At 60.5% G+C, this 56,409-nt stretch carries 54 protein-coding genes (2 of these 54 running past the window's edge); 26 read left to right on the top strand and 28 right to left on the bottom strand.

Annotation, left to right across the window (positions count from 1 at the left end; translation table 11 throughout):
• Positions 1 to 350, bottom strand: the beginning of a protein-coding gene (locus tag ACQZ5K_RS03010; protein WP_448739603.1) for a TIGR01459 family HAD-type hydrolase. 499 nt of this gene lie to the left of the window's left edge; 350 of the gene's 849 nt are visible here — the first part of the coding sequence; its start codon is at positions 348 to 350; its stop codon lies off the left edge, out of view.
• Between the two features lie 368 nt (positions 351 to 718).
• Here ACQZ5K_RS03010 and groES point away from each other — a divergent pair, with 368 nt between their 5' ends.
• From groES to ACQZ5K_RS02990, 4 genes are all read left to right on the top strand, one after another.
• A complete protein-coding gene (gene groES, locus ACQZ5K_RS03005; protein ID WP_004440196.1) occupies positions 719 to 1,015 on the top strand; it encodes a co-chaperone GroES in 297 nt (98 codons plus the stop codon).
• A gap of 74 nt (positions 1,016 to 1,089) precedes the next feature.
• Complete coding sequence (gene groL, locus ACQZ5K_RS03000) at positions 1,090 to 2,724, top strand: chaperonin GroEL (protein ID WP_003522947.1); 1,635 nt, start codon at positions 1,090 to 1,092, stop codon at positions 2,722 to 2,724.
• A gap of 800 nt (positions 2,725 to 3,524) precedes the next feature.
• Complete coding sequence (locus ACQZ5K_RS02995; RefSeq protein ID WP_035236127.1) at positions 3,525 to 3,959, top strand: hypothetical protein; 435 nt, start codon at positions 3,525 to 3,527, stop codon at positions 3,957 to 3,959.
• 151 nt (positions 3,960 to 4,110) lie between these two features.
• Complete coding sequence (locus ACQZ5K_RS02990) at positions 4,111 to 4,557, top strand: DoxX family protein (RefSeq protein ID WP_003519535.1); 447 nt, start codon at positions 4,111 to 4,113, stop codon at positions 4,555 to 4,557.
• Between the two features lie 60 nt (positions 4,558 to 4,617).
• Here ACQZ5K_RS02990 and hisG read toward each other — a convergent pair whose 3' ends face one another.
• Genes hisG through hisS form a run of 4 tightly spaced genes read right to left on the bottom strand, consistent with a single transcriptional unit; the run spans position 4,618 to position 8,347 of the window.
• Positions 4,618 to 5,310: an ATP phosphoribosyltransferase gene (gene hisG, locus ACQZ5K_RS02985; RefSeq protein ID WP_020812640.1), complete on the bottom strand. Its 693-nt coding sequence runs from the start codon at positions 5,308 to 5,310 to the stop codon at positions 4,618 to 4,620.
• Entirely contained in the window at positions 5,307 to 6,434 is a 1,128-nt protein-coding gene (locus ACQZ5K_RS02980) for an ATP phosphoribosyltransferase regulatory subunit (protein WP_448739602.1), read from the bottom strand. Before ACQZ5K_RS02980 ends, hisG begins: the two co-directional genes overlap by 4 nt.
• A 16-nt stretch (positions 6,435 to 6,450) precedes the next feature.
• Entirely contained in the window at positions 6,451 to 6,819 is a 369-nt protein-coding gene (locus tag ACQZ5K_RS02975; protein WP_448739601.1) for a VOC family protein, read from the bottom strand.
• A 4-nt stretch (positions 6,820 to 6,823) separates the two neighbouring features.
• A complete protein-coding gene (gene hisS / locus ACQZ5K_RS02970) occupies positions 6,824 to 8,347 on the bottom strand; it encodes a histidine--tRNA ligase (protein WP_448739600.1) in 1,524 nt (507 codons plus the stop codon).
• A gap of 157 nt (positions 8,348 to 8,504) precedes the next feature.
• Between hisS and relB the strand changes: the two genes are divergently transcribed.
• The 5 genes from relB to copM are packed head-to-tail and all read left to right on the top strand — an operon-like array spanning position 8,505 to position 10,635.
• The gene (relB, locus tag ACQZ5K_RS02965; protein WP_065654373.1) at positions 8,505 to 8,738 is read left to right on the top strand and encodes a type II toxin-antitoxin system RelB family antitoxin; all 234 of its coding nucleotides are present in this window, start codon (positions 8,505 to 8,507) and stop codon (positions 8,736 to 8,738) included.
• Complete coding sequence (locus ACQZ5K_RS02960; protein ID WP_448739599.1) at positions 8,722 to 8,991, top strand: type II toxin-antitoxin system RelE family toxin; 270 nt, start codon at positions 8,722 to 8,724, stop codon at positions 8,989 to 8,991. The genes relB and ACQZ5K_RS02960 overlap by 17 nt, the downstream gene beginning before the upstream one ends.
• Positions 8,992 to 8,997: 6 nt before the next feature.
• The gene (locus ACQZ5K_RS02955) at positions 8,998 to 9,762 is read left to right on the top strand and encodes a hypothetical protein (RefSeq protein ID WP_448739598.1); all 765 of its coding nucleotides are present in this window, start codon (positions 8,998 to 9,000) and stop codon (positions 9,760 to 9,762) included.
• A gap of 41 nt (positions 9,763 to 9,803) precedes the next feature.
• A complete protein-coding gene (locus ACQZ5K_RS02950; protein WP_448739597.1) occupies positions 9,804 to 10,202 on the top strand; it encodes a hypothetical protein in 399 nt (132 codons plus the stop codon).
• A gap of 58 nt (positions 10,203 to 10,260) precedes the next feature.
• The gene (copM, locus tag ACQZ5K_RS02945) at positions 10,261 to 10,635 is read left to right on the top strand and encodes a CopM family metallochaperone (protein WP_448739596.1); all 375 of its coding nucleotides are present in this window, start codon (positions 10,261 to 10,263) and stop codon (positions 10,633 to 10,635) included.
• A 52-nt stretch (positions 10,636 to 10,687) separates the two neighbouring features.
• Here copM and ACQZ5K_RS02940 read toward each other — a convergent pair whose 3' ends face one another.
• Positions 10,688 to 11,605, bottom strand: coding sequence for a LysR substrate-binding domain-containing protein (locus ACQZ5K_RS02940; RefSeq protein ID WP_448739595.1), 918 nt, complete (start codon positions 11,603 to 11,605; stop codon positions 10,688 to 10,690).
• A gap of 81 nt (positions 11,606 to 11,686) precedes the next feature.
• Between ACQZ5K_RS02940 and ACQZ5K_RS02935 the strand changes: the two genes are divergently transcribed.
• The gene (locus ACQZ5K_RS02935; protein WP_448739594.1) at positions 11,687 to 12,730 is read left to right on the top strand and encodes a YeiH family protein; all 1,044 of its coding nucleotides are present in this window, start codon (positions 11,687 to 11,689) and stop codon (positions 12,728 to 12,730) included.
• Between the two features lie 14 nt (positions 12,731 to 12,744).
• Here the strand turns inward: ACQZ5K_RS02935 and ACQZ5K_RS02930 are convergent, their stop codons facing one another.
• Complete coding sequence (locus ACQZ5K_RS02930) at positions 12,745 to 13,188, bottom strand: hypothetical protein (RefSeq protein WP_448739593.1); 444 nt, start codon at positions 13,186 to 13,188, stop codon at positions 12,745 to 12,747.
• Positions 13,185 to 13,814, bottom strand: coding sequence for a DNA-3-methyladenine glycosylase I (locus tag ACQZ5K_RS02925; RefSeq protein ID WP_448739592.1), 630 nt, complete (start codon positions 13,812 to 13,814; stop codon positions 13,185 to 13,187). Before ACQZ5K_RS02925 ends, ACQZ5K_RS02930 begins: the two co-directional genes overlap by 4 nt.
• 236 nt (positions 13,815 to 14,050) lie before the next feature.
• Between ACQZ5K_RS02925 and ACQZ5K_RS02920 the strand changes: the two genes are divergently transcribed.
• Together ACQZ5K_RS02920 and ACQZ5K_RS02915 are read left to right on the top strand one after the other, a co-directional pair.
• Complete coding sequence (locus tag ACQZ5K_RS02920; protein ID WP_448739591.1) at positions 14,051 to 14,827, top strand: L,D-transpeptidase; 777 nt, start codon at positions 14,051 to 14,053, stop codon at positions 14,825 to 14,827.
• Positions 14,828 to 15,090: 263 nt separating this feature from the next.
• Positions 15,091 to 15,750: an outer membrane protein gene (locus tag ACQZ5K_RS02915; RefSeq protein ID WP_448737358.1), complete on the top strand. Its 660-nt coding sequence runs from the start codon at positions 15,091 to 15,093 to the stop codon at positions 15,748 to 15,750.
• A 220-nt stretch (positions 15,751 to 15,970) separates the two neighbouring features.
• On the opposite strand, the gene glcF is transcribed toward ACQZ5K_RS02915, so the two are convergent.
• The 3 genes from glcF to ACQZ5K_RS02900 all read right to left on the bottom strand — a co-directional run bounded on the left by glcF (position 15,971) and on the right by ACQZ5K_RS02900 (position 20,162).
• Positions 15,971 to 17,272 (bottom strand): glycolate oxidase subunit GlcF, encoded by a 1,302-nt coding sequence (gene glcF, locus ACQZ5K_RS02910; RefSeq protein WP_448739590.1) that lies wholly within the window; start codon positions 17,270 to 17,272, stop codon positions 15,971 to 15,973.
• Positions 17,273 to 17,275: 3 nt separating this feature from the next.
• Positions 17,276 to 18,490, bottom strand: a complete 1,215-nt coding sequence (gene glcE, locus ACQZ5K_RS02905; protein WP_448739589.1) for a glycolate oxidase subunit GlcE — start codon at positions 18,488 to 18,490, stop codon at positions 17,276 to 17,278.
• 238 nt (positions 18,491 to 18,728) lie between these two features.
• A complete protein-coding gene (locus ACQZ5K_RS02900) occupies positions 18,729 to 20,162 on the bottom strand; it encodes an FAD-binding oxidoreductase (protein WP_448737355.1) in 1,434 nt (477 codons plus the stop codon).
• Positions 20,163 to 20,272: 110 nt separating this feature from the next.
• On the opposite strand from ACQZ5K_RS02900, the gene ACQZ5K_RS02895 reads away from it, so the two are divergent.
• Positions 20,273 to 21,172 carry a LysR family transcriptional regulator gene (locus ACQZ5K_RS02895; RefSeq protein WP_448739588.1) on the top strand — a complete coding sequence of 300 codons (900 nt, stop codon included), beginning with the start codon at positions 20,273 to 20,275 and terminating at the stop codon, positions 21,170 to 21,172.
• Positions 21,173 to 21,189: 17 nt separating this feature from the next.
• On the opposite strand, the gene ACQZ5K_RS02890 is transcribed toward ACQZ5K_RS02895, so the two are convergent.
• On the bottom strand, positions 21,190 to 22,464 hold the full coding sequence (locus ACQZ5K_RS02890; protein ID WP_448739587.1) for a DUF3422 family protein: 1,275 nt from the start codon (positions 22,462 to 22,464) through the stop codon (positions 21,190 to 21,192).
• Positions 22,465 to 22,759: 295 nt separating this feature from the next.
• Between ACQZ5K_RS02890 and ACQZ5K_RS02885 the strand changes: the two genes are divergently transcribed.
• The 7 genes from ACQZ5K_RS02885 to ACQZ5K_RS02855 all read left to right on the top strand — a co-directional run bounded on the left by ACQZ5K_RS02885 (position 22,760) and on the right by ACQZ5K_RS02855 (position 30,380).
• Positions 22,760 to 23,533: a FadR/GntR family transcriptional regulator gene (locus ACQZ5K_RS02885; protein ID WP_448739586.1), complete on the top strand. Its 774-nt coding sequence runs from the start codon at positions 22,760 to 22,762 to the stop codon at positions 23,531 to 23,533.
• A gap of 103 nt (positions 23,534 to 23,636) precedes the next feature.
• A complete protein-coding gene (locus ACQZ5K_RS02880; protein WP_170985767.1) occupies positions 23,637 to 24,983 on the top strand; it encodes a glycosyltransferase family 4 protein in 1,347 nt (448 codons plus the stop codon).
• On the top strand, positions 24,980 to 25,726 hold the full coding sequence (locus tag ACQZ5K_RS02875; protein WP_448739585.1) for an HAD family hydrolase: 747 nt from the start codon (positions 24,980 to 24,982) through the stop codon (positions 25,724 to 25,726). Before ACQZ5K_RS02880 ends, ACQZ5K_RS02875 begins: the two co-directional genes overlap by 4 nt.
• A gap of 298 nt (positions 25,727 to 26,024) precedes the next feature.
• The gene (locus ACQZ5K_RS02870; RefSeq protein ID WP_004432806.1) at positions 26,025 to 26,465 is read left to right on the top strand and encodes an NUDIX hydrolase; all 441 of its coding nucleotides are present in this window, start codon (positions 26,025 to 26,027) and stop codon (positions 26,463 to 26,465) included.
• A gap of 162 nt (positions 26,466 to 26,627) precedes the next feature.
• On the top strand, positions 26,628 to 28,133 hold the full coding sequence (locus tag ACQZ5K_RS02865; RefSeq protein ID WP_080817734.1) for an inorganic phosphate transporter: 1,506 nt from the start codon (positions 26,628 to 26,630) through the stop codon (positions 28,131 to 28,133).
• 17 nt (positions 28,134 to 28,150) lie between these two features.
• Positions 28,151 to 28,888 (top strand): 16S rRNA (uracil(1498)-N(3))-methyltransferase, encoded by a 738-nt coding sequence (locus tag ACQZ5K_RS02860; RefSeq protein WP_175421936.1) that lies wholly within the window; start codon positions 28,151 to 28,153, stop codon positions 28,886 to 28,888.
• A 118-nt stretch (positions 28,889 to 29,006) separates the two neighbouring features.
• On the top strand, positions 29,007 to 30,380 hold the full coding sequence (locus ACQZ5K_RS02855) for a glutamate--cysteine ligase (RefSeq protein ID WP_448739584.1): 1,374 nt from the start codon (positions 29,007 to 29,009) through the stop codon (positions 30,378 to 30,380).
• Between the two features lie 212 nt (positions 30,381 to 30,592).
• Here ACQZ5K_RS02855 and ACQZ5K_RS02850 read toward each other — a convergent pair whose 3' ends face one another.
• Positions 30,593 to 30,886, bottom strand: a complete 294-nt coding sequence (locus tag ACQZ5K_RS02850; RefSeq protein WP_004432794.1) for a DUF1127 domain-containing protein — start codon at positions 30,884 to 30,886, stop codon at positions 30,593 to 30,595.
• A 203-nt stretch (positions 30,887 to 31,089) separates the two neighbouring features.
• Between ACQZ5K_RS02850 and ACQZ5K_RS02845 the strand changes: the two genes are divergently transcribed.
• Positions 31,090 to 32,040: a LysR substrate-binding domain-containing protein gene (locus ACQZ5K_RS02845; protein WP_004432791.1), complete on the top strand. Its 951-nt coding sequence runs from the start codon at positions 31,090 to 31,092 to the stop codon at positions 32,038 to 32,040.
• A gap of 108 nt (positions 32,041 to 32,148) precedes the next feature.
• On the opposite strand, the gene ACQZ5K_RS02840 is transcribed toward ACQZ5K_RS02845, so the two are convergent.
• Entirely contained in the window at positions 32,149 to 34,587 is a 2,439-nt protein-coding gene (locus ACQZ5K_RS02840) for a DUF1217 domain-containing protein (protein WP_448739583.1), read from the bottom strand.
• A gap of 366 nt (positions 34,588 to 34,953) precedes the next feature.
• Between ACQZ5K_RS02840 and ACQZ5K_RS02835 the strand changes: the two genes are divergently transcribed.
• Complete coding sequence (locus ACQZ5K_RS02835) at positions 34,954 to 35,520, top strand: DUF6101 family protein (RefSeq protein ID WP_004432786.1); 567 nt, start codon at positions 34,954 to 34,956, stop codon at positions 35,518 to 35,520.
• Between the two features lie 77 nt (positions 35,521 to 35,597).
• Here ACQZ5K_RS02835 and ubiA read toward each other — a convergent pair whose 3' ends face one another.
• From ubiA to ACQZ5K_RS02815, 4 genes are all read right to left on the bottom strand, one after another.
• Complete coding sequence (gene ubiA / locus ACQZ5K_RS02830) at positions 35,598 to 36,551, bottom strand: 4-hydroxybenzoate octaprenyltransferase (RefSeq protein WP_448739582.1); 954 nt, start codon at positions 36,549 to 36,551, stop codon at positions 35,598 to 35,600.
• A gap of 121 nt (positions 36,552 to 36,672) precedes the next feature.
• Entirely contained in the window at positions 36,673 to 37,473 is an 801-nt protein-coding gene (locus tag ACQZ5K_RS02825; RefSeq protein ID WP_031234593.1) for a MipA/OmpV family protein, read from the bottom strand.
• Between the two features lie 284 nt (positions 37,474 to 37,757).
• Complete coding sequence (locus ACQZ5K_RS02820; RefSeq protein ID WP_448739581.1) at positions 37,758 to 39,014, bottom strand: class I SAM-dependent methyltransferase; 1,257 nt, start codon at positions 39,012 to 39,014, stop codon at positions 37,758 to 37,760.
• A 168-nt stretch (positions 39,015 to 39,182) separates the two neighbouring features.
• Entirely contained in the window at positions 39,183 to 41,501 is a 2,319-nt protein-coding gene (locus ACQZ5K_RS02815; protein ID WP_448739580.1) for a Tex family protein, read from the bottom strand.
• A 213-nt stretch (positions 41,502 to 41,714) separates the two neighbouring features.
• Between ACQZ5K_RS02815 and purD the strand changes: the two genes are divergently transcribed.
• The 3 genes from purD (at position 41,715) to ACQZ5K_RS02800 (ending at position 45,802) form a co-directional block, all read left to right on the top strand.
• Entirely contained in the window at positions 41,715 to 42,986 is a 1,272-nt protein-coding gene (purD, locus tag ACQZ5K_RS02810) for a phosphoribosylamine--glycine ligase (protein WP_448739579.1), read from the top strand.
• A 157-nt stretch (positions 42,987 to 43,143) separates the two neighbouring features.
• On the top strand, positions 43,144 to 43,653 hold the full coding sequence (locus ACQZ5K_RS02805) for a plant virulence effector HPE1-like domain-containing protein (protein WP_448739578.1): 510 nt from the start codon (positions 43,144 to 43,146) through the stop codon (positions 43,651 to 43,653).
• A 325-nt stretch (positions 43,654 to 43,978) separates the two neighbouring features.
• Positions 43,979 to 45,802 (top strand): methyl-accepting chemotaxis protein, encoded by a 1,824-nt coding sequence (locus ACQZ5K_RS02800; protein ID WP_448739577.1) that lies wholly within the window; start codon positions 43,979 to 43,981, stop codon positions 45,800 to 45,802.
• Positions 45,803 to 45,919: 117 nt separating this feature from the next.
• Here ACQZ5K_RS02800 and ACQZ5K_RS02795 read toward each other — a convergent pair whose 3' ends face one another.
• The 10 genes from ACQZ5K_RS02795 to ACQZ5K_RS02750 all read right to left on the bottom strand — a co-directional run bounded on the left by ACQZ5K_RS02795 (position 45,920) and on the right by ACQZ5K_RS02750 (position 56,147).
• Positions 45,920 to 46,420: a DUF523 domain-containing protein gene (locus tag ACQZ5K_RS02795; protein WP_448739576.1), complete on the bottom strand. Its 501-nt coding sequence runs from the start codon at positions 46,418 to 46,420 to the stop codon at positions 45,920 to 45,922.
• 220 nt (positions 46,421 to 46,640) lie between these two features.
• Positions 46,641 to 48,794, bottom strand: a complete 2,154-nt coding sequence (gene glyS, locus ACQZ5K_RS02790; protein WP_448739575.1) for a glycine--tRNA ligase subunit beta — start codon at positions 48,792 to 48,794, stop codon at positions 46,641 to 46,643.
• 125 nt (positions 48,795 to 48,919) lie between these two features.
• Complete coding sequence (locus tag ACQZ5K_RS02785) at positions 48,920 to 50,857, bottom strand: DUF2207 domain-containing protein (RefSeq protein WP_448739574.1); 1,938 nt, start codon at positions 50,855 to 50,857, stop codon at positions 48,920 to 48,922.
• 21 nt (positions 50,858 to 50,878) lie between these two features.
• On the bottom strand, positions 50,879 to 52,156 hold the full coding sequence (gene aroA, locus ACQZ5K_RS02780) for a 3-phosphoshikimate 1-carboxyvinyltransferase (RefSeq protein ID WP_448739573.1): 1,278 nt from the start codon (positions 52,154 to 52,156) through the stop codon (positions 50,879 to 50,881).
• Positions 52,157 to 52,243: 87 nt separating this feature from the next.
• Positions 52,244 to 52,795: a LemA family protein gene (locus ACQZ5K_RS02775; RefSeq protein WP_020813610.1), complete on the bottom strand. Its 552-nt coding sequence runs from the start codon at positions 52,793 to 52,795 to the stop codon at positions 52,244 to 52,246.
• 78 nt (positions 52,796 to 52,873) lie between these two features.
• Positions 52,874 to 53,806, bottom strand: coding sequence for a glycine--tRNA ligase subunit alpha (locus ACQZ5K_RS02770; RefSeq protein ID WP_004432750.1), 933 nt, complete (start codon positions 53,804 to 53,806; stop codon positions 52,874 to 52,876).
• A 130-nt stretch (positions 53,807 to 53,936) separates the two neighbouring features.
• A complete protein-coding gene (locus ACQZ5K_RS02765; protein WP_020813606.1) occupies positions 53,937 to 54,131 on the bottom strand; it encodes an NfeD family protein in 195 nt (64 codons plus the stop codon).
• A gap of 20 nt (positions 54,132 to 54,151) precedes the next feature.
• Positions 54,152 to 55,018: a S49 family peptidase gene (locus ACQZ5K_RS02760; protein ID WP_448739572.1), complete on the bottom strand. Its 867-nt coding sequence runs from the start codon at positions 55,016 to 55,018 to the stop codon at positions 54,152 to 54,154.
• Positions 55,019 to 55,109: 91 nt separating this feature from the next.
• The gene (locus tag ACQZ5K_RS02755; protein ID WP_448739571.1) at positions 55,110 to 55,910 is read right to left on the bottom strand and encodes a tRNA1(Val) (adenine(37)-N6)-methyltransferase; all 801 of its coding nucleotides are present in this window, start codon (positions 55,908 to 55,910) and stop codon (positions 55,110 to 55,112) included.
• Between the two features lie 6 nt (positions 55,911 to 55,916).
• On the bottom strand, positions 55,917 to 56,147 hold the full coding sequence (locus ACQZ5K_RS02750) for a putative signal transducing protein (RefSeq protein WP_020813603.1): 231 nt from the start codon (positions 56,145 to 56,147) through the stop codon (positions 55,917 to 55,919).
• 111 nt (positions 56,148 to 56,258) lie between these two features.
• Here ACQZ5K_RS02750 and ACQZ5K_RS02745 point away from each other — a divergent pair, with 111 nt between their 5' ends.
• A protein-coding gene (locus ACQZ5K_RS02745; protein ID WP_035261923.1) for a polyprenyl synthetase family protein crosses the window boundary here: on the top strand, positions 56,259 to 56,409 show its 5' portion. The gene runs 866 nt beyond the window's last position; only the first 151 of its 1,017 coding nucleotides appear in the window; its start codon is at positions 56,259 to 56,261; its stop codon lies beyond the right edge, outside the window.

The raw sequence follows: 56,409 nt of genomic DNA, 5'->3' as shown, positions 1-56,409 counted from the left end.
CGCTCGACATCGAGACCGTCCAGCAGCGGCAGATCCCGCTCCGGGCCGAGCAGGAAGACTTTTTTCGGACCTTCCGCGATCAGGCCGCGGGTGACGTCACCGGAGGTGATGATACGGTCATAGGCTTCATCCGGCACGCCGAGAACGCGAAGCTGGGCGATGACGCCGGGAGCGGGACGCGGCGAATTGGTGATGAGCACCACCGTCTTGCCGGCCTTGCGCGCTTCCCGCAGGGCAACCGCCGCATCCGGAAAGGCGCTGACACCATTGTGCAGCACGCCCCAGACATCCGAAAGAATAACGTCGAACCCAGCCGTGATTTCGCCGAGGGTGAGAATGCGATGGGCCATGAGATGCTTTCCGGATGCGAGAAGAGGGTGAGCGTCACATCGCAAAGCGGGACGCCGATGGCAAGGAAAAAAGCGCCGCCAGACCGGTCTTTGGCCCGCCTGACGCAGCATGAACACAAATGCCCATTAGATGCGATGCGGCCGGAACGCACGAAAAGAATGTCGTCGTGGCGCCCGTCCGCGCATGGGAAATTTCTGTCATGGAACGCTGATAACCATAAGCCATGAAATTTTTCAGACAGGGCGTTCTTGACTCCGGCAGAAGCCCTCCTTATCTCGGTTCCGCTGGCACTCGATAAAGGAGAGTGCTAACACCCATCAGGCGAGTTCCAAAAGCTCGCGCAGTCATTTGATCGAGGGATTAGACAATGACAAGCACCAATTTCCGCCCGCTTCACGATCGCGTCGTCGTTCGTCGCGTTGAGTCCGAAGAAAAGACCAAGGGCGGCATCATCATTCCCGATACCGCCAAGGAAAAGCCGCAGGAAGGCGAAATCGTCGCCGTCGGTTCCGGCGCACGTGACGAGGCCGGCAAGGTCGTCGCTCTCGACGTCAAGGTTGGCGATCGCGTTCTGTTCGGCAAGTGGTCGGGCACCGAAGTCAAGCTCAACGGCGAAGACCTTCTGATCATGAAGGAAGCCGACATCATGGGCATCATCGGCTGATTTCAGCCGACCCATCGTTTCCTTAAATTTCAAGCCGGACCCGGTCCGGTCATTCGAAACCAGGAGTTTTGAAAATGGCAGCCAAAGAAGTAAAATTCGGCCGCACAGCACGCGAAAAGATGCTCAAGGGCGTCGACGTTCTTGCTGATGCAGTAAAGGTCACCCTCGGCCCGAAGGGTCGTAACGTCGTTATCGACAAGTCCTTCGGCGCTCCGCGCATCACCAAGGACGGCGTTTCCGTCGCCAAGGAAATCGAACTGGAAGACAAGTTCGAGAACATGGGCGCACAGCTCGTTCGCGAAGTTGCCTCCAAGACCAACGACATCGCCGGTGACGGCACCACCACCGCGACCGTTCTGGCCCAGGCCATCGTTCGCGAAGGTTCCAAGGCAGTTGCTGCCGGCATGAACCCGATGGACCTGAAGCGCGGTATCGATCTGGCCGTTGCTGAAGTCGTCAAGGACCTTCAGGCCAAGGCCAAGAAGATCAACACGTCTGAAGAAGTTGCGCAGGTCGGCACGATCTCCGCAAACGGCGAGCGTCAGATCGGTCTCGACATTGCTGAAGCAATGCAGAAGGTCGGCAACGAAGGCGTCATCACCGTTGAAGAAGCCAAGACCGCCGAAACCGAACTCGAAGTCGTCGAAGGCATGCAGTTCGACCGCGGCTACCTGTCGCCCTACTTCGTGACCAACCCGGAAAAGATGGTTGCGGACCTCGAAGACGCATACATCCTCCTGCACGAAAAGAAGCTCTCGAACCTTCAGGCCATGCTGCCGGTTCTCGAAGCCGTCGTTCAGACCGGCAAGCCGCTCGTCATCATCGCTGAAGACGTCGAAGGCGAAGCTCTTGCAACGCTCGTCGTCAACAAGCTGCGTGGCGGCCTCAAGATCGCTGCCGTCAAGGCTCCTGGCTTCGGCGACCGCCGCAAGGCCATGCTGGAAGACATCGCCATCCTGACCGGTGGTACCGTCATTTCCGAAGACCTCGGCATCAAGCTCGAAAACGTTACCCTCGACATGCTCGGCAAGTCGAAGAAGGTTTCGATCTCCAAGGAAAACACCACGATCGTTGACGGCGCCGGCCAGAAGTCCGACATCGAAGGCCGTGTTGCCCAGATCAAGGCCCAGATCGAAGAAACCACCTCCGACTACGACCGCGAAAAGCTGCAGGAACGTCTTGCCAAGCTCGCTGGCGGCGTTGCCGTTATCCGCGTCGGCGGTTCGACGGAAGTCGAAGTGAAGGAAAAGAAGGACCGCATCGACGACGCTCTCAACGCGACGCGCGCTGCCGTTCAGGAAGGCATCGTACCGGGCGGCGGCGTTGCCCTGCTGCGTTCGTCCACGAAGATCACCGCAAAGGGTGAAAACGACGACCAGGAAGCCGGTATCAACATCATCCGCCGCGCCCTGCAGGCTCTGGTTCGCCAGATCGCAGACAACGCAGGTGACGAAGCTTCCATCGTTGTCGGCAAGATCCTCGAGAAGAACGAAGACAACTACGGCTACAACGCCCAGACCGGCGAATATGGCGACCTGATCCAGCTCGGCATCGTCGACCCGGTCAAGGTTGTTCGTACGGCTCTGCAGAACGCAGCTTCGGTTGCTTCTCTGCTGATCACCACCGAAGCCATGATCGCCGAGCTTCCGAAGAAGGAAGCTGCAATGCCGGCAATGCCGGGCGGCGGCATGGGCGGCATGGACTTCTAATCAGTCCTGTCACCGGAATTAAGAAAGGGCGGTCTTCGGACCGCCCTTTTTCTTTGTCGTGCCTGTGTGATTGACGGAAGGCGGCACATCTTATCGGCGTCATCCTTGGGACAGGCCCATTGCTGTCCGATTTAAATTTCTCGAAGAAGTCATGTGTCATTGGTTCTATTATTTTCGGGTATGCCGTGCCAAACCGGACACCAAAGAAGAATAGCGTTGTCAGATGGGAAGACAGGCTAGCCAATCACGCCGACGTCATCCTAGGGCCTGTCCCGAGGATCTGCAACCGATTGATTTTATTCGACGTGATTAGATCCTCGGCACAGGGCCGAGGATGACGTCAGCGTTCTCGCGAGAGATGCTTCATGAAAATCAACAGGTTGCACAATTCTGAAGGCCGAAAGCGGAACGGTTCGTGTATTGTCCCGTTTTGGAACAGGCGTGATTTTATCCGGCTATTTTTTGCAGCCCTATGCAATAATAGGGCACATTCAAGAGCGAATCACCACCCCATACGGGGCCGATTTCCACTCGGACCGGCTTATAAGCGCGCTATTTAGTTGTGCTTTTTCGCATATCTCGCGATATTGAAGAAGAAATACATAATATTTTTGATTTTCTCACTGGCTGGTTGTTGTAGGTAGGGGAAAATAAACTATAAGTCACCCCCCGTAAGGGTTCCGCGACGGGGCGGCCAGCATCGAAGGGGTTTCGATGCCTGGCAAATACGTTCGACTGCGGGTGGCGGTAAAGGTTCAACCTGGCAGTGGCGCTTGAAGTGGCGGCGCTGGCACGTGTTCATGCGGGGGCGCGATTTGTTTGAAATATCAAGACGCAACGATGCTCTGCCTGCGGCGGTAACAACCACGCCCGATCCCCGGACCCTGTCGCATTTCTTCATGTCGGAGGAGTGGAGCAGCGATCTTTCCAGTGGCGTCATCCGGCTCGGCGAACACGCATCGTTCATGCACGGCCTGCCGCCGGGCGAGTGCGGATTGCTCAGCCTTGTCCGCTGTTACGACCGCGCTGACCACGCCCGCGTTCTGGAACTTTTCGAGCAGGTTTCCACCGCACCCTCACGCTTCTGTTTTTCAACCGGCCTCTCCATCTTGCCGGCGATGCGGCAGCCGGTCATCTGCATGGGTGAATCTTCCGGCTTCGAAGACGGCCAGCAAGGGCGCATATCAGGGCTTTTCCTGTTTCCGCGCTTTGAGGATATTCGCTTCGCCGCCTGAACATAGCCGGACAGACGCTCAGTACCGTTCACAAAATGAAGACGATTTGTCTTCTATTGTTCATCTTTATGGGCGGATGATTTTCGGTCATTGATATCTCCAGACATTGCAGTTCAACCGGCGACACGCCGACTATTTACCGGAGATTTCCATGTCCAGCAGCCAGAACGTTCTCGTTCTCATCGCCCGTATTCTGCTTTCCTTCATCTTCATCACGTCGGGCTTCAGCAAGCTCGTCGATCCGGCCGGCACGGCCGGCATGATCACGGGCGCCGGCCTGCCCGCCGCAACCGCCCTTGCCTATATCGCAGGCCTGTTCGAACTCGTTGCCGGTCTTGCCATTCTCGCTGGTTTCCAGACCAAAATCGCCGCCTGGGCGCTTGCCGTCTTCTGCGTCTTCACCGGTCTGGTGTTCCACAGCGGCACCGTTGCCGTACCCGGCTGGCCTGAGCCGGCTCTTGGCTGGATCAACACGCTGAACGGCATCATGATGGTGAAGAACATCACCCTTGCCGGCGCTTACATCCTGCTTGCCGCCTTCGGCCCCGGCGCCTACTCCGTCGACGCCAAGCGCGGCGCGGCTGTGGCCCACGCATAAGCCAAATGGATCGACCAATAAAAAGCCGCCGGATCGCTCCGGCGGCTTTTTTTTACGTCGTCAGACCGCAGCCCTGATGCGCGAGGCGATCTCCTGAACCGCCGCATCGCCTTCGTGTTCCGGCTTGCGAGCGCGGACGAAACAAGCTTCCGAACGGACGATGATGCCGTCGGAGAGGATTTTCAGGTGGTTGGCCTTCAGCGTCGAGCCGGTCGAGGTGATATCGACGATGATATCCGCCTGCCCTGCGGCCGGTGCACCTTCGGTCGCGCCAAGGCTTTCGACGATGCGATAAAGCTGAATGCCGTGCTGGCGCGAAAAGAACTGCTGCGTCAGCCGCCAATATTTGGTGGCGATGGCGAGCCTGCGGCCATGACGGGCGCGGAATTCCGAAGCGACATCGCCGAGATCGGCCATGCTGTCCACATCCAGCCAGATTTCCGGCACGGCGACAACGACGTCCGCATGGCCGAAACCGAGGCGGGCGCAGAATTCCACCTGCGCATCGGCATTGGTCAGTCCCTCGCGCACGAGGTCCTCACCCGTGACGCCGAAATCTACGGTGCCGGCGCCGATCTCGCGGGCGATCTCGGAGGCCGAGAGATAGGCGATCTCGATATCGTCGCGCCCTTCGATGCGGCCGCGATAGGAACGGTCATTGCCGACAGCCGCCACTTTCAGCCCGGCGCGTTCCAGAACGGCGGAGGCGTCTTCCTTCATCCGGCCCTTGGAGGGCAGTGCGATGGTGATCATGGCTTGTCGCTCCCGCGCACCGCTTCGATGCGATCCAGCCAGAGCGAAAAGCCCACGGCCGGGATTTTTTCCTGTGCGCCGAGCAGGGTCAGCAGCCGGTCGAAACGGCCGCCACCGGCCAGCACACTGTCTCCGCCAGCTTCCACCACCTCGAATACGAGGCCGGTGTAATAATCGAGCGGACGACCGAAGGCCGCGCCATAGGTGACGGTTTCGAGATCGACACCGGCATTGGCAAGCGCTGCGACGCGTTTATCGAAAGCGGAAAGCGCGCCATCCAGTTTCAGCTTCGCCTTTGCGGCAAAATCCGCCAGAACCTGCGAGGCCTGCGGCAGAGGCGCCTTCAGGGCCAGGAACTGCTTGAGCAGAGCAAAACTCTCATCCGGCAGGCGCGTGGCGGCAAGCGCCAGCTTCTCCCGCAGGCGGCGGGCGATTTCCTGCGGCGCACGGCTGGCATTGGTGGAATAGCCGGTTTCCTGCATCACCGTATCGAGATAATCGACCAGCACCGCCTCGTCGCCCGTCGCCAGCAGGCCGGCGACCCGGGCATCGAGGCCGGTCATCGGCTTGGGATGCATGAGACTTTCCAGCAACGCTTCCAGCTGCGCCATATCGCCGAATGCCTGCACCAGCCGCTTCTGCCAGCCGAGCGGCAGGCCAAGGGCAGCAACAACCGCTTCGAAAACCTGCTGGTCGCCGAGCGTGACGGCAAGCGCCCGGCCCGGCAGCAGGCGCTGCAGAATGCCGGTGGCATCAATGACGGCACGGGCATCGGCGGCGGCGATATCGGTATCGCCGAGATCTTCGATGCCGGCCTGATAAAACTCGTTGGCGCCTTCCCGGCGCTGGCGGAAAACTTCACCGAGATAGGAATAACGCTTCGGCGTGCCGGTCGCCGTTTCGATATGGCGCAGGCAGACCGGGATGGTGAATTCGGGGCGCAGGCACAGGCTCTCACCCGTTTCGCTCTCCGTCATGAAGATACGGCGGCGCAAATCCTCGCCGGCCATATCCAGAAAAGGTTCGGCGGGCTGGATGACCGGCGTGTTCACACGGCTCGTGCGGCGCGCGGCGAATTCTTCCAGTAGCTCTCCGGAAAATTCCGGCATGTCGATCAGGGGCATGGAACGGTACTTTTCGTCACGGTTCGAGCGGCTGCATCATTTCGATGCGGTTTCCGAAGGGATCATGGACATAAAACCGGTGATACCCTTCAAGCGGCTCATCCTCAACCACATGGCGGCCTGCTGTTTCAAGTGTTTTTCGCAAGGTTGCCATATCATCGACCAGAAAGGCCGGATGGGATTTCTTCGCCGGGCGGAAATCCTGCTCGACGCCGAGATGCAGTTTTATCGAACCCCGGCTGAACCAGCACCCGCCGCGTGCGGCCAGATTGGCGGGCTTTGCCTGCTCGGCAAAACCGAGCAGGCCGCCATAAAAAGCGCGCGCCTCATCCTCACGGCCCGCCGGCATCGCCAGTTGAACATGGTCGAGCGCGAGGATCGCCATGGCCTTAACGCCCTTCGGCGGCGCGGCGAACGTCCTCTGCCTGATGCTCCAGAATCTCGCGGACCTTCGCCACCAGATCGGCTTCCGGCACGCTGACCTGCGCCACGCGCGCCTCCCGCCAGCTGGCATTGTCCTCGATATCGCCGGACAGGCGCTTGCCCTCGATCAGATCCTTTATCTGCACCACGCCTTCGGCACGCTCGTCACCGCCCTGGATGATGGCGATGGGGGAGCCGAGGCGGTCGGCATATTTCAGCTGGTTGCCGAATTTCTTCCAGTTGCCCTGGTACATTTCAGCACGGATGCCCTCGGAGCGCAGCGCCTGCGTGAAGCGCTGGTAACGGCCCATGCTCTCCACATCGCCATCCATGACGGTGATCAGAACAGGGGCGAGCGGCTTGACCTGACCGAGCTTGCCGAGGTTCTTCAACGCCGTCATCAGGCGCGAAACGCCGATGGAGAAGCCCGTGGCCGGAACCGGCTGGCCCATGAAGCGCGAAACGAGGCCATCATAACGGCCGCCGCCGCCGACGGAGCCGAACACAACCTTTTCGCCCTTTTCATTGGTGACGTCGAAGCTCAGCTCGGCCTCATAGACGGGGCCGGTATAATATTCGAGGCCGCGAACGACCGAGGGGTCGATCTTGATGCGCGTCGCATCGTAACCGGCACTGGTGACCAGAGCGCCGATGATGTTCAGCTCCTCAACGCCTTCCTCGCCTTTCGAGGTGCCCGCGACCAGTTTCGCCAGATCATCGGCGCTTGCCGCATAATCCTTGATACCGACGAAAAACAGCACCTTTTCAATCTGTTCCTCGCCAAGACCAGCGCCCTTGGTGAAATCGCCGGATTCATCCTTGCGGCCGGGGCCGAGCAGCAGCTTCACACCTTCGGGACCGAACTTATCGAGCTTGTCGATGGCGCGCAGAACGTTGAGGCGACGACCGGCATTTTCCTCGCCGCCGAGGCCGATGGCTTCCATGACGCCATCGAGCACCTTGCGGTTGTTGACGCGGATGACATAGTCGCCGCGCTGAATTCCGAGCGCTTCCAGCGTATCGGCCATCATCATGCACATTTCGGCATCGGCCTGCACGCCGGCGGCGCCCACCGTATCGGCATCGAACTGCATGAACTGCCGGAAGCGGCCGGGGCCGGGCTTTTCATTGCGGAACACGTAACCGGCGCGGTAGGTGCGGTACGGCAGCTGGATTTCATTGAAATTTTCCGCGACATGGCGGGCGAGCGGCGCGGTCAGATCGTAGCGCAGGCTCATCCACTGGTCGTCATCGTCCTGCAGTGAAAACACGCCTTCGTTCGGGCGGTCGCTATCGGGCAGGAATTTGCCGAGCGCATCGGTATATTCGAACAGCGGGGTTTCCACCGGATCGAAACCGTAAAGCTCGTAGACCCTGCGGATCTTCTCGATCATCTCATTGGTGGCATGAATATCGGCAACCGAGCGATCCACGAAGCCACGCGGCAGGCGGGCTTTCAGTTTCTGAGGCTTTTTTGCTTTTTCGCTCATGGGGCCGATCCGATATTTTCCTGAAATCAAGCCGGTGTATTAGAGGATGAAGCCCGGTGCGGCAAGCCGCAAAGGCTCCGGTTTTACTGGCCGCTGCGGCCAAGCGGTGCTATATGGGATACATGTATCCCAATTCGGATCGGGAAGGACGCGACCAATGAGCAAACAGACGGCCATACGCCTGCCTGATGAGACCTATGAGAGGCTGAAAGCATTGTCCGAGCGCACCGGCCGCACATCCGCCTATTACATCCGCGAGGCGATCGAGAAACATATCGAGGATATGGAAGATCTCTATCTTGCGGAGGAGGCGACGCGGCAGCGCATCGCCAACAAGGAGCACACCTATACTCTGGAAGAAGTGATGCGAGATCTTGACCTGGAGAATTGAATTCCAGCGGACTGCCGTCAAACAGCTGGGCAAGTTGACGAAGAGCGACGCCAATCGCATCGTTTCCTTTCTGGCAGACCGGATTGCCGAAGATGACAATGCACGCAGAACCGGCGCCGCCCTGCAAGGCTCCGAACTCGGAAATTTCTGGCGCTACCGGGTGGGCGATTACCGCATCATCTGCGATATACAGGATCACAAGCTCGTCGTGCTGGTGGTCGAAATCGGCCATCGCCGTGAAATCTACCGTTAGGCATTCATGATCCTCGAAGCCCTGCAATATGCCGCCACACGCGCGGTCACGCCGAAAGAATTCCGGCCGCATATCCGCTACTCCGTCAACCTCTGGGCGCGCGCCAACCGCTGCGCCAAAGCCTGGGCGGAGCATGAAAACAACAGCCGGCAATTCGTGCTGCAATCGGCCAGAAAGCTGAAGCAGCGGCGAACGGCGGTCGTGCTGGGCTCGGGCCTGTTGCGCGATGTGCCCTATGATGCGCTGGTGGCGATGTTCGATACCGTCGTGCTGGTCGATCTGGTGCATCTTGCCAGCGTGCAGGCGAAGCTGCGCCTCAATGCCAAAAAGAATGTCCGCATCGCCAATCGCGATCTTTCCGGTTTTGACGATGTTCTAGCCGGTCGGCCGGCGGAACCGCTCGATTTCCTGCGGCGGGTGCCCTATCTCGATCTCGTGGTATCGGCCAATCTCCTGTCACAGATCGGCACCGGCGCACGCCACCGGCTGGAGCGGGAAAAGATCGCAGATGCCCCGGACGACCTTCTGCCTAAGCTCATTCACACCCATCTGGAAGCGCTGGCCGGCCTGCCCTGCAAGGCCTGCCTGATAACGGACACCTCCTTCGACGTCATCGGCAAAGACGGCAACCTGCACCAGCATGAAGACCTGCTGCATGGCATCGCTCCTCCTGCCCCCGCCGCCGCATGGGAATGGCCGCTTGCCCCGTTTGGCGAGGAAAGCAGGGATTACCGCATCGTGCATCACGTCATCGCGCGTGAACTGACCTGATCGTCATGCTTATTCCATAATTCCAGCGGTAAATTCACGCCATGTCCGAGGTGGCCCGCACATTGATGTTCCTTGCCTGCCTGCTATACGGCGCAATGCCGGCGCAGATGGCGATGAGCATGCCGATGGCCACGGGCATGGCAGCTTCCTCACAATCGCCGATCAAACGTGACGATGCCCATTCGCATCGAGCCGCGGATCGGGACCAAGGGTCTCGGGCGCATGCGGAGAATGGGGCTCATGGAGGGGGCACGGGCGGTTGCTGCCCGCATGGTGACGATGCCGCACATCCCGGTTCCTGCGCCACCTGCCTGATCGTGGTTCCGCGAACGATCTTCGCCGATAGCGGCCGGGTGACCTTTGACTATCCCAAGCCGCAGCGCGGCATCGTCTTTCACGGCAAGGCTTCCGCGCCGCCGCTACCGCCTCCCCGCGCCTGAACCCAGATTTTTTCAGACCCATCTTCGAAAAATCCGTTAGACACAGGAAGGATAATCCATGTCTATCAAGACCATCACGCTCGCCGCCGCTCTCGCAAGCCTCTTCGCCTTGCCGCTTTTCGCACAGGAAGCGGGCGGCCATGCCGGACATGACATGTCAAAAGGCACTATGAGCGACAGCGCTTCCACCAAGGCCTTCATGGAAGCCAGCAAGAAAATGCATGGCGATATGGCCATCGATTATAGCGGCGATGCGGATGTCGATTTCGTGCGCGGCATGATCCCACACCATCAGGGCGCAATCGATATGGCCAAGGTCCAGCTTGAATACGGCAAGGACCCGGAAATCCGCAAGCTGGCCGAAGAGGTCATCAAGGCGCAGGAAGGCGAGATCGCCATGATGAAGGCCTGGCTGAAGTCCAAGGGCAAGTGACGACCGCTATTGTCAAACAGGGAGCGCCGGCTGGCGCTCCCTCCCCACAAGGTTACAACCCCGCGAGACCGGCCTTGTAGTCCTCCGAGGCCGCACGGCTGAGGCGCTCCAGCTCCATGGCCGCCCGGCTGGTATGACGCTCCTTATGGCGCAGCAAAGCGAAATTTCGGGCGGGAAGATCGATGCCGGCTCGGACAAGCAGCCCCTGCCGCAGAAACAGCGAGGCGACGGAGGCGGAAACTGCCGTGGCCGCACCGCCGGAGCGTGCCGCCATCACCACCGCCTCGTTGGACGGCAGTTCGAGCATGACGGAAAGCTCGCCGGGGTCCACCCCCATTTGCCGCACCGCCGCCTCGAAGGCGGAGCGGGTGCCGGAACCCTGTTCGCGCAGAACCCATGAGGTGCCGTACAGCATATCGAGCGCGGTGAGATAACGGCCATCCGCGAAAGGGTGGGCCGAACCGGTGACCACCAGCAGCTTGTCGGACACGACGGGCTGCACCATCAAAGCCGGCTCATCGATCCTGCCTTCGATGAAACCGACCTCTGCCAGACCGTCGAGTACGGCCTGGGTCACTGTTTTCGTATTGCCGATATCGAGCCGCACGGTCACGCCCGGATAAAGTTTTTTGAACTGCATCAGGATCGGCGGCAGCCAGTAGCTTGCAATCGTCTGGCTGGCGCAGACGGTAATTTCGCCGCGCGTCAGCCCGCCCATTTCGGAGAGAATCAATTCCGCATTGCGCACACGCGCCAGCGTCGCTTTTGCTTCGCCCAGAAACGCCCGGCCGCTTTCGGTCAGTTCGATGTTGCGGCCGACGCGATGGAACAGCTCGACACTATAAAAGGCCTCGAGATTCTTGATGGCGGAGCTGACGGCGGAGGCGGTCAGACCGATGGCTTCGGCGGCCCTTGTGAGGTGCTCGCGTTCGGCAACGGCGATGAAGATGCGGAGCTGTTCGAAGGTCATGGCTTTTCATTCGATTTTATCGAATAATATATGCCATATTATTTGATAGAATAAAACAGGCCGCTGCGGCATTGTCTGGCTATGGCACAACATCGCACCCTCGCTCACCCCTTTCAGTTTTCGCTTCGCTGGCTTACCCCGCTTCTGCCGGGAATTCTCATCTGCGCGGCGGTCAGCTGCGCCGCCATTCTGGCGGAGCGCTTTCAGGTGCGGCTTGCAGGCCACGCATGGCTCGGCGATCTCGTGCTCGCCATTCTGATCGGCACACTGCTGCGTTCGCTGGTTTCGCTGCCCGCCGTCGCCTCAGCCGGCATCAAATTCAGTGCCAAGACCCTGCTCGAAATCGCGGTGGCGCTTCTCGGCGCATCCTTGAGCCTCTCCATCCTCAAAGGTGCCGGCGGTTTGCTGATCGGCGGCATTGCGCTTATCGTCGCGCTGTCGCTGATCGTCAGCTATGCCGCCGGGCGGATGCTCGGTCTGCCGCCCAAGCTTGCAACGCTGATTGCCTGCGGCAATTCCATCTGCGGCAACTCCGCCATTGCCGCCGCCGCGCCCGCCATCGGCGCCAAGCCGGAAGATGTCGCCGCCTCGATTGCCTTCACCGCCGTTCTCGGTGTCGTCGCCGTGCTGCTGATGCCGTTTCTGCCACAGCTTCTGGGTCTCGACGCCACCCAATATGGCATTTTCGCCGGGCTGACGGTCTATGCCGTGCCGCAGGTTCTGGCTGCCACAGCCCCGCTCGGCGCAATCGCCGTGCAGACCGGCACCATCGTCAAGCTCATCCGCGTGCTGATGCTGGGACCTGTGATCGCCGCCCTCTCCGTCATCCATGGCCAGTCCGGCGCGGAACGCCTGAGATTACAGCAGATGGTTCCATGGTTCATCATCGCCTTCGTGCTGATGATCATGGCCCGGTCCTTCGGCCTCATTCCCGAGGCTCTGATCGGCCCTGTCGCCTCGCTCTCCAACATCCTCACCATCATGTCGATGGCGGCGCTGGGCCTTTCGGTCGATATTCGCAGCCTTCGCCATGCCGGCGGCAAGGTGATCGTCGCCGCCAGCCTGTCGCTCGTGCTGCTTGGTGTTCTGAGTTTCGGCCTGATCGTGCTGACCCAGGCGGCCTAAGCAAAGGCGGGCTGTTATTTCCCGGTGCTGACCGTCAGCGTGTAATGCGCGCCGAGACCGCGGCGCGGCGAGCCCAGGATGAGCGTCGGGCGGATCAGCCACTCCGTATCCGCCTTCGGCGTCAGCGTTGCGACCTTGCCTTCGGAATCGCTGAAGAAGATCGCATCCTCATCCGGCGTCGAAAAATCGAAGACCGCCATCAGCACGAATTCGCTGGAGGCGGCAAGCTCGATCTTCACTGTCTGCCCGGCCTTCACCTTCAGGCGATAGACATCGCCGCGCCCGCGCCGCGTCCAGCCGTCAAGCTTCAGCGGCCCGGCCGGCGGCAGCGCCACCTGCTTCAGCCTTTCGCCGTCATCGAGCCAGATACCATCGACATTGCGGCCTTCCGCGAAGGAGGCATGCGGCATGGCGGTGACAGTCATGGTGAGAGCCAGAAGAAGGGAGGTTACCTTCATGGACGTACAAACTCCCGCCGCATGGCCTCTATCGGCTGGCGGCAATGACAGCCTTCGATATGGTCGTTAACCATACCCATGGCCTGCATGAATGCATAGACGGTCGTCGGGCCGACGAAACTCCAGCCCCGCTTCTTCAGGTCCTTCGAAAGGCGAATGGAGGCGTCGCTGGTGGGATTGGCCCTTAACGTCGCATAGTCCAGCCTTTGCGGCCTTTCTGCGGTGGCCGGTTCGAAACCCCAGAAATAACGGGCGAGCGAACCGAATTCATCGCGCAACTCCATGGCGCGGCGAGCATTATTGATGGTCGAAACGATCTTGCCGCGATGGCGGATGATGCCCTTGTCGGCAAGGCAACGCTCGATATCGGCCTCACCGAATTCCGCCACTTTTTCGAATTCGAAATTGGCGAAGGCAAGACGGAACGCCTCGCGCTTGCGCAGAACCGTCAGCCAGGAAAGGCCGGACTGGAAACCTTCCAGACAGATCTTCTCGAAAAGGCGGCGATCGTCGGTGACGGGATAACCCCATTCCTCGTCGTGATAACGACTGTAATCCGCAAGCCCCTGCTGCCAGAAACACCGCACAAGGCCATCCGCGCCCGTTTCAAGTCCCGCTTCATTCATTCCGCAACCACCCTTTTCCGCTCCCGCCCGTGACCGGTTCAGACCGCGCACTTACCACTCATTCACCACGTTTCAAAACCGGGTGCTAACCTTAAATCCAGCTTTCCCTAATCAAGCGCTTTTTAATGAACAGCCATTTACGATTCGCTGGCGTCGAGGTGCGAACGTGTCCGGCAAAGCGGGCGAACAGTCCCGCAAATCCATAGTTGCGACATCCCGCAGAGAGAGTCCACCCGATGACGATGAAGTCCGTTTTTCTGGCGCTGAGCCTCGTTTCCACCTTTGCCGCCCCGGCCGCCATGGCCAATGAGCGTTATCGCGAGCGCCCGCCCGTCGTCGTCAGCCCGGATCTTTCGGCCCCCTGGGTCACCCAGCTCGGCGGTCGCGGCAATGTCCGCCCCGTGGTTTATCCGCGCGCGCCTGCCGCACGCCAGCCGTTCTTCCAGCAGCGCCAGGCCGCCATGCCGCAGCGCCCCAGCTCCGGCGTCACATCGCAGCGCCCGGCACGGGTGCAGAATGCCGCCGTCCGCCCCAACGCGCCGGTGCGCACCCAGATCGCGCCGCAATTCCTGCCGCAGATCGTCACCTACCCGACCAATGAAAAACCCGGCACCATCGTCATCGATACGCCGAACCGTTTCCTTTATCTCGTGCTCGCCGATGGCAAGGCCCGGCGGTACGGCGTCGGCGTCGGCAAGCCCGGTTTCGAATGGGCCGGCACCCACAAGGTAACCCGCAAGGCGGAATGGCCGAGCTGGACCCCGCCGAAGGAAATGATCAGCCGCGAGGCGACGAAGGGACACTATCTGCCGGCCTTCATGGAAGGCGGCCCGGCCAACCCGATGGGCGCGCGCGCCATGTATCTCGGCTCCACGCTTTATCGCATCCACGGCACCAACCAGCCGTGGACGATCGGCAGCAACAATTCCTCCGGCTGCATCCGCATGCGCAACGAGGATGTCACCGATCTTTACGAGCGCGTCAACGTCGGAACCAAGGTCATAGTGATATGATGGCAACGGTTCAGCCATTCCGGCCGCTTCAGGGCCGGTGTGGCGGCGTATCCGCTTGAATTGCCGCCTTGCGGCGGTACAATCCGGCTCACTTCACTGGAATGAAACTTGGCGGGGGACGCCAGGAGCCGGACCTCTCTCAGGGGGATGATGGAACGGCCTTAAAACGGGTGGTCAACTGACCGCCCGTTTTTCGTTTCTGTCATTCAAATGTTATCAAAAAACGGTTTGGTGAATTACTGATATCAATCTGGATTCACTTCATGCCGCGCCATAGTTTATTTGTTTGCGCCCTGCTGTTCAGCGGCGTTTCCTTCTCTGCCGCAATCGCGGGCGAATTTGAAATTTCCGGTTATGGCGGCTGGCAAAGCGCGCCGCATAGCGACGTGAAGGTTTCCGACGGGCCGGATTTCCGGGCCGGATGGGAAGGCAAGTCATTTTCCAACCCGCCCTATTGGGGCGTGCGTGGCACCTACTGGTTCGATGAGGGCCAGCTGCGGAATTTCGGCATCTCGCTCGATTTTACCCATGACAAGGTCTATGCCGACGACCAGACGCTTGCCCGTTCCGGCTGGTCGCATTTCGAATTCACCGACGGCCTGAACCTTCTGACGCTCAACGCGCTCTACCGTTTTCCGCTGGAATCGCTGCCGATCACCCCTTATGTGGGCGCCGGCGTCGGCATCAACGTGCCACATGTGGAAGTATATCGCCCGTCAGGCAGGACCTTCGAGTACCAGTTCGGCGGCGCAACCCTGCAGGCGCAGGCCGGCCTCAGCTACCGCATCACCGACAACTGGTCGACCTTCGTGGAATATAAGGGCACCTATTCCTTCGTCGACGTCGATATCGACAATGGCGGCTCGTTGAAAACCGATATCATCACCAATGCGGTGAATTTCGGCGTGGCGTATAAGTTCTAAAAGATATGGCCCAGAGCGTGCCGCGTGGACGACGCTCTCTTTCTTCGTCATTCCGGCCATGAGCCGGAATCCAGTCAGCCCAAGTCATTGGGCTGGAAAGACTCTTCTCTTCTCGTCGCGCCGGCTGGATGCCGGGTCAAGCCCGGCATGACGGATGCCGAAAGTGCGTACACGAAAGCTGCCTCGGGTACTGCGCAGTCGAAAGTACCACGGGACGTTTCTAAACCGAAAGCCTCGCCGGTTTCGGCCCGCCATAGGCCCAGTCCAGCAGCTCCACCGTGTGCACGATAGGCATATCCGTGCCGGTTCCGATCTGCGTGATGCAGCCGATATTGCCGGTGGCGATGACATCCGCCCGGGTGGCCTCGATATTCTTCACCTTGCGCGCCTTGAGTTTGGCGGAAATCTCCGGCTGCAGGATGTTGTAGGTTCCGGCCGAGCCGCAGCAGAGATGCCCTTCCGCCGGATCGCGCACGGTGAAACCCGCCGCCTTCAGGAGTTGTTTCGGCGCAAGCGTGATCTTCTGGCCATGCTGCATGGAGCAGGCCGAATGATAGGCGACCGTCAGCCCCTGACTTTGCTTTTGCGGCAGATCGAGCGTGGCGAGATATTCGGTGATGTCCTTCACCAAGGCCGAGACCCGCGCGGCTTTTTCGGCATAGGCCGGATCGAGCCGCAGCATGTGGCCGTAATCCTTGATGGTGGTGCCGCAGCCGGAAGCGGTGATGATGATGGCGTCGAGACCGCCGCTTTCCATCTCGCGCGTCCAGACATCGACATTGCGCCTTGCCGAGGCGAGCGCCTCTTCCTCGCGCCCCATATGATGCACCAGCGAACCGCAACAGCCCTCCCCCTTCGGCACGACGACCTCGATGCCGAGCCGTGCCAGCAGGCGCAACGTCGCCTCGTTGATACCGGGATCGAGCACCGGCTGGGCGCAGCCGGTGAGGATCGCAACCCTTCCACGCTTCTCGCCTTCGGCCGGCCGCTCTCCCGGACGGGTTGACGCGGAGGCCGCAGGCACCTCGGCGGGAGCGAGAGCGAGCATGGATTGCAGCGGCTTCAGCGCCGGAACCCTGGCAAGCAGGCTGGAGAAAGGCCGCGCCAGCCGGGCCAGATGCAGGGCCAGCCGGAAACGGGCGGGATGGGGCAGGACGGCAACCAGAAGATTGCGGATCAGCCTATCCATAAGGGGGCGCTTGTAGGTCTGTTCGATATGGGCGCGGGCATGATCGACCAGATGCATGTAGTCCACGCCGGAAGGACAGGTGGTGGTGCAGGCAAGACAGGAAAGGCAGCGGTCGATATGGGTGACGACCTCGCGGTCTGCCGGGCGGCTGTTTTCCAGCATATCCTTGATGAGGTAGATGCGGCCGCGCGGGCTATCCAGCTCGTTGCCGAGCGTGACATAGGTGGGACAGGTGGCGGTGCAGAAGCCGCAATGCACACATTTGCGCAGGATTTTTTCGGATTCCGCCACATGCGGATCGGCCAGTTGTTCGGGCGTGAAGGATGTTTGCATGGTTCAGACGGCCCTTTCCATCGTTACGGCCATCTTGCCGGGATTGAAGATGCCCGCCGGATCGAGCTTCTCCCTGATACGCGCAGAAAGCAGCGCTTCCGCCGCCGGGCGCGGTTCGAAGGCAGCGACCGTGGCGCGCACCGCATCGCTTGCCCTCACCAAAGTTGCATGGCCGCCGCCGAGCGCCCGGATCGCGCCGCGCAGCAAATCCGCCTCGGGGTCGGCCTCCATCTGCATCCAGACGAGACCGCCCTGCCAGTCGTAAAAGGCGTCGATGCCCGCTTCCATGCGCAGCGCCGCGACAAGCTGATGACCAACCGAAGGCGCGACCGATACTTTCCACAAGGGCTTCGCCGCCTGTCCGGCATAGGGCGCGACATCGCGCACCTGCCGCCACAAAAGCCTGCTCTCCTCGCCCTCCAGCAGCGCCCACGGTCCGACCCGGTCCATGACGGAAAGGAGTTTGGCCGTGCGCGCCTCCACCGAGGCGGAAAGCCCTTCCAGCCGCAGGATAGTCGCCGGGCCGTCCGGCAATCCGCCATCGATGAAACGGGAACGAACGCTTTCCGGCAGATGCGCCGCGCCGGAAACCTCGACACTCATCGCCATTGCCGCCGCCATGATGCGCGTCGCCGCTTCATCGTCGAGCCCGGAAACGACCACGGTTTTTTCCGCAGGCGGTTTCGGCAGCACGCGGAAGGTGACTTCGGTGAGGAAACCGAGCGTGCCGAAAGACCCGGCCAGGAACTTCGACAGATCGAGCCCGGTGACATTCTTCATCACCCGGCCACCGGCCTTGATGACCTCACCGCTGCCATTGACGAAACGGATACCCAGCAGGCTGTCACGAGCCGCACCGGCCACATAACGGCGAGGGCCGGAAACATTGGCGGCGAAGACGCCGCCAATGGTCGGCTCACCTTCGGTGCCCATGATCGGGCGGTGATCCATCGGCTCGAAGGCCATCATCTGGCGGTTTTCAGCGAGAGCCGCTTCGACGGTTGCGAGCGGGGTTCCGGCCTTGACGGTCATGACCATTTCGGCGGGCAGGTAGGAGACGATGCCGCTCATGGCGCGGGAAGAGAGTGCTTCATCTGCTGCGACAGCATTGCCGAAACCGGAGCGGGTGTTACCGCCGATGATTTTCAGCGGGCTTTTACGCGCGGCGTGATCGCGGATGATGTCGGCGACCTGGGTTTCTGCGTAGGGGGTCAGCATGGGGTGGCGGGCTCCGGGCATGGGACAGCGACGTTTGCGCGAGGGATACCCCCCTCTGCCCTGCCGGGCATCTCCCCCTCAAGGGGGGAGATCGACTCGCGGCAAGGTCCCGCGTTTTTCTTCGGTCGAGATGGAGCGACGCAAGTGCGTCTCGCCAATCTCCCCCCTTGAGGGGGAGATGCCCGGCAGGGCAGAGGGGGGTAAACCACACCCACCATCGTCACGAAATTCACACCCATCATCCCCTCCCCTCCAGCGGAAACACCTTGGAAGGGTTCATCAGCCAGCCCTCATCGAAAGCCGCCCGCACCGCCATCTGCTGGGCAAGATCGGCCTCGCCATACTGGTGGCGCATCAGGTCGCGCTTTTCGATGCCCACACCATGTTCGCCGGTCAAACAGCCGCCGGCATCGACGCAGAGCTTCAATATTTCATTGCCTGCCTCTTCCGCGCGGGCCGCATCCTCCGGATCGTTGGCGTTGAACAGGATAAGCGGGTGCATGTTGCCATCGCCGGCATGGAAGACATTGGCGACGCGAAGGCCGAGGCGGTCGGTGATTTCGCTGGTCTTTTTCAGCACATAAGAAAGCTGGGAGAGCGGCACGGTGCCATCCATGCAGATATAATCTGCGATGCGGCCGGTTGCGCCGAAGGCGGATTTGCGGCCTTTCCAGATCGCCGCCGCCTCCATGGCCGACTGGCATTCCTTCACCGTCTTCACGCCATGTTTTCGGGCAATCGCCACGATGTCGGCCAGCATGGCGTCCATTTCCGCCTCGGAGCCTTCGACCTCGACGATCAGCAGCGCGCCGACATCCAGCGGATAGCCCGCTTTGGCGAAGGCCTCGCAAATTTCGATGGCCGGCTTGTCCATGAATTCGATGGCGACCGGGATGATGCCCGCGCCGATAATATCTGCCACGCAGGAGCCGGCTTCCTCGGAGGTCTCGAAGCCGAACAGCACCGGTCGCGCGCCTTCCGGCCTGGCGATCAGCCGCACCGTCGCTTCTGTCACGATACCGAGCTGGCCTTCCGAACCGCAAACGAGGGCGAGCAGATCGTAGCCGGCAGCATCGAGGTGCTTGCCGCCCAGTTCCAACACCGTGCCATCGACAAGCACCATTTTCACGCCGAGCAGATTATTGGTGGTGACGCCGTATTTCAGGCAATGCGCGCCGCCGGAATTCATACCGATATTGCCGCCGATGGTGCAGGCAAGCTGCGAGCTGGGGTCCGGCGCATAAAAGAAACCTTCCGCGCCGGCCGCATCGGAAATGGAAAGATTGGTGACGCCCGCCTGCACCCGCGCCGTACGGTTATAAAAATCCAGTTCGAGGATCGAGGCCATCTTCGAAAGGCCGATCACCACCGCATCTTCCTGCGGAATCGCGCCGCCGGAGAGCGAGGTGCCAGCCCCGCGCGGCACGACCGGAATGCCGTAACGGTGACAATATTTCATCACCGCCGCCACTTCTTCCGTCGTTTTCGGCAACGCCACGGCCAGCGGCAGGCGGCGATAGGAGACGAAGGCGTCGGTTTCGAAAGGCACGAGTTCGCGCGGTTCGTGCACAAGACAGTCCGCCGGCAGAATATCCTTGAGGTCCGCTATGATGCGGTCGCGGCCTGCGACGACTTTCTCGCGCGGCTCCAGAAACTTGATCGGCTGTGTCACCGCCCCTCCTCCATGCCATTCCACCAACTGGTATTCTTTCTTTACCACTTTGAAACGGCGCAATCAAATGTTATGGATTTTTTCCATTCCGGAAACAATCGAGGGCAACTATGACGAATCTGGGCGATCTGGAAGTCTTCGCAAGCGTTGCCGCCTCCGGCAGCATGTCGCTGGCCGCAAGGGAGCTTGGTTATTCGCCCGCCGTCATTTCCAAGCGCATCAAGCGGCTGGAAGAAAAGCTCGGCGCGCGGCTTTTCCAGCGCACCACACGGCAGATCTCGCTGACCGAAGCGGGACAGGGCTTTTACGAGCGGGTGCTTGCCGTGCTGGAAGGGCTGGAGGAGGCCGAGGATTTCGTGTCCGGCCGCGCCAATACGGTCAACGGCACGCTGAAGGTTTCCGCGCCGACCTCCTTCGGGCGCATGCATATCGCGCCGCATCTGAAAGGTTTCATGGAGCGGCATCCGGATCTTTCGGTCAATCTGGTGTTGAGCGACGAATTCATCGACATCATCGAGGGTGGTTACGATCTTGCCATCCGTATCGCCGATCTGAATTCCTCCAGCCTCGTGGCTCGCAGGCTTGCCCCAGTGCGCCGCGTGCTTTGCGCTTCGGCGGAATACGTTGCGGCCCATGGTATGCCCGCGACAATCGAGGATTTGAAAAAGCACCGCTGCCTGCCGGCCCATAATAACGATGTCTGGCGGCTGGAGGGACCGGGCGGCGCGATGAGCATTCGCCCGGAGGGGATGCTCATCACCAATTCCAGCGAGGTGATCCGCGAGGCGGTGATATCAGGGCTCGGCATTGCGCTGCGCTCCACCTGGGATATCGGCCATGAATTGCGCAGCAGCAAGCTGGTGCAGGTTCTGCCTGGTTATGAGGGATCGCGAAACGTCACGCTCTCGGCGGTTTATCCGAGCCGGCAGTTCCTGCCTGCGAAGGTTCGGCTGTTCATCGATTATCTGGCCGGGCTTTATGGGCCTTCACCCTATTGGGAGCAGGGTTGAGGGATATGGGGTACCCCTCAGTGCCCGCCCTCGGCATGGGAGCGGCGGATGCGGCGCACCACCCACCAGACGCCGAGGACCGCGAAGGGAACGGAGATGCCGGTGACGACGGCAGGGTCGAGCGGCAGCACATCATGGCTGATCGCCTTGGTGAGATAACCGATGAGGCCAACGACATAATAGGAAATGGCGGCGACCGAGAGGCCTTCGACCGTCTGCTGCAGGCGAAGCTGCATGGCGGCGCGCTTGTTCATGGTGTTGAGCAGCACCGTATTCTGCCGTTCCAGTTCCACGTCGATCCAGCTTCGGACGAGCGCCGTGGCGCGATAGAGCTTGCGCGACAGGTTGGCCTGCCGCTCCTCCACCGACTGACAGGTGCGCATGGCCGGCGCCATGCGCCGTTCCAGAAAGCTGCCCATGGTCTCGTGGCCCTGCACCGGGGTTTCCGCAAGCGCCCGGATGCGTTCGCGCACGATGCCGTCATAGGCGCGGCTGGCGCCGAAACGATAGAGGCTGAGCGCGGCATTGGCTTCCAGTTCGGCCGCAAGCCGGGTCATTTCCGCCAGCAGCGCATCGGCCTCGTCGCGCGCGCCGTTTTTCATGCGCTGGGTGATGCCGGTCAAACCGTCCTCGATGCGGCGGATTTCCGGCGAGAGCGTCTGCGCCATCGGCAGGCCGAGCATGGCAAGGGTGCGATAGGTCTCGATATCCAACAGCCGCTGCACCAGCGCGCCGCGGCTGTAATCGCTCAAGCCCCGGTCGATCACCAATATCTGTGTCAGCCCGTCGCGATCCTGCCGGAAATCGGTGAGGATCGCCGCCTGACCGTCGCGCACGTCGCTGTGACAGAGGCTGGTCGGCTCGAAGATCGTCTCGGCCTCAGACGCCACACCATTTTCCGGGCGGATTTCCAGCCGCACGCCCGAGATCAGCGAGCCGGGCGGCGAAAAGCCGTCGCCGAAGGGATCGCCGGCAATCTCGCCGCCGAATTTTTCCGGCGCGGGGCCGTCCCAGAACCAGGTCGAAAATTCGGTATGCCGCTCCCAGCGCAAGGTGCCCTGCCCCCAAGGCATGGCATGGTGGCGGGCATCGCGCTCCGGCGGCGCAACACCGCGGCTGCGCGACATTTCCGCGATGACCGAGTGATGCACGGCGGAACCGCCATCCATCATGAAGGCGAGCTGGACGATGATGCGCAAGGGTGCGAGAAGCACCGTCGGCCGCGCATGAACCTCCCCGAGCGCCAGCGATCTTTCCGGCGCGCTTGCGAAAGCAAATCTACCCTTGGCCATTGCAATATCGTCCCCGCCTGTTGCGCTGGTTTTATTAGAACATTGATCACGATGAAAACACCGCAATCGAAGCCGCTGTCATTGTTTTGATCCACCTGGCGGAAAAATCCGCCATCGTCACCCTGTCCTGCTGCTGCTTTAACAAAAGCCAATTCGAAAAGGCAGATGCCGTGTTGCCGCAGGCATGGCACGGATGAGGCGCGGAACTGGATAGAATATTTGACCAGTGCGATGCTTCGCTGATAATTTGCCCCCGATAGAAATACGGGGCGGGATTTCGCCGGAGACTTCTGCGATGGACGAAACGCTTTTTGCGCGCATCGAGCACAGCCGCACATCGCAGGAGGTGATCTTACGTTTCGAGGAACTGATCCTCGACGGCATATTGCGCGATGGCGACAGGCTGCCCGGCGAGCGCGAACTGGCGCAACGCCTCAATGTCTCGCGGCCGATCCTGCGGGAAGCGCTGAAGGAGCTTGAGACCCGTGGCCTCCTTACCAGCCGGCATGGCGGCGGCACCTATGTTGCCGATATTGTCGGCCCGGTCTTTTCCGATCCCTTGAGCGCGCTGATCACCCGCCACAGCCGGGCGACACGGGATTTCCTCGAATATCGCCGCTATATCGAAGGCATGACCGCCGAACTTGCCGCACAGCGGGCGACGGAACCGGACAGGCGCAACCTCGCCGCCATCGTGGACAGAATGCGGGAAGCGCATGAGGCGGGTCGTTTCGAAGAAGAGCTTGCGGGCGATGTGGAATTTCACAACGCCATTGGCGAAGCGGCGCATAATATCGTGCTGATGCACACGTTACGCTCCTGCTACCGGCTTCTGAGCGACGACATCTTCTATAATCGCCATCTCATCTTCACCGTCGCCGGCGCCCATGACGAGGTGCTGAGGCAACATATCGCCATCCACGATGCGATTGCCGCCGGCGATCCGGCCGCGGCAAGGGCGGCGGCGGAGGCCCATATCGACTTCATCGTGGAGACGACATCCAAGGCGCACCAGGCGCGGGAATGGGACCGGATTTCGCGCCTGAGGCAACAGCAACGCGCCCCCTGAAAACGCCATCCGGCGAAATGCGGCACCCTGTTTTTTCAGATTTTTATGGAACCTTTTGTGCTCTTTGGTCTTTTTATCGGGTTAATTGGAAAAATTTACCAAGATGGGACCCATGACAACCACGAGCGAAACTGAACGCTATCCGCGGATAGCTCTCATATCGACGCATGGCTATGTCGCCGCGCACCCGCCACTGGGCGCGGCCGATACCGGGGGACAGGTGGTTTATGTGCTTGAGCTTGCACGCAAACTCGGCCAGCTCGGTTATACTGTCGATCTTTATACCCGCCGCTTCGAAGACCAGCCGGAATTCGATGAGGTCGATGAGCGCGTTCGTGTGGTGCGCATTCCCTGCGGCGGACGTGATTTCATTCCCAAGGAATATCTGCACCGACACCTGATGGAATGGTGCGAAAACGCGCTGCGTTTCATCAAGAAAAACGACCTGAATTATTCTTTCATCAACAGCCATTATTGGGATGCGGGCGTCGCCGGGCAGCGGCTGTCCGAAGCGTTGAAAATCCCGCATCTGCACACGCCGCATTCGCTCGGCATCTGGAAAAAGCGCCAGATGGAGACCGACTATCCGGAAAAGGCCGATACGTTCGAACTGGAATTCAACTTCAGGGAACGTATCCAGCACGAGCTGATCATCTATCGCAGCTGCGATATGGTGATCGCCACGACGCCGGTGCAGCTTGACGTTCTGATCGAGGATTACGGTCTGAAGCGCAAGCATATCCACATGATCCCGCCGGGTTATGACGACAACCGTTTCTTCCCGGTTTCCGATGCGACGCGGCAGATGATCCGGCAGCGTTTCGGTTTCGAGGGCAAGACGGTGCTGGCGCTCGGACGCCTTGCGACCAACAAGGGTTATGACCTGCTGATCGACGGTTTCTCCGTGCTTTCCGAGCGCGAACCGGAAGCCCGGCTGCATCTGGCCGTCGGCGGCGAGAATATGGACGAGCAGGAAACCACGATCCTCAACCAGTTGAAGGAGCGGGTGAAAGCGCTCGGTCTCGAAGACAGGGTGGCGTTTTCCGGTTATGTCGCGGATGAAGACCTGCCGGACATCTATCGCGCCGCCGATCTTTTCGTGCTTTCCAGCCGTTACGAGCCCTTCGGCATGACCGCTATCGAGGCGATGGCGAGCGGCACGCCGACTGTCGTTACCATTCATGGCGGGTTGTTCCGGGCCGTCAGTTATGGCCGCCATGCGCTGTTTGCCGATCCTTTCGACAAGGAAGACCTCGGCATCACCATGATGAAGCCGTTCAAGCATGAGCGGCTTTACGGGCGGCTTTCCCGCATGGGAGCGCACAAGGCGCGCAGCCTGTTCACATGGACCGGCATTGCCCAGCAGCTTCTCGCCCTTGTGGAAGGCAGGACCATGATGCCAGTTCTGGAAGAAGCCGATTGGGCTGAACCATGGAACGACGGCGATTGAGACCGCTTCGCCTTTTTTCCACCGATCTCGACGGAACCGTCGTCGGCGATAACGACGCCACGCGCCGGTTCCGCGATTTCTGGCATTCGTTGCCGGAGCGTCAACGTCCCCTTCTGGTTTTCAATAGCGGCAGGCTGATCGACGACCAGCTTGCGCTTCTCGAAGAGGTGCCATTGCCGCAGCCCGACTACATCATCGGCGGGGTCGGCACCATGCTGCACGCGAAAGAGCGAGGCGAGCTGGCAAACGCCTATACACAGTCCCTCGGCACCGGTTTCGACCCCCAGAAGATCGCCGAGGTCATGGCCGGAATTCCCGGTGTGACGATGCAGGAAGAGCGTTACCAGCACGGCTTGAAATCGAGTTGGTTCCTGCATGACGCCGATGACGCCGCGCTCGAAGAGATTGAGGCCGCGCTTGTGGCGGCGGATATCGATGCCCGTATCGTCTATTCCAGCGACCGCGACCTCGACATCTTGCCCAAAGCCGCCGACAAGGGCGCAGCACTGACATGGCTATGTGGACAACTACGCATCGGCCTCGACGAATCAGTGGTTGCGGGCGATACTGGCAACGATCGGGCGATGTTTGAGCTAAAGAATATTCGCGGCGTGATCGTGGGCAATGCCCTGCCGGAGCTCGTCTCGCTGGCATATCATGATATGCGCTTCTTTCACTCGGCTGCGAAGGAAGCGGACGGTGTGGTCGAAGGTCTCCGGCACTGGGGATTAACCCCGGACTAAAACAGCCCCGGCTACAATTCATAGCGGCTTTGCATTCAGTATGCTTGAAGGCGGGCGGAGAGAGTATTACCGCATCGGCTGTCCGGCCGGGGAACCACCCGGTCGAAGCTTTGTTCGCATATCCACCATGTCCATCTTTGCCCGCAGGCTTCATCAGCGTGAAGACAGTAGTGGGTTATGGGTGAAGGGGGATTGGCGGAACTTACGGCATATCTATATTAGCAATTATCACTACCCGGCAAAAAAGGATCAATCCGGATTGAAGATTTTGAATCGATTGGCGACAGATGTTGGCTTGATGTTGCGCAGACCGCCGCGACAGCAATATGCGGCGCTGTGCTATCGATTGTCCAAGAAAAATCCGGAGCCGGAAGTGTTGCTGCTGACCAGCCGAGATACGGGGCGCTGGGTCATTCCCAAGGGCTGGCCCATGGCCAACAAGAAGGCCCATGCGGTGGCCGAGCAGGAAGCCTATGAGGAAGCCGGTGTCAAAGGCACGGTGGAAAAGGCGCCCTTCGGTTATTACGAATACGAGAAAAAGCTGAACAGCGGCGTCAACGTGCCGTGCAGGGTTCAGGTGCATCTGCTCGAAGTTTCGGAGATGCAGGAAAGCTTTCCCGAAAAACAATCCAGACGGCTGGAATGGGTCAGCCCCCAGGAAGCGGGAAAACGCGTCAACGAGCCGGAATTGAAAGCGCTGATGCTCGCTTTCGACAAACGGATGACGCATTCGAAATAGCGCGCCCGCCCCGAACGTGGCAATGTGCAGTTTGTTTTTCCAACATGGCTTTTATCGTCTTTCCTTTTGGAAAGATGTGCGAGATGTAACAGTCTTTCTGTAAAATTGCCTTCAACCTGCGACACTGCCGGACGAAAGGGAATGCTGGCAAACGAGGTCTGAATGGCAATCAAGCCGCCATCGAATATGAAACCGACGCTCGACAAGGATCTCGACAAGATTACCCGTGTCGAAGAGGCGACGCTGCATGTCACGCAGCAGCTTGCCGGCCTTGGCGCGGGGTTCATGTTCGTTGTCCTGGCGGCCATCTTCGCCGGCGTCTTCGTCACCGGCACCGCAGGCTCGGTCATCATCATCGCCGCCGTCGCCATCGGCGCCTATATGGCGATCAATATCGGCGCAAACGACGTCACGAACAATGTCGGCCCGGCGGTTGGGGCCAAGGCCATGCCGCTTGCCGCCGCCCTGATCATCGCCGCCATCTGCGAGATCGCCGGCGCGCTGATCACCGGCGGCAACGTCGTCGAGACCATTTCCAGCGGCATCATCAACATCGAGACCATTCCCGACAGGACCGCCTTTTCATGGGCGATGCTCTCGGCGCTTCTCGCCGCCGGCCTTCTCGTCAATATCTCGACCTGGACGAGGGCGCCGATTTCCACCACCCATACGGTGGTGGGCGGGGTTGCGGGCGCGGGAATGGCCGCCTACGGGGCGAAGGCGGTCGACTGGTTTTCGCTCGGCAGCATTGCCTTCGCATGGGTACTGGCGCCCTTCATCAGCGCCATCATCGCCGTCGCCATCCTTGCTTTCATCAAGGAATTCATCATTTACCGCGAGGACAAGCTCACCTCCGCCCGGCTGTGGGTTCCGGTTCTCATCGGTTTGATGGCGGGCGTCTTCATGGCCTATCTCATCTGGGTCGGATTGCGGCAGCTGATGCATGTGTCGCTTGGCCATGCCAGCCTCACGGGGCTGGTGACCGGGCTCGTGGTCTGGCGGCTCTGCGTGCCGATCATCCGCAAACAATCGGAAGGATTGGAAAACCGCAACCAGTCGCTTCGAATTCTGTTCCAGTGGCCGCTGGTTCTCGCCGCCGGCCTGATGTCCTTCGCTCATGGGGCGAATGACGTTTCGAACGCCATCGGGCCCGTCGTGGCCATCGTGCGGGCCCTGCATGACGAGGCGGTGAGCACGTCCGCCCGTGCGCCGATGTGGGTAATGCTGGTCGGCGCCTTCGGGCTTTCCTGCGGTATTCTTCTTTATGGCCCGCGCCTCATCCGCCTCGTCGGTGAGCAAATCACCAAGCTCAATCCGATGCGCGCCTTCTGCGTTTCCGTGGCCACGGCGCTAACCGTGCTCGTTGCCTCACGCTTCGGCCTGCCGGTCAGCACCACCCACACGGCAATCGGTGCGGTGTTCGGCGTCGGTTTCTTCCGCGAATGGTACACCCAATCGTCGCGGCGGCGGCAGGAGCTCGTTCAGGCTGGTGACGGCAGGCCCCGCCGGTCCGAAAGATATGCCGACAATCCTTCCGAGATACGCCGCCGCTATCTCGTCCGCCGCTCCCACTTCATGACGATCATCGCCGCCTGGCTGGTCACCGTTCCTTCCAGTGCAACGCTTGCGGCGCTGCTCTACTGGCTCATGTCCTCCCTCTTTCTCTGAACCTGAAACAGAATCCCATGCGCGCCAATTTCCGGATGCAACGCCTGTATATCGAAGCCAGCCTTGCCGAAGGCGTCGCGCAGGAGGCAACAGCCGAGCAGTTCAACTATCTCGCCAACGTGCTGCGCATGACCGACGGTGCGGAAATCCTGCTGTTCAACGGTCGCGACGGCGAATGGAAAGCGAAACTTGCCTTTCCGAGCCGCAAGAAGATCGTGCTCGTCCCCCTCGAGCAGACACGGCCCCAGCCGAACGCCCCGGACCTGCATTATCTTTTCGCGCCCCTGAAAGTCGGGCGCATGGACTATCTGGTGCAGAAGGCGGTGGAGATGGGCGCCGGCCTGTTGCAGCCGGTGATGACGCAGCATGTTCAGGGCAAGATCCACAATACCGAAAAACTGCGCGCCAACGCCATCGAAGCCGCCGAGCAGTGCGGCATACTGTCCCTGCCCGAGGTGGCCGAGCCGGTGAAACTGAAGGACATGCTCGAGAGCTGGCCCCACGACCGGCGCATCATCTATTGCGACGAAGGCGATGCGGGGCAAAATCCGCTGCCGATCCTGCAAGCCGTCACGGAACGCAAACTTGCCCTGCTGGTCGGCCCGGAAGGCGGATTTTCCGAAGAAGAAAGGGAGCTTCTGCGCGGCCTTTCCTTCGTTACCCCCATTCCGCTGGGGCCGCGTATCCTGAGGGCCGATACGGCCGCCGTCGCCGCGCTCGCGGTCATTCAGGCGGCGATCGGCGACTGGAATTGAATGGCCCCATTGCGCTTCATGCATCTTTAAAAGAAATTCATTTGCCTCCGGATACGATCCGGCCCTATCTGCCAATCATATGCCTCGCCGCAACAGAGACGTCATAACAAGGTAAGCCATGGCACGCGACACGACCGACCAGACCCCCCTCTCCTCCGTCACGGAGCTTACAGATTATCTGGCGGGCGGTTGCAAAGCTGAAGCCGACTTCCGCATCGGCACCGAACACGAAAAATTCGCGTTTTTCCGCAAGGATAACAATCCCGTTCCCTATTTCGGCGAAGCCAGCATTTCAGCGCTTTTGAAGGGCATGCAGGAAAAGCTCGGCTGGGAGCCGATCATGGACGGCGGAAACATCATCGGCCTTGGCGAGCAGCACGGCATGGGCGCCATCTCCATCGAGCCGGGCGGCCAGTTCGAACTATCGGGCGCGCCGCTCGAAAACCTGCACCAGACCTGCAAGGAATCCAACCAGCATCTGGCGACGCTGCGCGAAGTGGCCGAGCCGATGGGCATCCGTTTCCTCGGCATCGGCGGCAGCCCGCTGTGGAGCTATGACGAAACGCCGCGCATGCCGAAATCGCGTTATGCGATCATGACGCGCTATATGCCGAAGGTCGGGACCAAGGGTCTCGACATGATGTACCGCACCTGCACCATTCAGGTTAACCTCGATTTCTCCTCCGAAGCGGACATGCGCCGGAAGATGCGCGTTTCCATGAAGCTGCAATCGCTGGCAACAGCGCTCTTCGCCTCCTCGCCCTTCACCGAAGGCAAGCCGAACGGTCTTCTTTCCTGGCGCGGCGATATCTGGCGCGACACCGACAACCGCCGCTCGGGCGTGCTGCCCTTCACCTTCAGCGATGACTTCGGTTTCAAGGACTATGTGGAATGGGCGCTCGACGTGCCGATGTATTTCATCGTGCGCGACGGCAAATATCATGATTGCACCCATGTCACTTTCCGCCAGTTCATGAGCGGGGCGCTTAAGGGCGAAATCGCCGACTGGCAGCCGACCATGGGCGACTGGACGAACCATCTTTCCACCCTGTTCCCGGATGTGCGCCTGAAGCGCTTCCTGGAAATGCGCGGTGCGGATGGCGGCCCGTGGAGACGCATCTGTGCCCTTCCCGCTTTCTGGGTCGGCCTTCTCTACGATGACGAGGCGTTGACCGCTGCCGATGCGCTGACCGCCGGCTGGAGCTTCGATGAGGTCATCGCCCTTCGCGATGCCGTTCCGGCCAAGGGTCTTTACGCCGAGATCGCCGGCAAGCCGCTTCTCGGTCTCGCCCGCGAGGTGCTGGATATTTCCCGCACTGGCCTCAAAAACCGCAAGCGCCTGAACGGCGAAGGCCAGGACGAGACCGTGTTCCTGTCGTCGCTGGATGAAGTTCTTGCCAAGAAGACCACGCTCGCCGAAGACCTGCTTGCGCTTTACAACGGTCGCTGGGGTGGCTCCGTGCTGCCGGTGTTCGAAGAATATCAGTATTGAGAAAATTGCGCCGCCATTAAAAAAGCCCGGCGCGGCCGAGGGGCCTGACACCGGGCAAAGGCAGGGCTATTGGCAAATCACCCTGCGGGGAAAACTTTTCCGTTCGAAAGCAATTCCGGCGGCTGGAGGTCTGCCGGAATTGCCCGAACATTGTGGAACGTTTTGGCGCATTTACGGACGGAAAACCGGGGCCCGCTTTTCCTGGAAATGCTTTAAACGGTCTTGAACCGGGTCACCGCGCGGTTGCGTGCGGCGCGGGTCAGATGCGCGGTCGGATCCTCGAGCAGGCCGGTATTGAGCGCATCCCTCACATCCGAGCGCGCCAGACCGATATCGGCCAGAAGGCGGTCATCAAGTTCCGTGAGACCATTGGCCACGATACGATTGTAGATGCGCTGCAAGAACGTTTTGACGCGGAAAGCAAAGAGGCCGGCGACACGACGAAGCGTATCGTTCTGCCGGGAGGTTGCGAGTTCCAGTTCCATTCTCCGTTCTGCCGTGCGCATGACACTTATCCTTTCGTAACGGCACGATGCGGCACCGCCCCCGGCGCACCACGCGCGAGAAGCTGCCTCGGGTTGGGGGGCTGACGTTTCGCCGGCCCGGGGTTGATATTGATTTGCTGGGTGTCAAAATGTCGCAAGACTATTGATCAGTCCAACGAATGTTTCTAATGTGAGGCATCAATCATTCTGATGGATGGCCATCCATGTCCGCACCTCTCGACATAGACCAGCTGCATACCTTCATCGCCATCGTCGATACGGGCAGCTTCACCAAGGCCGCAGACCGCGTTTTCAAGACGCAATCCGCCGTTTCCATGCAGATGCGACGGCTGGAAGAACGGATCGGCAAGCAGCTTTTCGCCAAGGACGGGCGCGGCAACCGCCTGACGGCGGAGGGTGAAAAGCTGATGAATTACGCCCGCCGCATCATCCGCCTCAATAATGAGGCGATCGCCGCCTTCGATGACAACCGGCTGGAAGGCATGCTGCGCATCGGCACGCCCGATGACTATGCCGACCGCTACATGCCGGAGATTATCGGGCGCTTCGCCAAGACCCATCCCAATGTCGAGCTTTATATCGTCTGCGAACCTTCGGTCAGCCTTGCCGAAAAAATGGCGCGCGGCGAGCTGGATATCGCGCTCGTCACCCATAATCCGCGCGCCCGCTCCTCCGATGTGGTGCGCACCGAACCGCTCTGCTGGGTCGCTTCCGCCAACCATCCGCTGAAGGACGATGCACCCGTGCCGCTCGCCGTCGGGCGGCGCGATTGCCACTGGCGCCAGCTTGCCTGTTCGGCGCTCGATGCCGATGGGCGGGATTATCAGGTCCTGTTCACAAGCTGGTCTTCCACCGTCGTCGCCGCCGCCGTGCTGGCGGGCATGGCCGTCTCGGTGCTGCCGGAATCGGCGCTGCGCACCGGCATGAAGGTTCTGACCGCCGCGGACGGCTTCCCGCCCCTGCCGCCGGTGCAGATCGGCCTGATGAAACGGCCGGGCCTCTCCCCTTCGCTGGTGAACGCCATCACCGACCACATCACTGCCTGCCTCGACAATATCTCGCCGATGAGCGTTGCCGACGAAATGGACAGCGATGTGAAGACCTACCCCAAGATGCCGCGCCTGCGCGCCGGGCACATGCTGCCGGGGTGGTAAGAGGATAGTACAAATCCCCGGGGATGACGCCGCCTATGCGTGAGGCTTCGTCATCAGCCTCAAGCCGGCTAACGCCGATCCTCCCGTCGCTCGTCCGCGCTTTCTGTGCTACCGCGCCCGCAGCGTGGCAACCGCCAGCAGCGTATCGGCGCTGATGCCCACCGAACCGCTGCCGTTGAAGAGCGTCATGATCGGATCGGTGGTGTTCTGCTGATTGTCGTACATGATGGTGAAACGGGCGACCAGCTTCTTGACCTTTTCCGGATCCTGAAAATCCTCGATGTCGAAGTATTTCTTCATCATCGTCACCTGCGTATCGACCTCGGCATTGGCGAGTTCGTCCGGAATCCCGAAAGTGGTGTTGATGAAGCTCTGGAGCGCCGTGTCGGCGAGGATCGAGTAATAGGACGTCGTTCCGGCCGCCATGCGCTGGAAATAGAGCGCCAGACGCACACCGGCATTTTCTTCGCCCGCCTGCGTTTCCAGCGTCTGGGTGAGATAATTGTCCAGCGTCTCGTAAAGGCCGCGCCGCGTCTGGATCAGGCTGCGGTCCTCATGAAGAAGCGTACCGTCGGTATTGAAGTTGAAGGCGGTGACGAGGCGGCGGAAGACCGGATCCATCTCCTTGTTAACGTAGCTGTCCTTGTCATCGAGCTTCGAGGTGAAGGCCTTTTCGAGCTGTTCCTTCGTCACGCTTTCGGGATCGATACCGAGCGACTCCATCGCGAATTTCGTCAGGCGATCATTGCTCAGGAATTCCTTGAGCGTCTTGATCTTCTGCATCTCGGCCGTGAAATATTCCGATTCCTTCGTCGCCGTTTCCTTGTCCTTTTCCGTGCCGAAAGCCGATTTTTTCTTTATGTAGTCGGCCGACATGGTCTGCATCTCGATTTCCGACTGCGCCAGAACCGGTGTGCCGACGCTGCCCTCGGAGGCGAAGTTGAACAGCTCCGCCAGCTTGACATAACGCTCGTCGTCCAGCGTGTAGACGAAGCTCTTTTTATCCTGCAGATCGCTGGTGAGGACCTTGCGAATATCGGCGGAATTTACCTTGGTCGGATCGAGGCCGACGGCTTTCAGCGCATAGGTATAGACCGCGCTGCTGTCGATGAAATCCTTGACGGATGTGACACTGGCTATATCGCTCTTGAACAGCTTCAGCGCCTTCTCGTCGGCGGCATCATCCTTGTCGTTATAATAGGTCATATAACCGCTGGTGGTGGTCGCGGTCTGTGCCGTGGTCTGGGGTGTCGTGCCGTCTGCCAGCGTTCCGTCGGTCTGGAAATTGAAGGCATTCCTCAGGGCGATATAACGCTTGTCGTTCTTGCCGACGGTCGCGATGTAGTTGCTCGGATCACTCAGATCGCTGGTCAGGATATTCTGGATCGTTGCCGTGACGACTGTGAGGTCGTTAAGGTCGAAGGCGGTCCTGATATAGTTGAGAAGCCGGGTATCCGAGGTCAGTTCGGTTACCGTCTTGATCGAACCGATCTTCGATTCGAAATAATCCCGGTTCAGTGTGGCGACGGTTGGCGTCACGCGCGGGGCGCTGCCGATATAGGCATCCGTCAAGGCCTTGAGATTATCCGCCGTCTGCGCCTGACCGGCGGTCACCGTGCCGTCGTTCTTGAACTCGAAGGCGGTGGCGAGCTGCGCCATCTTGTTATATTGCGTGACGGTGCTGGTGAGCGTCGTCTGCTCGGCCTTGATGGCGGCGAGCTTCGCTTCCCACTCATCCTGTGGCGGCAACACCGCCTCAAGCTGCGTCAGCTGGTCCTGGCGCGTCACTTTTTCCGCCTCCAGTTGCGTGCGCTCCTCCGCCGTCAAACCGGTGCCGGCGAGTTCGGTGTCGATTGCGGTAATCCGGGCGGTGACCTGCGCGTGCAGTTCGATATTGCCCTTCATCGTCAGTTTTTCGACCGCGTCATTATAGGCCGTGCCGTATTTCTGGTTGATGTAGCTGTCGGGATCGTTGATGTCGCTCGTCATCAATCCCTTGATATGGGCATAGGAATAGGTCTTCTCATCGATGCCGAAGACCTGAAAGATATAGGCGCGGGTGCGGTCGTTGCGCAGCAGCTGGTCGACATTGGTTACCGTGCCGACAATCGCCTTGTAATAACGGGTCTCTTCCGCAAGGCTGTCATCGAGATCGGTTATCGACGTATCGTAAAGCCCGATCATCTTGTCGAGCTGCGCTTCCGTCTGAACGGTCTTCGTGGATGTGGTGAAGTTGAAGGCCGCGGCGAATTCCCGATACCGCTCGTCTGTGAGCTTGTTGGCGAAGCTGTTCTGGTCGTTCAGATCGCTTTCCAGCACCTTTTTCATAAAGGCCTTGGCATAGGTCATTTCGCCGAGACCGAAGGCATCCATGGCATAGGAATAGAGCTGGTAATTGTCGAGGAACTCATCGACGCTTTTCACATTGCCGATGTTTTCCTTGTAATATGTCGTCTGCCGCTCGATGAGCCCCTGCTGCGACACGCGCGACAGGCTTGCCTTCATATCGCGGTTGATGAGGTCGTAGCTGAGATAAGTCGATACCATCCGAATGCCCCCTGGAGACCCGCGCGTCGCTTCAGACGCCGAATGCTCCGGTTTTCAATCCACCCATCGCGCCTCCATCGGGACGCACGGCAAGCCTTTGCCTGACTATGCGGGAGACGCCTTGCCCGGAGCTTGAAAGAGCACATTTTCGGCCGGGATAAAAACCGCATTGTCCCGATCTCTTTTACCTAAGCGAAACCATGCCACAGTGTGTTTTGCTAACCATTTGGGAATGCAAAGTTTTCTTAACCGCGATTTTTAAGCAGTCTCGAACATGCGGCGGATATTCTCCCGACATCAGAGGACGAAAAGTCCCGATGAGAAGACCGGAAACCGGCTCTCAGGTAAAACAAGGGTAGAATAAACATGACCAAGACCGTTCTGAAGCCCGACTGGGCCGTCGCCACTCTCAGACTCGACCCGGCACGTTTTCCGCAACAGGTCACTTATGGAAAAGGCAATGGCGCGAGCGATGTCGCCGTCACCCTCGATGAACGGGGCGCCGTTCTGAGAAAGGTTCTGTCCTCTTCCGGCCTGCCTTTGTCCTTCGCTTTGCCAGCCCGTGCCTTCAAGGGCGTTGCCGCCCGTGCCATCGACCATGGCGATGGACAGGTAACGGTGACGCTGGAGCTGCACCACGACGATCCGGACCTCTGCGTTCCGCTTCTCGTTGCCCACGATCTCTGCGACATCGCCGCCGACTGGCGCAGCTGGTCCGAGGCCTACCGTATTCCCATGCTGATGGTGGAAGCCGATGGCGTCGCCCGTCCGCTGGAAGAACATCTCGGCAAGGTGCGCACCCAGAATACCCGCCCGCGCCGCCGCCATTCCTATTTCGCGGAGCGTCGCCCGCGCTTCCTCGTTCGCCGCTCCACCGGTTCGCTGGGCATGAGCATGAAGATCGAGGGCAAGGAAATCATCGCCCGCAGCTGATAATCTTCAGCCAGACAAATCAAAAAGCCCGGCGCGGATGACGCGGCCGGGCTTTTTCATTCCGTGTTTTCACAGGCTTACGCCAGCAGGAGCGGCAGGATGAGGCCTGCAAAAATCAGCACGCCGACGCGGTTGTTGGATTTGAACAGCACGAGGCACTGATCGACATCGTCTATGTTAAGCACCCAGACCTGCCGGAACAGCATGATGGCCGCGGCGGCAAGGCCGCTATAGGCAATGACGTTAACACCCGCGACCCAGAACGACAGGAACATCATGACAAGGGCTGTGCCATAAAGGAAAACCAGCCAGCGATGTGTGTTCTCACCAAACAGCAGGGCGGTCGAACCGATGCCCACGGCGGTGTCGTCTTCCTTGTCCTGATGGGCGTAGATTGTATCATAACCGATCGTCCAGGCGATGGAGCCGACATAAAGCAGGACAGCCGGCCAGGCGATCGATCCGAACTGTCCCGCCCAGCCCATCGGCGCACCCCAGGAAAAGGCAAGGCCGAGGAAAAATTGCGGCCAGTTGGTGAAGCGCTTGGCGAAGGGATAGATCGCCACGAAGATCAGCGAGAATATGCCGGTCGCGATTGCGAAACTGTTGAACTGCAGGAGCACGACAAGCCCCGCTAGCGCCTGCAGGACGATGAAGAGCTTGGCCTGCGACCGGCTCACGCGGCCGGAAGGCAGCGGCCGCGAACGGGTGCGCGCCACGGCCATGTCGATCTTGTGGTCGGCCAGATCATTATAGGTGCAACCCGCGCCGCGCATCGCCACCGATCCGACGAAGAACAGCACCAGATGCCAGATCAGCGTCGCCCAGGAAAAGCCGCCGCTCGTCATCGCGACATTTGCCGCAAGGGCTGCGGACCAGAAACATGGCCACATCAGCAATTGCCAGCCGATGGGGCGATCCCACCGGGCCAGCTGCGCATAGGGCCAGAGGGGCCTCGGCAAAATCCGATAGACCCAGTTATTGGATGGCGCGTCGGAGACGCGATCTGACAAATCGCTGTGGTTAACCATGGGATGGTTCTACAGCATCGGCGGGAAAATCGGAATGGATTTCAGCACCCGGCCGCACAGGCGGAAAAGCCCCGCGGCGGTTTCGCCACGGGGCTTTTCAGGACCGTATCGCCGCTATTTATCAGGGCAGCGAGAAATTGAACTTGTAGCTCGCCTGAACGCCGATGATGAACTGGTTCTTCGAACCGCGCTCGCGCACCAGCGAACTGTCGGCGGCGTCACCGGTCAGGCGGCGATATTCCGCAAACGAGCCGACTTCGGCGTTTTCGGTGACTTTCCAGGTGATGGCGGCGCCGATGCCGGCGGAATGCAGGCCGCCGCCGGGGCTATAGGGCGATGGCGCGCCGGCAGCCGTCTGCGCGGCACTTACGCCATAATAACGCTCATTGTATTTGCTGCTTACCCATGTCGCGCGCGGACCGGCGGAAATCTGGATGCCGGGGGCGATATCGGTGAAGGCATCGACGGCAACATCGCCGACCACGCCGCTATGGCTGCGAATGCCCTGGCGGACTTCACCGCGAACGCGCAGCCAGTCGGTCGGATAGGCCTCGGCGAAACCGCCGAGCTCGCCGCCGCGCTTGATGCGGGTCATGCCCTTCAGATCGGACGAGTCGCCCTCGTCGCGCGGGGATACCAGCTTTCCGGCAAGACCCATGCTGATCGGGCCGTTATCCAGAAGCGAAATCGAGGCGCTGTCGTTGCGCGAGGTGAAACGCGCGCCCTGGCCCTGGCGGCCGAGCGAAATGATGGGCGAGAAGCCGAATTCATTCTTGTTATCGCCCTGATATTTCGGTGCGGTGAAACCCGCGCCGCCGAGCTTCAGATACCAGTCGCCGGAAAACCAGCCTTCCGCATGGGCATTGCCCACGGCAAAAAGCGACAGGACACAGGCGGCGGCTGCCGCTGATGGCTTGAACATGAAAGAACCCCAGAAACGCAATACAGACAGGTGTCCGTAGAATTAGAGGGATTGTCTTTCCATTCCATTAACCAGCGCGGGTTGAAATTCGACTCCTGCGGAGGGTGGCGACAAGGCCTCAAAACCTCACCTCCGTCATGCTCGGGCCTGTCCCGAGCATCTGCAACCGACGGACTTTACGCAACCTGGATAGATCCTCGGGACGAGCCCGAGGATGACGCCGAGATTGCGGAGACGTTTGTCAACACTCTCCGCAATTCGGTCAGCCCTCACCTACGCCGTCGTCAGAACGTCACCTTCTCCAGCGGCGCGCGCGTCTTCTCGAATTCCAGCAGCTTCGCCTCGTTCTGCGCAATGTAGTCGCGACTATGCGGCACGGCATCGCGATCCTTGGCGATCTGGATCTGGAAAATGTGGAAATTTTCATGGGTAAAGGCCATTTCCGACCCCGCCAGATAAAACTCCCACATGCGGAAGAAGCGTTCGTCATAAAGCGCTACCGCTTCCGCCCTGCGCGCCACGAAACGCTCGCGCCAGTGGCGAAGCGTATGGGCGTAATGCATGGGCAGGATTTCGATATCCTTCACCAGCAGCCGCGATTTTTCGATGGCCGGCAGCACCTCGGCAAGCGAGGGAATATACCCGCCGGGGAAAATATATTTTTCGATGAAGGGATTGGTCGCCAGCGCCGGATAGGGCTGGCCGATGGAATGCAGCACCATCACGCCCCTGTCGTCCAGCACCTCCGCCACCTTGTCGAAATAATCGCGATAATGGGTCGGCCCGACATGTTCGAACATGCCGACGGAGACGATGCGATCGTATTTTTTCGAAGCCGGCAGGTAGCGGTAGTCCTGCAATTCGAAACGGACATTTGCCGCAAGGCCGCGTTTGGCGGCGCGGTCGCGGGAAACGCGCAGCTGTTCTTCGCTGAGCGTGATGCCGGTCACATCCGCACCGGCGCTTTCGGCAATATACATCGCCATGCCGCCCCAGCCGGAGCCGATTTCCAGCACGCTCTGGCCCGGCTCGGTCATCAGCTTGGCGGCAATGTGCCGTTTTTTGGCGACCTGCGCCTCATAGAGGCTGATACCGGGCGGATTGAAATAGGCGCAGGAATATTGCCAGTCCTCATCGAGGAAGAGATCGAACAGCTTGGCGCTCAGATCGTAGTGATGGGCGACGTTGCTCTTGTTTTGGTTGACCGGCAGATGCATCTTGATGCGGGCGGCGATGATGCGCGCCATGCCGCGCCAGATCATGCCGAAGGATAGCGCCTCGCTCAGCGTATTGCCTTTGACCAGCGCCAGAAAATCGTAGATGTCGCCTTCCGCGACCTTCGCCCGGCCTTCCATATACATTTCAGCCAGCTTCAGCGCCGGATCGGCGGCGATCTCCTGCATGGCGGCTTCGTCGGTGAAGTTCAGAACCACCTTTTTTCCCGCGCCGTTGCCGAATGTGCGGCTGCCGCCCGGGCTGTTGACGGTGAGATCACCGGTCTTGATTATCTTTTCGAGAAGAACATGCAGAGACGACGCCATGGCACCCCCAATTGCTAAGTCTCACTTATCAATTTCGCTGACCGTATTCCTTTCGGCACAAGTTTCAAGATAGTCTTATTTCAAAAAAATTGAACGATTTCATCAAGCAAAAAGCCCCGCCGGGGTGTGCGGCGAGGCTTTTTGGTAAAAAATCATTTCAACCGGAGGTCAGCGTCGCTTCATGGCTTCAGCCAGAGCGGCGGCAAGTGCACCACCGGTTTGCGACCCCTCGTTGCGCTCCTTCGGCTTGGATGTCGCGTGCCGCATGGCGCTGGCATTGCCCTTCTCGCGCATCGGCTGCGGCGCTGCCTCGCCGCCATCCTTGCGCATGGTGAGACCGATGCGCTTGCGCTTCACATCCACTTCCACGACCCGCACCTTGACGACATCGCCCGCCTTGACGACCTCATGCGGGTCCTTCACGAAACGGTCGGCGAGTTGCGAGACATGCACCAGCCCGTCCTGATGCACGCCGATATCCACGAAAGCGCCGAAGGCGGCGACATTGGTGACGGTGCCTTCCAGAAGCATGCCCGGTTTCAGATCGGTGATCTCGTCCACACCCTCGGCAAAGGTCGCGGTCTTGAAGCTCGGGCGCGGGTCGCGGCCGGGCTTTTCCAGTTCGGCGATGATGTCTTTCACGGTCGGCAGGCCGAATTGCTCGTCGATGAACGTCTTCGGATCGAGCGCCTTCAACGCGGCGCTGTCGCCCATCAGCGAGCGCAGATCGCGACCGCAGGCGGCGACGATCTTTTTCGCCACGCCATAGGCTTCCGGGTGAACCGAGGAAGCATCCAGCGGCTCCTTGCCGTTCGGGATGCGCAGGAAGCCGGCGCATTGTTCGAAGGTGCGCTGGCCAAGGCGCGGCACCTTCAGCAGTTCCTTGCGGCTGGCGAAGGGGCCGGTCTGGTCGCGATGGGCGACGATGGCATCGGCAATCGAGCTGCCAAGACCGGACACCCGCGCCAGAAGCGGCGAAGAGGCGGTGTTGAGATCGACGCCAACGGCGTTCACCGCATCTTCCACGACAGCATCGAGCGAGCGGCTGAGACGACCCTGATCGACATCGTGCTGGTACTGACCGACACCGATGGATTTCGGTTCGATCTTCACCAGTTCCGCCAGCGGGTCCTGAAGGCGGCGGGCGATGGAGACGGCGCCGCGCAGCGAAACATCGAGATTGGGGAATTCGGCCGCTGCCCGTTCCGAAGCGGAATAGACCGAAGCGCCCGCCTCCGAGACGATGACCTTGGTGGGCTTTGCACCCGAAGCCGGCATCTGCGCCAGAAGATCGGCGACCAGCTTTTCCGTCTCGCGGCTGCCGGTGCCATTGCCGATGGCGATCAGTTCGACATTGTGCTTGCGGATGAGGACAGCAAGTTCCGCCTGCGTGCCGCGCACGTCGTTCTTCGGCGGGAAGGGATAGACCGTCGTGGTGTCCAAAAGCTTGCCGGTGCCATCCACCACCGCCACCTTGACGCCGGTGCGGATGCCCGGATCGAGCCCCATGGTGGCGCGGGAGCCGGCCGGTGCTGCCAGCAGCAGATCCTTGAGATTGCGGGCGAAAACATGGATCGCCTCTTCTTCGGCGCGCTCGCGCAATTCGCGCATCAGATCGAGCGAGAGCGACATGGAGAGCTTCACCCGCCAGGTCCAGCCTGCCACTTCCATCAGCCATTGGTCGGCGGGGCCGGCATTGCGGATATCGAAGGCGGCGGCGATGGTGCGCTGTGCGGGTTTCACCGGTGAGGGATCGTCCGCATCGACATCGATTGTCAGCGTCAGCACTTCCTCGTTCCAGCCGCGCAGCATGGCCAGCGCCCGGTGGCCCGGCACCGTCGCCCAGCGCTCGAAATGATCGAAATAGTCGGAGAATTTCTCACCCGACGCCTGCTTTCCATCCACCACCTTGGCGCGGAAGGTGGCGTTCTGGCGCATGTAATCGCGCAGGCGGCCGAGAAGATCGGCATTTTCCGTCATGGTTTCCGCCACGATGTCGCGCGCGCCCTCGAGTGCCGCCTTCACATCGGCCACCTCGCCCTGAACATAAGCTTCCGCCAGTTTCGCCGGATCGGCGGCGCGGTTATCCCAGATGGCTTCTGCCAGCGGGCCGAGACCGCGTTCGCGGGCGATTTCCGCGCGGGTGCGGCGCTTCGGCTTGTAGGGCAGATAGAGATCTTCCAGCTCCGCCTTGGTGCCCGCCTGCATGATCTTGACCATCAGCTCATCGGTCATCTTGCCCTGGCCGGTGATGGACTCCACGATGGAGCCGCGGCGCGCATTGAGTTCGCGCAGATAAACGAGGCGTTCCGAAAGCGTACGAAGCTGGGTGTCGTCCAGCCCTCCCGTCACTTCCTTGCGGTAACGGGCGATGAAGGGAACGGTCGCGCCCTCGTCCAGCAGCGCCACCGCCGCCTTTACCTGATCGGGGCGGGCGTTGATTTCGGAGGCGATGAGCGAGGCGAGGCGGGCATTGTCTGCGGTCATAGGGGACTCTTGGGGGTTCTCTGATGTCACGTCTGGAGCGGCGAACATAATGTCTGATTGTGGCGTGACAACAAGAGGCGGCAACGATTCCACAGGAAAGGCGGCGTTCAAGGGAAAGACGGGCATTTGCGGCGCTTTCTCCTTGACCTTTCGCCCCCCTGCCCTTAACGCCCCTGACACAAGGTTACTGGCGAATTTGCAGGGGTATTGACCATGAAAGTTCTGTTGATCGGTTCCGGCGGACGCGAACATGCGCTGGCGTGGAAAATCGCCCAGTCTCCTCTGCTCGATGAGCTTTATGCCGCCCCCGGCAATCCCGGCATTGCCGATCACGCGACGGTGGTGGCGCTGAATGTGGAAGACCATGCGGCTGTCATCGGCTTTGCCAAGGAAAAGGCAATCGACTTCGTCGTCGTCGGCCCGGAAGCGCCGCTGGTTGCAGGTCTTGCGGATGACCTGCGTGCCGCCGGCATCGCCACCTTCGGCCCCTCGAAAGCCGCCGCCCAGCTTGAGGGCTCCAAGGGCTTCACCAAGGATCTCTGCGCGCGCTACGATATTCCGACCGGCGCTTACCAGCGTTTCAAATCCGCAGAGCCGGCCAAGGATTATGTTCGTCAACAGGGCGCTCCCATCGTCATCAAGGCTGACGGGCTTGCCGCCGGCAAGGGCGTGACCGTGGCCATGACGGAAGCGGAAGCGCTTGCCGCGATTGACGACTGTTTCGAGGGCGCTTTCGGCGCGGCCGGCGCCGAAGTGGTGGTGGAGGCCTTTCTCGACGGCGAAGAAGCGAGCTTCTTCTGCCTTTCGGACGGCAAGACCGCACTGGCGCTCGCCACCGCACAGGATCACAAGCGTGTTGGCGACGGCGATACCGGCCCGAATACCGGCGGCATGGGTGCCTATTCCCCCGCCCCTGTGATGACATCGGCCATGGTGGCGCGCACCATGAAGGAGATCATCGAGCCGACGATTTCGGGCATGGCCAAGGATGGCAATCCCTTCTCCGGCGTGTTCTTCGCCGGCCTGATGATTACCGCCAAGGGCCCGGAACTCATCGAATACAACGTCCGCTTCGGCGATCCCGAATGCCAGGTGCTGATGATGCGCCTGAAAAGCGATCTGCTGCCGATCCTCTATGCCACCGCCACCCGCACGCTGGACAAGGTTGAGGCGGAATGGCGCGACGACGCGGCGCTGACCGTCGTTCTCGCCTCGAAGGGTTATCCCGGCGCTTACGACAAGAACACGCCGATCGCCCATATTCCCGAGGCGAGCGAAGAGGCGAAGGTGTTCCATGCCGGAACCGCGCTGAAGGACGGCAGGCTGGTGGCCACGGGCGGACGCGTGCTGAACGTTACCGCCCTTGGAAAGACCGTCACGCAAGCGCAGGCACGCGCCTATGCGCTGGCCGACAAGGTGGAGTGGGAAAACGGCTTCTGCCGCCGCGATATCGGCTGGCAGGCCGTCGCCCGCGAGAAGGCCTGATCCTTAAGGCAAACGGGATTGGGCGCGAATTTTTCGTTCAATTTTTACCAAGTTTGCTGACCCGATGGAAACGAAACATCGGTAATACTTGCCGGAACATTGAATGGCGCATTGTGTCTCGACCACGAGGCCGCGCCGTCATTTCGGGGGTTTTTCGATGCGTCGTCTTTTTCTGACAGCGATTGTCGCGCTGACCGGCGGGTCGGCGATGGCGTCTTCCATCGAATATATAAATGGCGTGCATGTGGCCAATGGCAGCTTTATTCGTCGCGATTGCGCAGGCTGCAAGCCCATGAAGGGCAAAGCCGTGGCGCAGGGTTACACCGTTCCCTCCATTGAGCCGGGCACGCAGCACACGGAAATGCGCGAAGTCGACGGCAAGCGCACCCTGCTGCGCACCGAAGCCTGGCTTGGCGGCGCGCCCGTCACCTTCGTCAGCACCAATCCCGCATGGATGGCGGAAACCTCCAGCAGTGCCATCGCGACCTATGACGACGCAGAACCCGTGGCACATCCTGCTGAGGCGGTTCCGACACCGGCCGGCATCGACGTGACGACGACCACGGCAGCCGTCAAGGAAATTTCCACCGAAAACGCAGCCGAACCGGCCAGCGCCTCGGTGATCGATGCCCCCCAGTTCCCGGATTTCAAATTGCGCGGCAATTGACCGGCCGATGACGCATTTCATGACGAAGGTCAAATAATCGCGTCATCGCTGCATTCCCGAAATGGGCCGCAACCATGCGGGGAATATTGCTTTTTCTCCCGCTTATTCTGCCTGTCGGGCCTGATAAAGCTTTCGCTAATTAAATATTTATTCAAATTTTTAGCCGCTAAGTGCGTCTATAGTGCGATGCAGCACAGGATGAGGCCACGGCGCGGACACGTGCTTTTTGGCCCTTTTATCGCGCATCATGCGCCTCTCCCTTCTCCGAAACATCGGTACCGCGCGGCGTTTTCAGGCGCGCGATCCCAAACGCTTGTGAGCGCCCATGAAGAACCTTTCCATTTCCCGTCAGTTGATCGTTCTCGTGGTGGCCCTGATGGCCGCCTTCGCCGTGGCGACGTTTTACCAGCTGAAATCCGCCACCGATGCTATCTATGAGGAACGCTACGGCATGCTGCGGACGCAGGTGCAATCGGCGATCTCCATCCTGCAATCCTTCCACGACAAGGAAAAGGCCGGAACGCTTTCGCGCGACGAGGCCATGAAACAGGCTTACGCGACTGTCAGCGCCATGCGCTTCACGCCGGACGGCTATCTGTTCGGTTACGATTACGACGTGACGATGAAGTTCCATCCGGATGCCAAGCGCGTCGGTGAGAGCTTCAAGGGCAAGCCGGACAGCAAGGGTTTCGCCTATCGCGACGAGCTGGTGCGGCTTGGCCGTAGTGGCGGCGGCCAGACGGATTTTTACGGTCCGAAGCCCGGCATGGAAGGCAATGACTACGCCAAGAGCTCCTATGCGCTTGCCTTCGAGCCGTGGCAGGTGGTGGTCGTGACCGGCGTTTATATCGACGATCTGAACGCACAGGTGCGCGGCGAGGTGATGAAGGCGCTGTCCATCGGCGCCGCCATCTTCGTACTGGCGCTTGCCGCCGCCTTCTACGTCATCCGTGGCATTTCCAAACCGCTTGGCGATATTCACCGTGCGCTCGGTGAAGTGGCCAATGAAAACGTCTCGCTCGCCATTCCCCATACCGGCCTCACCAACGAGGTGGGCATGATGGCGAAGGCCACCGCCTCGCTTCAGGACAAGGTGCGCGAGCGCCATGCCATGCAGCGCCGTGAGGAAGAACAGCAGCGGCAGCTCAATGCGGAGCGCCAGAACAATCTCGACATGCAGCGTGACGAGGCGGAATTGCAGGCGCGTGTCGTCACCACCATCGGCGAGGCGCTGGAAAAGCTGGCGGGCGGCGATCTGACCGTACGTTGCGGCGATCTCGGCAATCGTTATGCGGCGCTGCGCGACAATTTCAACGAGGCCCTGATCCATCTCGACGCCGCCATGGCCAAGGTGAATTCCAAGAGCATCGACATCGGCGGCTCCAAGGAAGAAATCCGCAAGGCCTCCAACGAGCTTTCGCAGCGTACCGAACGGCAGGCGGCCAATCTGGAAGAAACCTCGGCCGCTCTCGATGAATTGACGGTTGCGGTGCGCCAGACGGCGGAAGGAGCGGCCGACGCCGCAAAGCGCGTCACCACCGTCAGCTCGGAGGCCATGCGCAGCGACCGGGTGGTGGAAGAGGCGATCACCGCGATGAGCGGCATCGAACAGTCATCCGACCAGATTTCCAACATCATCGGCGTGATCGACGACATCGCCTTCCAGACCAACCTTCTGGCACTGAATGCCGGTGTGGAAGCGGCACGTGCCGGTGAGGCCGGCAAGGGCTTTGCCGTGGTGGCGCAGGAAGTGCGCGAACTGGCGCAGAAATCCGCCGCCGCCGCCAAGGAGATCAAGGACCAGATCGCCCGCTCTTCCGCCCAAGTGGAAAACGGCGTGCGCCTTGTCGGCGAGGCCGGCGATGCGCTGAAACGCATCTCGGATCAGATCAAATCTGCAAACGAGATCGTCAGCAAGATCGCCCATTCGGCCGCCGAACAGGATACGACGCTGCGCTCGATCTCCTCGTCGCTCAACCAGCTGGATGTCGCCACCCAGCACAATGCGGCGATGGCGGAAGAAACCACCGCTTCGGCGGAAGCGCTGGCCGTCGACACCGAGGAACTGCTGAACCTCATCCGCGGCTTCCGCGTCTCTTCCGGCCACCAGCTTCATGGTATGGCAGTAGAGATGCGCATGGCGGGGTGATATGCCCCAGGGCCATCGATGAACAACGGCGCCGGGGGAAACTCCGGCGCTTTTCTTTTCAAGCATTTACAGGAAAAGTGGAACCCGGTTTTCCGTCCGGAAATGCTCCAAAACACTCTAACGGGTCAGCGCATCCAGCCGGTCGATATCGGCAAGTGAAAATACGGCAATGCCGGCTTTTTCGAGCAGCGCCGTCGTAACCCCGTTGCCCGCGTGTTTGACGCCAGAAAACGAACCGTCATAGATCGCAACCGACCCACAGGACGGGCTGCCGTCAATCAGAAGCGCATATGTGCAGCCATTGGCCCTGGCGAAGGCCAGCGCCCTTTCCGCGCCGGCGATAAATTGCGCCGAGACATCGCCGCCGGTCACCTCCTGCACGCGGGCGCGGCCTTCCAGCACATCGAGACCGGAGGCACCATTTTCGATTTCCGCCGGCGGGCGCGGCACGGGCATGCCGCCCGCCATCTCCGGACAGATAGTCACCAGCCTGCCCTCCTGCCGCCAGCGGTCTATCGCCGGGTGGGCGAAGGGTTTGCCTCTGCCGTCGTAACGGACAGGTTGGCCGAGGAGGCAGGCGCTGATGAGGATTTTGGGGGTGCGGGTCAATGGGGTCATCCTGCAAGGTCGCGGGCGCAGATTACCCCCCTCTGCCCTGCCGGGCATCTCCCCCTCAAGGGGGGAGATCGGCAAGAGGAAAACTCCCCACTCTTCCCGAAACGTTCAATGTGGCCGAGAGGTTGCCACGGGTCGATCTCCCCCCTTGAGGGGGAGATGTCCGGCAGGACAGAGGGGGGTGAACCGCACACACTGACATGTACGTCTACCCCAAAACCCCTCACCCCGTGATCTTCGAGAAATCCGCAACCGTTCCGGTCGCCTCGCGAATAGCCTTCAGCAGCGCCAGACGGTTTGCACGGATGGCTGCATCCTCGTCATTAACGAGCACATCCTCAAAGAACTTGTCGACGGGTGCGCGAAGTGTGGAGAGCGCCTGCATGGCGGAGCGGAAATCCTCGCCCGCAACAGCCTTCGCAGCGTCGGCAGAAGCCGTCCTGATCGCCGCATAAAGCGCCTTTTCGGCATCGAGCTTCAACAGCTCTTCCGAGACGCCATCGGCCACCACGGTGCCCTTCTTTTCCTCTGCCGCCAGAAGCTGGGTGGCGCGCTTGGCGCCTGCCAGAAGGTTGCGGCCATCCTCGCCGGTGATGAAGGCGGTGAGCGCCTCAACACGGCGGGCGATCATCAGCAGATCGTCGGATTCCGGCGTCAAAACGGCGTCGATCAGATCGTAACGCGCGCCGAGGTCGCGCAGATAGACCTTCAGGCGATCATGGAAGAAGGAGAGAAGGTCCGGGTCCTTCGCAACGCTGAGCAGCGGAAGCCGCACGTTTTTCTCAAGCAGAATGCGCACCACGCCCAGCGCCGCACGACGCAACGCGAAGGGATCCTTGGAGCCGGTCGGCTTCTCGTCGATGGCCCAGAAACCAACGAGTGTATCGAGCTTGTCGGCCAGAGCGACCGTGATCGCCACCTTGTCGGCCGGCAGGCGGTCGGAAGGACCCTGCGGCTTGTAGTGGTCTTCGATGGCGGCAGCCACGCTTTCGTTTTCGCCCTGCAGCGTCGCATATTTGCGGCCCATCAGACCCTGAAGCTCTGGGAATTCACCGACGGCTTCGGTGCGCAGGTCGGCTTTCGCCAGAACAACAGCGCGGTCCACCAGATCGGCATCGGCACCAACAACCGGGGCCAGCGCCTTCGCCAGTTCGCGAATACGCGCCACGCGCTCACCCTGCGTCCCGAGCTTTGCATGGAAGGTGACGTTTAGCGCATCGAGCTTGGCCATGCGCTGGTCGAGCGGCTTCTTGAGATCGAGGCCGAATTTCGCAGCCGAATCGTTCAGCGTTTCGAGATCGGGCAGATCGCCCTGATCACGGTTCCAGAAATGGCGGGCATCCGACAGGCGGGCGCGAACCACCTTGCCATTGCCATGGATGATTTCCTTGCCGCCATCGCTTGCCTCGATGTTCGAGATCAGGATGAAGCGATTGGATAGACCCTCTTCCGCACCCTGATTGCGGGTGACGAAACACTTCTGATTGGTCTTGATGGTGAGGCGAATGATTTCTGCAGGGATCTGCAGGTAATCTTCCTCGAACGCGCCCATCAGAACCTGCGGCCATTCGACGAGGCCAGAGACTTCTTCCAGCAGGCCTTCATCTTCCACCAGTTCCAGACCGTTGGCGAAAGCGAGATCCTTGGCGTCGTGCAGGATGATATCCTTGCGGCGTTCGGCATCGAGAATGACCTTCGCCTTTTCGAGGCTCGAGACATAATCCTCGAAACGGCGCACGGTGATCGGGCCGGATGCATGGAAACGATGGCCATAGGTGACGTTGCCGGCGACGATGCCGTCAATCACGAAAGGAATGACCTGGGTTTCGTCATGTTCGGGGCCGAACAGGCAGACGATGGATTGCAGCGGCCGCACCCAGCGCAGGCTTTCCGAGCCCTTCCCTTCGATGCCGGCATAGCTGGAACCCTTCGGCATGGAGGCCGGGCCGGAGCGCATGGATTTCGGCCAGGGGAAGGAGCGGATGATGCCGGGCATCACTTCGGCGATGATCTCTTCCGCCGGGCGGCCGGGCTTGTTAATGATGGCGACGTAGAAATCGCCCTTCTTCGGGTCGGAAACGACCTGCGCTTCCGAGATATCGTTGAGGCCGGCGCCGCGCAGAAAGCCCTCGATGGCCTTTTCATTGGCGTCGGTGCGCGGGCCCTTCTTTTCTTCACGCACATCGGCGGAGCGGGCGTTGAGGCCGCGAATATCCAGCGTCAGGCGGCGCGGCGTCCAATATTCGCGCGCACCCTCATAGGTCAGCCCTCTCTCCACCAAGGCATCGGTGACGAGTTTCTTCAGATCGCCCGCCGCCTTGCGCTGCATGCGGGCGGGGATTTCTTCGGAGCGAAGTTCAAGCAGAAGATCGGGCATGGGATCAGGACTTTATCTTTGTATCTTTTGTCGGACGATGTATGCCGTGAAAAACGACAGGTCGGCTTAGCAAGCAACGCGGCAAAAGTCACCAAGGCATTCGGTTAAATTACCGCCGGCGCGTATTACCAGCCGCCACCACCACCGCCCCCGCCGCCGGAGCCGGAAAAACCGCCACCGCCACCGCCCGAAAAGCTGGAGCCGGAGGAGCTGACAGGCTGGGGAATGGTGGAGGCGATGGTATTGGCCATGGAGGTGGAAAAGCCGCCGATCCTGTCGCCAAAACTGCCGTAATTGCTGCCCGCATACCAGCCGGGCGCATAACTTGCAGCAGCGGCACCGGCAGCGGCCGTTGCAAGCCAGGCCTCGAAGGTGCGGCTCCACGGTTTTTCGACGCCGAGCGCCACGGCATAGGGCAGCAATGTCTCGAAATGCTGCGGCGACATGGCGGGCGCACCAGCCATGTTCATCCGGTCTTTTTCCGCCAGCGTCAGATAGGTTCGGAGGCCTTCAATGCCATCCATCAGCTTGCGGCCGAGCGGTGTGGGCGCGCCCATCAGGAACAGGAAAAGCGCATTGGTGAGCACGATGCCACCGATGGCGGCCAGCGCCAGCGACTTGGTGTCATGCGTCACATCCAGCAGGATTTGTGTGGCAATGCCGCCAATGGCGGAAAAGGCTACGAAACCGGCAAAGGCCAGCATGACGATGCCGCCGATCCGCTTGCGCAGCGGTGCGCCGCGCGAAAACTGCCGGCCGATGCCGATCGACAGGATGCTGAAGAAGAAGGCGAAAAAGCCGAAGACCAGCACGGCGGCAATGGCGCTTTCATCCAGATCGCCGAAGATCAACGTCGCGACGATGAGGGCGATGCTGAGGAAGATGCCGAAGACGGTGTAACCGGCATTGCTGCGGTAATATTTGCCGCGATGCTCTTTCTCTATCGCCGCGCGGAACTGTTTTCCGACCTTTTCGACTTCCGCACCATGGGCCTTGTCGATGGTCAAAGTCTCGCCCGGACTGCCGATGGAGGCAAGCAGCGTCTTCTGGCCGGTCGGCAGATCGGTGGCGGTTGCCTTTTCCGTACGGCGAATGACGATTGCGTTCTTCAGGTCTTCCAGAACGACATAACCCTTCACCGCAAGATCAAGGGCCGAGGCAGAGAGCGCCGTCCAGCCGGCACCGGAAAAACCGCGATTATCGACATAGTTGACCAGAGCCGGCGAGAGCCCCTCCGGCGCATCCCAGCGCGGCACGACCACGCCCTTCGCCGGATCGCGGCCCACCGCGAACCACGCCCGCAGATAATAAAGCAGCACGGCGAAAAGCCCGCCGCCCGAAAGCAGGATGGCGAGATTATCCCGCAGCCACCAGCCCGCCTCCTGTGAGGTGTCGGGTGCGGCAATCGCGCCCTTGGGCAGCTTGACGGCGACCGTCATGCCCTCGCCAACCGTAAACGGGCGGGTGGAGGCGAAGAATACCTCGTTGCCTTCGTTCAGAATGCGCGCATCCTTGCCCTTCGCACCAAGCGGACCGGTGAAGACCGCTGTATCGGTGGCCCTGACGCCCTGCGGCAGCGTGATGGTGGCGGAAATCTCACCCATGGGGAATTGCCAGCCATTGCCGGTGACATTCCAGGTCAGCTCGTCATAATCGCTGAAATAGCGGATCTGCCGGGCGGTGGTATAGGTGATCTGGAAGATATGCTCGCCGGTCGGCAGAAAACGGTCGGCGCTGCCGGTATAGATGCGGATGCCGCCATCGATATTCTCGGTGCGCCAGTTTTCCGGCGCGCCATCGCGCTCCACCGAAACGACGTTGAAATCCACCTTGGTGCGGCGATTATTCGCATCCAGCGCATAAAGCGGGAAATCACGGAAGATGCCGCGCTTGATGTTCTGCCCTTCCGCGCGGGCGGTGATGGTTTCCGTCACCGTCAGCTTGCCATCCACCGCCACCTCGACGACGGAATGGTAGGAGCGGATGAATTCCTCCGCGAAGGCCGGGAAGGCCGCACCCAGGAAGACGAACAGCGCGAGAAGTCTTGCGACGATGGTCTTCACGGGCGGTGCCTCCTCAATGGCTCAGTGCTGCGGCTCGGCAGCGCTTTCCTTTTCGGTATAGTCGACGCCCAGCGAGGCGAGCGCCTTCCAGTAACCGGGATAGGTCTTGCCGACGCAGGCCGGATTCTGGATGGCAATGCCGCCGATCTTCAGCGCCGCCAGCGCAAAGCTCATGGCGATGCGGTGGTCGGCAAAAGTGTCGATGGAGGCCTTGACCGTCTGGCCCGAAAGAGCCGGATCGGCATGCACGATCAAGTCGTCGCCCTCCTCATGCGCCAGACCGTTACGGATTTCGTTAAGGCCGAGCGAGACGGCGCGGATACGGTCGCATTCCTTGACGCGCAGATTGGCGATGCCGACGAAACGCACCGGCGTCTCATTGAAGGCAGCCAGAACCGCGATGGTCGGAATGGCGTCCTGCATCTGCGAACCGTCGATTTCGGCGGGCAAATGCGGAAACTTCGCCATGACCTCATAGGCCTTGGCATCCGGCTGGGTGAATTTATCGGCCGGCGTGCCGATATCGATCGCGCCGCCGGTCAGCAGTTCCGCGCCCCAGAGATAGGTGGCGGCGGAGGCATCCGGCTCGATGTGGAAATCGGTCGCCGTGTAACCCGTCGGATGCACGCGCCAGATGGCGTTGCTGACCCGCTCCACCTTCGCGCCAAAAGCTTCCATGGCCGAGGTGGTGAGATCGATATAGCCCTTGGCGCCGATTTCCTCGCCCTTGAGGATGATATCGACAGGCTTATCGCCGCAGGCTGCGGCCATCAGAAGTGCCGACACATATTGGCTGGAGAGGTTGGCGTCGATGGTGACGCTGCCCTTCGGGAACCCTGTGCCCTTGCCGCAGACGGTGACGGGCGGGCAACCGGTCGGCGCTTCCGCCTCGACACCGAGGGAGCGCAGGGCCTCCACCAGCGGCATGATCGGGCGTTTGCGCATGTGCTCGTCGCCATCGATGATGACGGCGCCGTCCACAAGTGCGGCAGCAGCGGTGAGGAAGCGTGTGGCAGTGCCGGCATTGCCGAGGAAAAGCGGCTTTTCCGGCTGCTGAAGTACACCCGTGCCTTCCACCACGAAGGTGGTGGCATCAGGCTCGGTGACCTTGACGCCCATCTCGCGCAGGGCTTCGGCCATATAAAGCGTGTCGTCGCTTTTCAGTGCGCCGGTCAACCGGCTTTTTCCCCTGGCAAGACCAGCCAGGAGAAGCGCACGGTTGGTGATGGACTTGGAGCCGGGCGGCTCGACCTTGCCGGAAAGCGGGTGGTCGGGCGGGGTGATGGTCAGTTCGATCATGATTATCGTCTTGTCAAAGAATGCGGCGAAGAGCCGGATTATCGGAATTTGAACGGGAGGTCTTAAGCCGCCGGGGGAACAGTGCGCTTAGAATTTCACGGTCGGCACGGCGCGGTCGGCCGGGTTCTCGATCTCGAAATAGGGCGCCTTGGCAAAGCCGAACTGGCCTGCGACCAGATTGGACGGAAAGCTTTCCACCTTGACGTTGAGATCGCGGGCGGCGCCATTGTAATAACGGCGCGACATCTGGATTTCGCTTTCGATGGTTTCCAGCGAACGCTGCAATTCCAGAAAATTCGTATTGGCCTTGAGATCGGGATAGGCTTCGGCAAGCGCAAAGAGCTTGCCGAGCGCCTGCGATAGCAGGCCTTCCGCCTGGGCGCGGCCTTCGACATCGCCCGCCGGCACGGCCTGCGCCCGGTTGCGCATGGCGATCACCTCCTCGAAGGTGCTCTTTTCATGCGCCGCGTAACCCTTCACGGTCTCGATGAGGTTGGGAATGAGATCGGCGCGGCGCTTCAGCTGCACGTCAATGCCCGACCACGCTTCTTCCTTCATCTGCCGCGCCTTGACGAGGCCGTTATAGATGAAAACGACATAAAGCGCGATCGCCGCGATGATTGCCAGCGTGATGAACATTCCCGACCCCTCCTCAAGAGGCGCGGACACCGTAGTGGCCTCCGCACGTTAGACTGTTGCCCCGCCTTACATAAACGTTCAGGCGGCCCTGTTCCAGTTCAGCCCGCCCGCATCCGTCAGCAGGAAAGCCTCACCGCAGGCTTTCGCCAGCGTGCGCACGCGCAGGATATAGCTCTGGCGTTCCGTGACCGAAATTACGCCGCGTGCATCCAGAAGGTTGAAGACGTGGCTGGCCTTGATGCACTGGTCATAGGCCGGGAACACGCATTTGTGCAGGCGCTGATTGTCGTCATCACCGGGCGCACCGGCAGCGAGAAGCGCCTGGCATTCCTTTTCGGCGTCGATGAAATGGCGATGCAGCATGGCGGTATCGGCAAATTCGAAGTTATGGCGGGAATATTCCTGCTCGGCCTGCAGGAAGACGTCGCCATAGGAAATCTTCTCTTCGCCTTCACGGCCGTTGAAGTTCAGGTCATAGACATTGTCGACGCCCTGAACATACATGGCGAGACGCTCCAGACCATAGGTCAGCTCACCCGCAACCGGCGAGCACTCGATGCCGCAAACCTGCTGGAAATAGGTGAACTGCGAGACTTCCATGCCGTCGCACCAGCATTCCCAACCAAGACCCCAGGCGCCGAGCGTCGGGCTTTCCCAGTCGTCTTCGACGAAGCGCACATCGTGCAGTAGCGGATCGAGGCCGATCGCCTTCAACGAACCGAGATAGAGTTCCTGCAGGTTGGAAGGGTTGGGCTTCAGGATGACCTGATACTGGTAATAATGCTGCAGGCGGTTGGGGTTTTCGCCATAACGGCCGTCGGACGGGCGGCGTGACGGCTGCACATAGGCGGCCTTCCACGGCTTCGGCCCCAGCGCACGCAGCGTCGTCGCCGGATGAAACGTGCCCGCGCCCACTTCCATATCATAAGGCTGCAGCACCGCGCAGCCCTTGTCGGCCCAGTAATTGTGCAGCGTCAGGATCAGCGCCTGAAAGGAACGCTTCGGGTTCATATGGTCGGGAACATCAGTCATTTCAGTCATCGCGGCGTTAGGAGGATAAGTAAGCATTGACTTACTTCGGATGCGGACACGTGCCACGGCATGGCCTGAGGGTCAAGGTTTTATGCGTTGAGACGCCGCCTTAGGTCTCATCCTCGCGCTTCACGCGGTATTCGCCCGTTTCCGGGTCCTTGATCAGCGTGCCGATGGCGCCGGTCTCACGTTCCTTCTCGCGCTGTTTCGATTTCGCCGAGAGCTTTTCGGCATCGCGGACGAAGCGGCGGTAAAGGATGACGGATCCCACCACCAGAAGAAGAATTGTAATGAGCTGCGCCATAAGGCTTTATTCCCGAGACATCATAGACCGAAACGCGACCACAATGCCTTTTCTTCGGCGACCTCCGCAAGCCCCGATACCGCACCGGCGGCCAGCCTTTCGGCATTCACGTCCAGAGCAGCATTGACGCCCGGCAACTTTTTGCCGAACAGAGTGCGCCCGCCGCTGACGAGCTGGAGCTTGACCTTCTCACCGTAACGGCGACGCAGAACCTCGCGCATGTCGCCCAGCCCGTCGATCAGGCCGAGGTCGAGGCCGCGCATGCCGGTCCAGAACAGGCCGGAGAAGATCGTCTCGTCGCCCTTCAGTTTCGAGCCGCGGCGCATCTTCACCATATCAATGAAAACATTGTGGATTTCGACCTGAAGCGACTTCAGGTAATCGATGTCGCCTTCCTTTTCCGGCTGGAAGGGATCGAGGATGACCTTGTTTTCGCCGGCCGTATAGACGCGGCGCTCAACGCCGATCTTCCGCAGCATTTCCGGAAAACCGAAACCGCCGGAAACGACGCCGATCGAACCGACGATGGAGGTGGGATCGGCGATGATCTCGTCGCCGGCAAGCGCGATCATGTAGCCGCCGGAGGCTGCAACATCCTCCACGAAAATCAGGACTTTCTTTTCCTTTTCTTCGGCGAGCTGGCGGATGCGGTTATAGATCATCCGCGCCTGCACCGGCGAACCGCCGGGCGAGTTGAGCGAAATGGCGACGGCCGGGGCATCCTTGACGGCGAAGGCCTTTTCCAGCAGCGGCGCATAGGAGGCGAGATTGAGGGCGGGGCGGAACTGGTTGCCGCCGGCCATGATCGCGCCATGCATGCGCACCACCGGGATGACGAGCTCTTTTTTACGAAAGCGTTTCGGCACCAGATACTTCAGAAAACCCACTACTCAATCCTCGCAGCATTTATCCGTTCGTCAGGGATGTATGTATCGCCCCGGAAAACACAATGGTTTGCGGCCGGCGGAACAGCGATATTTATGACGCGGGCCGGATTGCCCTTACATTACGCGAATAGGCGGCGCGGCCATTGTTCAGGTCATCCACGAAGGGGGTGAAGGCATGGCTGCCGGTCTCATGCATGATGAGCGGCGCGCGGAAGGACAGCCGCGCCCGTGAACCCTTGATGGCGGTGAGGAGCATGCGCACCGCGTCCTCGCCAGGGCGCGGATGAATGAGGGTGATTTCGAGGCCGCCGAAACGACTGCCGCAGGCGGCGATGATTTCCGCCACCGATTGCGGCCTTGAAATCAGGGAAAGCTGCCCGCCCGGCACCATGATCGCGCCCGCGGTCCTGATCCAGACTTCGAACAGGCCATCCGTCATGGCATGCGCTTCGGCCTTCAGAGCATCCGGCGTGCGGCGGTCGCCCGCATCGTTATAGGGCGGGTTCATGATGACGTGATGGAAATGATCGTCGGGCAAACCCGCTTCGGCGCGTGCTTTCGCCCGCAGGGTCACATCGGCTTCGCGCACGCTGACGCGGGCAGAAAAAGCAGCATTCTCAGGCAGTTCGAGGCTGCGACGGGCAAATTTCGCCATTTCCGGCGAGCGTTCGTACAGCGTCACCTCGGCCTTTTCGAGCCGCGCCGCAACCGCCATGCCGGCCGCCCCCGCACCCGCGCCGAGATCGGCGATCCGGCAGGCGCGCTCATCTGCCACCAATGACGCCAGAAGCATGGCGTCCATGCCGGCCCGGTGTCCCCTGCCCTTCGGCTGGAGGATGTGAAACCGGCCCCGGTGAAAGGCGTCGATCGTTTCGGAAATGCCGTCGCCCACCGCCGTTCAAGCCTCTTCGTTGCGCAACTCGTCGCCGAGCCCGGCATCGATGAGAATGCGGCGGGCCTGATCGGCCCGATCTTCCTCCACCAGAAACCTTCGCGGCAAAAGACCGAGCGATCCTTCCAGAATGCTCATTGCCTGATCGGCGATGAGGCAATGGATGCCGGCATCCCTCATCAGGCTTTCGGCGAAGGAGAGCAGCACGGCATCGTTGGTACGGATCAGTTCACGCATGGATAGACCTTAAATTCCCATCTTTTTGAATGGCTAGCGGCAATTCGCCCCTTGCCGCGCAAGGCGTCAGTTTTTATTGTCGAATTCAAATTCGAACTGGAGTCCTGTCCCTTGGGCGTCGTCATACCGCTTGAAGAAAGCAAAAACAAACTCGCATCCGTCAAGCCGCTTGTCGACCTGACCCGCCCCGACATGGAACGGGTGAACCAGCTTATCCTTTCCAAGGCCGGTTCCGATGTCCAGATGATACCCGAGGTGGCCA

The organism is Agrobacterium sp. 22-226-1, assembly GCF_053522345.1.
The sequence above is the reverse complement of the archived record's forward strand: the minus strand, read 5'-3'. Positions and strand labels throughout refer to the sequence as shown.

Coding starts and splice junctions, on each gene's coding strand:
- ACQZ5K_RS02920 (WP_448739591.1), top strand. CDS start 14,051: ATGACGATGAAGTCCGTTTTTCTGGCGCTGAGCCTCGTTTCCACCTTT.
- ACQZ5K_RS02775 (WP_020813610.1), bottom strand. CDS start 52,795: ATGTTCATCACGCTGGCAATCATCGCGGCGATCGCGCTTTATGTCGTT.
- aroA (WP_448739573.1), bottom strand. CDS start 52,156: ATGATCGAACTGACCATCACCCCGCCCGACCACCCGCTTTCCGGCAAG.
- ACQZ5K_RS02975 (WP_448739601.1), bottom strand. CDS start 6,819: ATGGCGATCCTCGCGCTCGACCATGTTCAACTGGCGATGCCGGCGGGC.
- ACQZ5K_RS02865 (WP_080817734.1), top strand. CDS start 26,628: ATGGCAATCAAGCCGCCATCGAATATGAAACCGACGCTCGACAAGGAT.
- glyS (WP_448739575.1), bottom strand. CDS start 48,794: ATGCCCGATCTTCTGCTTGAACTTCGCTCCGAAGAAATCCCCGCCCGC.
- ACQZ5K_RS02860 (WP_175421936.1), top strand. CDS start 28,151: ATGCGCGCCAATTTCCGGATGCAACGCCTGTATATCGAAGCCAGCCTT.
- ACQZ5K_RS02890 (WP_448739587.1), bottom strand. CDS start 22,464: ATGGCCAAGGGTAGATTTGCTTTCGCAAGCGCGCCGGAAAGATCGCTG.
- ACQZ5K_RS02855 (WP_448739584.1), top strand. CDS start 29,007: ATGGCACGCGACACGACCGACCAGACCCCCCTCTCCTCCGTCACGGAG.
- ACQZ5K_RS02750 (WP_020813603.1), bottom strand. CDS start 56,147: ATGCGTGAACTGATCCGTACCAACGATGCCGTGCTGCTCTCCTTCGCC.
- purD (WP_448739579.1), top strand. CDS start 41,715: ATGAAAGTTCTGTTGATCGGTTCCGGCGGACGCGAACATGCGCTGGCG.
- ACQZ5K_RS02935 (WP_448739594.1), top strand. CDS start 11,687: ATGGCACAACATCGCACCCTCGCTCACCCCTTTCAGTTTTCGCTTCGC.
- ACQZ5K_RS02835 (WP_004432786.1), top strand. CDS start 34,954: ATGACCAAGACCGTTCTGAAGCCCGACTGGGCCGTCGCCACTCTCAGA.
- copM (WP_448739596.1), top strand. CDS start 10,261: ATGTCTATCAAGACCATCACGCTCGCCGCCGCTCTCGCAAGCCTCTTC.
- groES (WP_004440196.1), top strand. CDS start 719: ATGACAAGCACCAATTTCCGCCCGCTTCACGATCGCGTCGTCGTTCGT.
- ACQZ5K_RS02950 (WP_448739597.1), top strand. CDS start 9,804: ATGTCCGAGGTGGCCCGCACATTGATGTTCCTTGCCTGCCTGCTATAC.
- ACQZ5K_RS02795 (WP_448739576.1), bottom strand. CDS start 46,420: ATGACCCCATTGACCCGCACCCCCAAAATCCTCATCAGCGCCTGCCTC.
- relB (WP_065654373.1), top strand. CDS start 8,505: ATGAGCAAACAGACGGCCATACGCCTGCCTGATGAGACCTATGAGAGG.
- ACQZ5K_RS02770 (WP_004432750.1), bottom strand. CDS start 53,806: ATGAACCCGAAGCGTTCCTTTCAGGCGCTGATCCTGACGCTGCACAAT.
- ACQZ5K_RS02850 (WP_004432794.1), bottom strand. CDS start 30,886: ATGCGCACGGCAGAACGGAGAATGGAACTGGAACTCGCAACCTCCCGG.
- ACQZ5K_RS02840 (WP_448739583.1), bottom strand. CDS start 34,587: ATGGTATCGACTTATCTCAGCTACGACCTCATCAACCGCGATATGAAG.
- ACQZ5K_RS02885 (WP_448739586.1), top strand. CDS start 22,760: ATGGACGAAACGCTTTTTGCGCGCATCGAGCACAGCCGCACATCGCAG.
- ACQZ5K_RS02955 (WP_448739598.1), top strand. CDS start 8,998: ATGATCCTCGAAGCCCTGCAATATGCCGCCACACGCGCGGTCACGCCG.
- ACQZ5K_RS02925 (WP_448739592.1), bottom strand. CDS start 13,814: ATGAATGAAGCGGGACTTGAAACGGGCGCGGATGGCCTTGTGCGGTGT.
- ACQZ5K_RS02765 (WP_020813606.1), bottom strand. CDS start 54,131: ATGGCGCAGCTCATTACAATTCTTCTTCTGGTGGTGGGATCCGTCATC.
- ACQZ5K_RS02820 (WP_448739581.1), bottom strand. CDS start 39,014: ATGGCGTCGTCTCTGCATGTTCTTCTCGAAAAGATAATCAAGACCGGT.
- groL (WP_003522947.1), top strand. CDS start 1,090: ATGGCAGCCAAAGAAGTAAAATTCGGCCGCACAGCACGCGAAAAGATG.
- hisS (WP_448739600.1), bottom strand. CDS start 8,347: ATGAGCGAAAAAGCAAAAAAGCCTCAGAAACTGAAAGCCCGCCTGCCG.
- ACQZ5K_RS02930 (WP_448739593.1), bottom strand. CDS start 13,188: ATGAAGGTAACCTCCCTTCTTCTGGCTCTCACCATGACTGTCACCGCC.
- ACQZ5K_RS02805 (WP_448739578.1), top strand. CDS start 43,144: ATGCGTCGTCTTTTTCTGACAGCGATTGTCGCGCTGACCGGCGGGTCG.
- ACQZ5K_RS02940 (WP_448739595.1), bottom strand. CDS start 11,605: ATGACCTTCGAACAGCTCCGCATCTTCATCGCCGTTGCCGAACGCGAG.
- ACQZ5K_RS02815 (WP_448739580.1), bottom strand. CDS start 41,501: ATGACCGCAGACAATGCCCGCCTCGCCTCGCTCATCGCCTCCGAAATC.
- ACQZ5K_RS02880 (WP_170985767.1), top strand. CDS start 23,637: ATGGGACCCATGACAACCACGAGCGAAACTGAACGCTATCCGCGGATA.
- ACQZ5K_RS02895 (WP_448739588.1), top strand. CDS start 20,273: ATGACGAATCTGGGCGATCTGGAAGTCTTCGCAAGCGTTGCCGCCTCC.
- ACQZ5K_RS02915 (WP_448737358.1), top strand. CDS start 15,091: ATGCCGCGCCATAGTTTATTTGTTTGCGCCCTGCTGTTCAGCGGCGTT.
- ubiA (WP_448739582.1), bottom strand. CDS start 36,551: ATGGTTAACCACAGCGATTTGTCAGATCGCGTCTCCGACGCGCCATCC.
- hisG (WP_020812640.1), bottom strand. CDS start 5,310: ATGATCACCATCGCACTGCCCTCCAAGGGCCGGATGAAGGAAGACGCC.
- ACQZ5K_RS02825 (WP_031234593.1), bottom strand. CDS start 37,473: ATGTTCAAGCCATCAGCGGCAGCCGCCGCCTGTGTCCTGTCGCTTTTT.
- ACQZ5K_RS02995 (WP_035236127.1), top strand. CDS start 3,525: ATGCGGGGGCGCGATTTGTTTGAAATATCAAGACGCAACGATGCTCTG.
- ACQZ5K_RS02800 (WP_448739577.1), top strand. CDS start 43,979: ATGAAGAACCTTTCCATTTCCCGTCAGTTGATCGTTCTCGTGGTGGCC.
- ACQZ5K_RS02980 (WP_448739602.1), bottom strand. CDS start 6,434: ATGCCCCTGATCGACATGCCGGAATTTTCCGGAGAGCTACTGGAAGAA.
- ACQZ5K_RS02990 (WP_003519535.1), top strand. CDS start 4,111: ATGTCCAGCAGCCAGAACGTTCTCGTTCTCATCGCCCGTATTCTGCTT.
- glcF (WP_448739590.1), bottom strand. CDS start 17,272: ATGCAAACATCCTTCACGCCCGAACAACTGGCCGATCCGCATGTGGCG.
- ACQZ5K_RS02845 (WP_004432791.1), top strand. CDS start 31,090: ATGTCCGCACCTCTCGACATAGACCAGCTGCATACCTTCATCGCCATC.
- ACQZ5K_RS02870 (WP_004432806.1), top strand. CDS start 26,025: ATGTTGCGCAGACCGCCGCGACAGCAATATGCGGCGCTGTGCTATCGA.
- glcE (WP_448739589.1), bottom strand. CDS start 18,490: ATGCTGACCCCCTACGCAGAAACCCAGGTCGCCGACATCATCCGCGAT.